Below are 41,781 nucleotides of genomic sequence, written 5' to 3'. Positions count from 1 at the left end.
GGCGCAGGTCCCCTGCGCCGCCAGCCTCCGCTACGGCCGGAAGTACTTGTCGGGGGTGATCGGCAGGTCGCGGACCCGCCTGCCCGTGGCGTGCCAGTACCCGTTGGCGACGGCGGCCGCGGCGCCGGTGATGCCGATCTCGCCGATGCCCTTGAGCCCCAGCTCGTTGACGTACGGGTCCTCCTCGTCGAGCCAGGAGATGTCGATCTCGCCGATGTCGGCGTTGGTGGCGACGTGGTACTCGGCGAGGTCGTGGTTGGCGTAGTGGCCGAACACCTCGTCCTGCACCGACTCCTCGTGCAGCGCCATCGACAGGCCCATGCAGAAGCCGCCGAGGAACTGCGAGCGGGCGGTCTTGGCGTTCACGATCGTCCCGGCCGCGTACACGCTGGTCGCCCGCGGCACCCGCACCTCGCCGGTGTCGGCGTCCACCCGCACCTCCACGAAGTGGGCGCCGAAGGCGTGCATCGAGTACCGCTCGGCGTGCGGTGACGGGCCGTCGACGCCGCCGTCGACGGTCACGCCGTCCGGGGGCAGCTGCCCGCCGTAGGACTCCAGCCGCCGGCGGACCTCCCGCGCGGTCAGCACGATCGCCGACCCCCACGACGCCAGGCCGGTGGAGCCGCCCGCACCACCGGCGAAGGGCAGCCGGCTGTCGCCGATCCGGAGCTCGACGTCGCCCATGCCGACCCCGAGCGCGTCGGCGGCGATCTGGGTCAGCGCCGTCCACGCGCCGGTGCCGATGTCGGAGCCGTCGATCTCGACGACGTGGCGTCCGCGGCCGTCGACGGAGATGCGGCAGTCGGCCTTGCGCCGCCGCGCCGGGTAGGTCGCGGCGGCGACGCCGGTGCCGACCATCCAGCGGCCGTCGAGCCGGACGCCGGGCCGCGGGTCGCGCCCCGCCCAGCCGAACCGCTCGGCGCCGGTGCGCAGGCACTCCTCCAGCGACCGCGACGACCACGGGATCCCCCGCTCCGGGTCCTCGGCCGGCTCGTTGCGCAGGCGCAGCTCGACCGGGTCGATGCCGAGCTCGTGCGCCAGCTCGTCCATCGCCGACTCCAGCGCGAACATGCCCGGGGTCTCCCCCGGCGCCCGCATGATCGTCGGCGGGGGGACGTCGAGCCGGGCCAGCCGGTGCGTCGTCCGCCGGTTCGGCGCGGCGTACATGACCCGGGTGCAGGTCGCCGTCTGCTCGGCGAACTCGTCGATCCGCGAGGTGTGCTCGACCACCTCGTGGCTGATCGCGGTCAGCCGGCCCTCGGGGTCGGCGCCGAGCCGCAGCCGCTGGATGGTCGGCGTCCGGTGCCCGACCAGGCTGAACATCTGCTGCCGGGTGAGCTCGAGGACGACGGTGCGCCCGACCACCCGCGCGGCCATCGCGGCCACGATCTGGTGGGGGTGGGTGAACGCCTTGGACCCGAACGCCCCGCCGACGTAGGGCGAGACCACCCGCGCCTGGCCCTCCTCCAGCCCGAACCCCGCGACCAGGTCTTTGACGATGGTGTGCGGGCCCTGGTTGGCGTCCCACAGCGTCAGCTGGTCGCCGTCCCAGCGGGCCATGGAGGTGTGCATCTCGATGGGGTTGTTGTGCTGGGTCGGCGTCTCGTAGGTCGCGTCGACCGTGACCGCCGCGGCGGCCAGCGCGCCGTCGACGTCGCCGATGACCGAGTCGGTGTCGTAGCCGGCCATGACCTGCTCCGGCGCGTAGAGGTCGGGCCGGTCCACGGCCAGCCGCACGTCCGGCGGCTCGGCGGCGTACTCGACGTGCACCTCCCCCACGGCCGCCCGCGCGACCTCCGAGGTCTCGGCCACGACCACCGCGACCACCTGGCCCTGGTAGTGCACGTCGAGGGACTGCAGCACCGGGAGGTCGGAGGAGAGCTCGCCGGACAGCCGGGGCGCGTTGGCCGGGGTGAGGACGGCGAGGACGCCGCCCATCCCCTCGGCGCGGGTGGGGTCGAGCTGGGTGATGCGGCCGCGGTTGACGGTGCTCTGCACCAGCGCGACGTGGGCGATCGGCTCGCCCGGGTCCTGCTCGAAGGCGTAGGGCGCGGTGCCGCGCACCTTCGCCGGCCCGTCGATGCGGTCGATGCCCGCCCCCAGGACGCGGTCCACGGTGGTCACGCGGCGGCTCCCGTCAGCTCGGCGAGGGTGCGGACGACGACGTTGCGGGTCAGCGGCAGCTTGAAGCCGTTGTCCGGCAGCGGGGTGGCCGCGGCCAGCTCGGCGTCGGCGGCCGCGGCGAAGGACTCCTCGGTGGCCGGGCGCCCGCGCAGCGCCTCCTCCGCGGCGCTCGCCCGCCACGGCTTGTGCGCGACCCCGCCGAGGGCCAGCCGCACGTCGGCGACGACGCCGTCCTCGATGCGCACGGCGGCCGCCACGCTGACCAGCGCGAAGGCGAACGAGGCCCGGTCGCGGACCTTGCGGTAGCGCGAGGGCATGCCCAGCGGCGGCAGGTCGACGGCGGTGATCAGCTCCCCGTGCCGCAGCGTGGTGTCGCGGGAGGCGTCGTCCCCGGGCAGGCGGTGCAGCTCGCCGATCGGGACGCTGCGCTCGCCGTCCGGACCGAGCACCTGCACGACCGCGTCGAGGGCGACCATCGCCACCGCCATGTCCGACGGCTGGGTGGCCACGCAGGTCCCGGGCCCGTCGAGGGTCTGCCCGAGGACCGCGTGGTTGCGGTGCAGGCCGCGCAGGGCGCCGCAGCCGCTGCCGGGGCTGCGCTTGTTGCACGGCTTGGTGACGTCGGTGAAGTAGCCGCAGCGGGTGCGCTGCAGCAGGTTGCCGGCGGTGGTGGCCCGGTTGCGGAGCTGCCCGGACGCGGCGGCGAGCAGCGCCTGGGCCAGCACCGGGTAGCGCTCGCGCACTCGGCGGTCGGCGGCGAGGTCGGCGTTGGGGACGCCGGCGCCGATGCGCAGGCCGCCGTCCGGGAGGTCGGCCACCTCGCGGGAGGTGAGCGTGCGGACGTCGACGAGCAGGCCGGGCGTGGCGACGCCGAGCTTCATGAGGTCGACCAGGTTGGTGCCCCCGCCGAGGAAGGCACCCGACGGCTCCATGGCCAGCAGCGCGACCGCGGCGGCGGGGTCGGCCGCGGCCTCGTAGCGGAACTCCCTCACCGGCGCACCCCGCTGGCCTCGGCCACGTCGGCCACCGCCGGGACGATGTTCGCGTAGGCGGCGCAGCGGCAGAGGTTGCCGCTCATCCGCTCCCGGATCTCGGCGTCGGTGAGCGCGAGGTCGTCCGCGGTCAGGTCGGCGGTGACGGCGCTCGGCCAGCCGGCTCGGGCCTCCTCGATCACGCCCGCGGCCGAGCAGACCTGGCCGGGGGTGCAGTAGCCGCACTGGAAGGCGTCCCGCTCGACGAAGGAGCGGTGCAGCGGGTGCGGCTGCCCGTCGGCGGCCAGCCCGTTCGAGGTGGTCACCTCCGCGTCCCCCACGGTGACGGCCAGGACGAGGCAGCTGTTGACCCGGCGGCCGTCGAGCAGCACGGTGCAGGCGCCGCACTGGCCGTGGTCGCACCCCTTCTTGGGGCTCGTGTTGCGCAGCCGTTCGCGGAGGGCGTCCAGCAGCGTGGTGCGGGTGTCGACGGTCAGCGGGTGCGCCGCACCGTCGACCCGCAGGGTGATCTCGGTGTCCACGCCGACGCTCCTGCCCGGGCGACCGGTGGCGCCAAACGGGACCGAGTGGAGTCGCTGGAGAGCGGATCCCGCTCTCCAGCGACTCCGCTAGGGCGTCACATCGGCGGGCGGCTCCGGCCACCGGGGGACGCCGGCGACCGCGCCGTCCCCCAGGGGGGCGGCGAACCGCGGCGGCCGCTTCTCGAGGAACGAGGCGACCCCCTCCGCGGCGTCCGGCCCGGCGCCGAGCTCGACCAGGGCCCGGGACTCGGCGCGGTGGGCGTCCCACGGGGAGGCCGTCCCGAGCATCGACCACAGCAGCTGCCGGGCCGCCCCGACCGCCACCCCGGAGGTGTTGTCGGCGATCTCGCGCGCCAGCTCCAGGGCGGTGGGCAGCAGGTCGGCGTCCGGGACCACGCGGGAGACCAGGCGCCCGCGCAGCGCCTCGGCGGCGTCGAACACCCGGCCGGTCGCCACCCACTCCATCGCCTGGCTGATGCCGACGACCCGCGGGAGGAACCAGGTGGAGGCCGCCTCCGGCACGATGCCGCGCCGGGCGAAGACGAACCCGAAGCGGGCCGACTCCGCCGCGATCCGGACGTCCATCGGCAGGGTCATGGTGGCGCCGATGCCGACGGCCGGGCCGTTGACCGCGGCGATGACGGGCTTGCGCAGCGCCGCGAAGGGCAGCGACGCGATGCCGCCCCAGTCCCGGGGGACGCCGTCCACCGTGCCGCGGGCCACGGGGTCGGGGCGGCCCCGGTCGCGGAAGGTGCCCTGCCCGCCGCCGAGGTCCGCGCCGGGGCAGAACGCCCTCCCGGCCCCGGTCACGACGACCACCCGGACGGCGTCGTCGGCGTCGGCGGCCGCGGCCGCGGCGGCCAGCTCGGTGGCCATGACCGCGGTGAACGCGTTCATCCGGTCCGGCCGGTCGAGGGTGATGGTGACGACGCCGTCGGCCACCTCGTACCGCACCTGGGGAGCGGTCATCCGAGCGCGCCGGCGACCGCGAGCCGGGCGACGGCGTCCAGGTGCTCGGCCGCGTCGCCCAGCAGCAGCCGGTCGACCTTGGCCCGCCGCCAGTACAGGTGGGCGTCGTGCTCCCAGGTGAATCCGATGCCGCCGTGCACCTGGATGCAGGTCTCGGCGGCCCGCTCCAGCACCTCGGCGGCCTGCGCCTTGGCGGCGCTGGCCGCCAGCGGCAACTCGTCGGGTGCCGCGTCGGCTGCCCACGCGGCCCACCAGACCAGCGAGCGCAACTGGTCCACCCCGACCCAGGCGTCGACCAGCAGGTGCTTGACCGCCTGGTAGGAGCCGATGCGGCGGCCGAACGCCTCTCGCTCCTGGGCGTACCCGACGGCCATCCGCACGGCCGCGTCGGCCGCGCCGAGGTCCTCGGCGGCGAGCGCGACGGTGGCCACCTGGCGGGCGCGGGTCCACAGGTCGGCGGCGTCCTCGGCCAGCACGCGCCGGGAGGTCAGCCGGACCGAGGCCAGCCCGCGGGTGGCGTCCACCGGCGGCCCGCTGGTGGCCTCGCCCTCCCCGACCACCAGCGCGCCGTCGTCCAGGCCGAGGAAGAGGCGCGCGCCGGCGGCGTCGATCGACGGTGCGGAGCCGGTCACCGGGCCGTCGACGACGGCGAACCGCGCCGACCCGTCGGCCAATTGCGCGGCGAGGTCGGGGTGCCCGGCGAGCAGGACCGCGGCGCGGGCCGCGGTCACCAGCGACGGGCCGGCGAGCACCGCGCCGCCCTGCTCGGCGACGACGGCGAGGTCCAGCAGCGACGCACCGGCACCCCCGGCCGACTCGGGCACCGTGATGCCGAGGAAGCCGATGTCGGCCAGGTGCTCGTGCCCGGGCGCGAGCGCACCCCCCTCGAGCGCATCGCGGGCGGCGCCGGCCGAGGCCGTGCGGCGGTAGAAGTCACGGGCGCCGGCGGCGGCGTCGCGCTGGTCGGGGCCGAGGTCGAAGTTCACCGCCGACCTCCCGAGAACGGCACGTCCTTGTCGCCGCGGGGTTCCGGCGGCAGCCCGAGCACGCGCTCGCCGAGGATGTTGCGCAGCACCTGGTCGGTGCCGCCGGCGATCGCCAGGCCCGGCAGGTACCCCTGGCTGCGCTGCCAGGTGTCGTCGCCGTCCGCGGTGGCGGCGAAGACCGCGTCGTCGCCCAGCAGCCGGACGCCGGCGTCGGCGACCAGCTTCGCCGCGGCGGTGCCGGCCAGCTTGCCGGCGCTGGCCTCCGGCCCGGGCAGCCCGCCCTGGCTGAGCACGGTGAACCGGCGGTACCCGGTGTAGCGGGTGGCCAGCGAGGCGACGACCGCCCGGCCCACCGCCTGCCGGGCGAGCACCTGCCGCTCGGCGTCCAGCCGCGGCAGCCGTTCGCGGGCCAGCGCGGCGAGCTGCTCCACCGGGACGCCGAGGTCGCTGCCGGCACCGCCGATGGTCACGCGCTCGTTCATCAGCGTGGTGATCGCGACCCGCCAGCCCTCGCCCGGCTCGCCCAGCCGCTCCTCGTCGGGGATGCGGACCTCGTCGAAGAACACCTCGTTGAAGCCGGCCGAGCCGACCATCTGCCGCAGTGGCCGGACCGTCACCCCCGGCGCGTGCACGTCGACGACGAACATCGTCAGCCCGGCGTGCTTGGGGCGGTCGGGGTCGGTGCGGGCGAGCAGGATCCCGAGGTCGGCGACGTGCGCCAGCGTCGTCCAGACCTTCTGGCCGGTGACCACCCACTCGTCGCCGTCGCGCACCGCGGTGGTGCGCAGCGCCGCGAGGTCGGACCCGGACGCGGGCTCGCTGAACAGCTGGCACCAGACGTCGTCGGCGCGCAGCAGCCGGGCCAGGTACCGGCGCTTCTGCTCCTCGCTGCCGTGCGCGATGACCGTCGGCCCGCACATGCCCAGGCCGATGTGGTTGATGAGGGTCGGCACCCCGGCGCGGGCCAGTTCCTGCTGCACGATCGCCTGCTGCACCAGCGTGCCGCCCTGCCCGCCGTACTCGCGCGGCCAGGTCACCCCCACCAGGCCGGCCTCGGCGAGGACCCGCTGGGTGCGCCGCAGCCCGGCCTCGTGCGTGCGGGCGTCGACCGCCTCCTCCCCCACGCCGACGTGCAGCAGGTCGGCCGCCCGCTCCTCGAGCACCTGCCGGACCGACGCCCGGTAGGTCGCCTCGTCGGGGGTGTCGTCGAAGTCCACGGGCTCGCCTCTCTCCGGTGGGGCGGTCGGCGGCAGCGTGACAGCGGTCCCCCGGAACGGTCAACGGTGACTGTTCGGCGGCCCGGGCCGCCCCTACGCTCGCGCGGTGACCGCCGGCCCCGCAGCGCCCCGGTCCCGCTCCGCGCGGACCGCCGACAGCCGGGCGCTGATCCTCGACGCGGCGGTCGCCTGCCTGGTCGAGGACGGCTACGCCGGCGCCTCCACCCTCGCCGTCCAGGCGCGGGCGGGGGTGTCCCGGGGGCGGCTGCTGCACCACTTCCCGTCCCGCGCCGAGCTGCTGGTGGCCGCCGCCGAGCACCTGTCGACCACCGTGCTCGCCGGTGTGCGGCAGCGCGCGGCGGCCCTCATGGCCGACCAGCCGGCCGGCCCCGAGCGGGTCGACCGGGCCGTCGACCTGATGTGGGCGACGTTCCAGGAGCCCCCGTTCTGGGCCGCGGTGGAACTGTGGACGGCGGCCCGCACCGACCCCGAGCTGCGCGCGGCGCTGCGGGACGGCGAGCGGCGGCTGCGGGCGGCGATCCGGGCCGTGGCCGACGGGATCTGGGGCCCGGAGATCGCCGCCGCCGAGCTCTACGCCGAGACCTGCGAGCTGCTGTTCACCAGCATGCGCGGGGTGGCGATCGTCTACGCCTTCGAGGACCGGTCCCCGGCCACGGACCCGCACCTGGCGCTGTGGAAGCGGCTGGCCACCCGGATGCTGTCCGCCTGAGCCCCGGCAGTCACGGTTGACCGCCCCGGACCGCCCGGCCAGCATGACGCGGGTCACACCCGGCGCGCGGCAGGAGGCCTCCGTGAGTGTCGAGATCCCCCAGCTCCAGGGCCGCGGCATGACGATGGCCGACCAGCTGGCGCGCTGGGCGCGGCGCACACCGGACGCCGTCGCCCTGGTCTTCGAGGGCACGCGGCGCAGCTACGCCGAGCTCGACGAGCGGGTGACGCGGCTGGCCCACGCACTGGCCGACCGCGGGGTGGTGGCCGGCGACCGCGTGGCCGTGCTCGGGCTCAACGGCCCTGAGGTCTGGGAGGCCTACCTCGCCGGCGTCCGCCTGGGCGCGGTCGTCGTCCCGGTCAACTTCCGGCTGGTCGCCGACGAGGTCGCCTACGTGCTGACCGACAGCGGGACCACCGCCCTCGTCGTCGACGGCGCGATGGCCGGGCTCGCGGCCAAGGCCCGCGAGCAGACGCCCGGCGTGCACACCGTGCTGACCATCGGCGAGGAGTACGAGGCGGCGCTGGCCGCGGCCGGCGCCGACCCCCTGGACGTCGAGGTCGACGAGGGCGCCGCCGCCTTCATCATGTACACCTCGGGCACCACCGGGCGGCCCAAGGGCGCGGTGCTCACCCACCGCAACCTGCTCATGCACGTGTTCAGCATGGTGGTCCACCTCGGCGCCGATCCCAGCGACCGGGTGGGCTGCCCGGGCGCCCCGCTGTTCCACATCGCCGGGCTGGCCGGGGGCCTGCCGCCGCTGCTGCTCGGCGGCACCCACGTGGTCCTGCGCTCCGGCGGGTTCGACCCGGTGGCCACCCTGGACCTGATCGAGCGGGAGAAGATCACCAACATCTTCCTCGTGCCGGCGATGTGGGCGGCGGTGGTCGCCGTCCCGGACATCGCCCGGCGGGACCTCTCCTCGCTGCGGCGCATCTCCTGGGGCGCGGCGCCGGCGTCGACCACGCTGCTGCGCACGCTGATCGACACCTTCCCGCAGGCGGAGGTGGTGACCGCCTTCGGGCAGACCGAGTGCAGCCCGGTCACCTGCTTCCTGCGCGGCGAGGACTCCGTGCGCAAGATCGGCTCGATCGGGACGCCGATGCTGAACGTCGAGGTCCGCATCGTGGACGAGGCGATGCACGACGTCCCGCGGGGCGAGGTGGGCGAGATCGTCTACCGCAGCCCGATGGTGATGAAGGAGTACTGGCGGAAACGGGAGCAGACCGCGGAGGCCTTCGCCGGCGGGTGGTTCCACTCCGGCGACCTGGTGCGCGAGGACGAGGAGGGCTACCTCTACGTCGTCGACCGCAAGAAGGACATGATCATCACCGGCGGCGAGAACGTGTACTGCGCCGAGGTCGAGGACGTCCTGGCCGCGCACCCGAAGGTCGGCGAGGTGGCGCTGATCGGCGTCCCGGACAGCCGCTACGGCGAGGCGCCGCTGGCCGTCGTCGCCCCGCGGGACCCAGCCGACCCGCCCGCCCCGGCCGAGCTCACCGCCTGGTGCCGGGAGCGGCTGGCGCACTACAAGAACCCGCGGGAGTACTCGCTGGTCGGCGCGCTCCCCCGCAACCCCAGCGGCAAGGTGCTCAAGACCCGGCTGCGGGAGGAGCACTCGGCCGGCTCGCTGGTCGCCGACCCCGCCGTCTGAGAAAGGACCCCGTCCTCCCCACCCCTCGCAAGCTCGGGGCGGTGCCCGGGACGAGGCCAGGGGCCAAGGGGGACCCCGTCCTCCCCACCCCTCGCAAGCTCGGGGCGGTGCCCTGGACGGGGCCAGGGGCCAAGGGGGACGCCGTTACACGTTCGCTTCGCTCAGCCCTGCCAGGCCTCGGCGACCTGCGCGGCGACGCTCGCCGCCTGCGCGCGACCGGCGCGGGCCGACCCCGCGCGGGCGGCCGGGTCGAGCACGTTGCGGCCGATGGCCGCGCGGCTGCCCTCGTCGGGCGAGACGACGGCGACCCGGGCGACCATCCCGGTCACCTGGGCGTCGACGCTGGCCAGCGGGCCGACCCCGCGCGGGATCGGCGCGAGGACGACGACCCGCTCGTGGCCCTCGGCGAGGTCGGCGTTGGCCGCCGAGCGCATCCCGCCGTCGACGTAGCGGCGGCCGTCGATCGTCACCGGCGGGTAGACGCCGGGCACCGCGCAGCTGGCCGCCACGGCCAGGAGCAGCGGGACGCCGGAGTCCCGGTCCAGGGGGCGGAACTCGCCGGTGTGCGCGTCGACGGCGGTGACGGTGAGCGCGCGGTCGGGCCACTCGGTGCTGGCCAGCCGGCTGCCGATGACGTCGAGCCGCTCCTGCTCCGACGGCGTCAGCCCCGCCCGCTCGGCGGCCAGCGCCAGCGCACCGACCCGCCGCCGGAACTCGACGTCCCGGCCGCGGCTGCGCAGCACCGCCCAGGCGTACCGGGCCAGGGCCGCGCGGGTCATGCGGGCGACCCGCTCATCGGTGGGCGGCTCGAGCTGGCGGGCGAACAGCGTCTCCAGGTCGGCGCCGCTGGTGACCTGCGCACCGACCACCAAGCCGGCCGAGGTGCCGACGACGAGGTCCGCGCCGGTCAGGTCGACGCCGGCCTCCGCCAGGCCGGCGAGGACGCCGATCTCCCACGCGATGCCGGTGATCCCGCCGCCCCCGAGCACGAGGGCCGCGCGCTGGTCGCTCATGCCGCCATCCTCACCCACGGTGGGACCTCGACACCCGTTGTGACGTGCGCCACGCTGGGGCACCCCGGACAGGAAGGTCCCGCATGACCGCCACGCAGGCCCCGCCGACCCCCGGCGCGAACAGCTGGCCGCCCGGCCTGCCCCGCTCGCTGGAGTACCCGCAGGTGCCGGTCGGCTCGATCCTGCGCGCGGCCGTGCGCCGCTGGGGCGACCGCGAGGCCTTCGTCGACCACGACGTCCCGCTGACCTTCACCGAGCTCGGCGCGCGGGCCCACGCGGTCGCGAACTGGCTGGCCGACGCCGGGGTCGGCCGCGGCGACGTCGTCGCGGTGCACATCCCCAACTGCCGGCAGTACCCGGCGGTCTACTACGGGGTCCTGCTCGCCGGGGCCACCTTCTCCCCCACCAACCCGCTGCTGCCCGCGGCCGACCTCGCCGCGCAGCTGACCGACGCCGGCGCCCGCGTGCTCGTCACCTGGGACCAGGTGCTGCCCCTCGTGCGCACGGCGCTGGCCGGCACGCCGGTCGAGACCGTCGTGGTCACCGGGGAGGCGCACACCCTCGACCTCGCCGCCCGCCTCGACGGCCTGGCCGCCGACGACGTCGACCTCGCCGCCCTGCTCGCCGCCGACCCCACCGACCGCCGCCACGACGCCGCCGTCGACCCCGCGGCCGACCTCGCCCACCTGGCCTACACCGGCGGCACCACCGGGGTGAGCAAGGGCGTGGAGCTGCCGCACCGCGCGGTCGTCACCAACGTCCTGCAGTCGGCCTGCTGGGCGTCGGGGTCGCTGCCCGAGCTCGACGCGGCCGGCGACGTGACCCTGCGCCAGGTGGTCGGCCCCGAGGAGTACCCGACCCGGCTCGGCGAGGCCCGCATCATCAACCTCACCCCGTGGTTCCACGCCATGGGCGCGATCGGCTACCTCAACGGCATGGTCCTGAGCGGGACGACGACCGTGGTCCACCTGCGGTTCGACCCGGTCCGCTACGTCGAGGACGCCGTCCGGTACCGGGTGACGTCGATCGGCGGCGCACCCCCGGTGTTCGTCGCGCTGCTGCAGGTCCCCGGCATCGGCGAGGCCGACCTGTCGTCGGTGCGCGGGGTCTCCAGCGGTGCCGCGCCGCTGCCCGTTCCGCTCATCGAGAGGCTCCGCGCGCTGCTGCCCAACGCGGTCATCGGCGAGGGCTACGGCCTCACCGAGGTCACCATGCAGGCCACCGGCAACCCGTCGTTCCGCTCCGGCACCCGCAAGGCCGGCACCGTGGGGGTGCCGGTGTTCGACACCGAGATCACCATCCGCCCGCTGGGCGGGGGCGACCCGCTGCCGCCCGGGGAGCGCGGCGAGGTCTGCATCCGGGGGCCGCAGGTCATGCGCGGCTACGCGCACCGGCCCCAGGCCACCGCCGAGGCGATCGACGCCGAGGGCTGGTTCCACACCGGCGACGTGGGCGTCCTCGACGAGGACGGCTACCTGGCGATCGTCGACCGCACCAAGGACATGCTGCTCTACAAGGGCTACAACGTCTTCCCGCGCGAGCTCGAGGAGGTGCTGTTCGGCGTCCCCGGGGTGGCCGGCGCGGCGGTGGTCGGCCGGCCGGACGAGGAGGCCGGCGAGCTGCCGGTCGCCTACGTCGTCCGGCGGGCCGACGACGCCGGGGCCGCGCTCACCGCGGAGTCGGTGATGGCCGCGGTCAACGGCCGGGTGACGCCCTACAAGCGGCTGCGCGACGTCGTGTTCATCGACGCGATCCCGGTCTCGGCGGCGGGCAAGGTGCTCAAGCGGGAGCTCGCCGCGCGGGAGCGGGCGGCGGCCACCGGCGGCTGAGCCACCGGCGACTCACCCCGAGGGGTGCGGCGCGGACGCGGGAGTCACCGCGGCTCACTATCGTCCCGCGGGTGGAGAGCGACAGCGGCCTCTCGGAGACCGAGCACAGCGGCGTACGGATCGCGCACGTCGAACAGTCGCCGGTGCGGCAGGTGTGGCAGCGGGTGCTCCTCGCCGCCTTCTTCCTGTCGCTCACGGTGCTCATCGTCTGGCTGGACCGCGACGCGTACCGCGACGGCGACCAGGTCGGCATCTCGCTGCTCGACGCGATCTACTACTCGACGGTCACGCTCTCCACGACCGGGTACGGCGACATCACGCCGCTGACCGACGGCGCGCGGCTGGTGAACATCCTGTTCATCACGCCGTTGCGCATCATGTTCCTGATCGTCCTCATCGGGACCACCCTCGAGGCGCTGACCGCGCGCTCGCGGGAGGAGTTCCGCATCCGTCGCTGGAGGTCCCGCGTGCGCCAGCACGTCATCGTGTGCGGCTACGGCACCAAGGGCCGCAGCGCGATCCGCTCGCTGCAGGCCACCGGTACGCCGCTGGAGCAGATCGTCGTCGTCGACCCCGAGCCGCGGGCCATCGACGAGGCCAACTCCGTGGGCCTCACCGGCATCGTCGGCGACGCCGGGCGCACCGAGGTGCTGCGCCGCGCGTCGGTGGAGCGGGCCCGCGCGGTCATCGTCGCGGCCAACCGGGACGACGCCTCGGTGCTGATCACCCTGACCGTCCGCCAGCTCAACCCGAGCGTCCCGATCACCACCTCGGTGCGCGAGGAGGAGAACGCCAACCTGCTGCGCCAGTCCGGCGCGGACACGGTCATCACCACGTCGGCCACCTCCGGGCGGCTGCTGGGGCTGTCCACCGACAGCCCGCGCGTGGTGGCCGTCGTCGAGGACCTCGTCACCGGCGGCCAGGGGCTGGACCTCACCCAGCGACGGGTCACCGCCGGCGAGGTGGGTCTGGGCCCGCGGCAGCTGCGCGACATCGTGCTGTCGGTGACCCGCGGCGGGCGGACGCTGCGCTTCGACGACCCGCTGATCGGCACCCTCCAGGCCGACGACGTGCTCGTGGTGGTCAAGTCCCACGCGAAGGGGCCGGTCCAGACCGGCGGTCAGGCCGCCGCCGTCTGAAGGCCCGGCGGACCACCAGGGCCCTCAGACGGTCAACACCCAGGTCTGCGTCGGCTCGTCCCGGCCGCGCAGCTCCACCACCGTGCCCGGCGCCCAGTGCTGCGCCTCGTGGCCGCCGGCGGAGCGGATCACGTTGTTCGAGACCAGGGCGCGACCGGGGTGGTCCTTGGCCAGGTCGGTGAGCCGGGCCGCCTCGTTCACCGGGTCGCCGATCACCGTGTACTCCAGCCGGCGGGCCGCGCCCACCTGGCCGGCCCACACCGGCCCGCAGGCGACCCCCACGCCGACGTCGACCTCGCCCGCCGCGGCGACGGCCGTGCAGATGCGCCGCGCCGCCCGCAGCGCCGCCCCGGCCGGGTCCGGGTGGTCGGCGGGGGCGCCGAAGACGCACAGGGCGGCGTCCCCCTCGAACTTGTTCACCAGGCCGCCCTCGTCCTCGACCATCGCGACGACGATCTCGAAGAAGCGGTTGAGCAGGCCGACCATCTCCTCCGGCCCGGTGCGCCGGACGAGGGTCGTCGAGCCGGCGATGTCGACGAACAGCGCGGCCACCGTGCGCACCTCGCCGCCGAGGGAGACGCCCGCGTCCAGGGCCCGCTCGGCGACCGTCGTCCCGACGTGCCGGCCGAACAGGTCACGCAGCCGCTCGCGCTCGGCGAGCCCGTCGACCATGGAGTTGACGCCCTCCTGCAGCAGGCCGATCTCCCCCGCGTCGTCCACCGGGACCCGCACGCCGTGGTCCCCGGCCCCCACCCGCTGCACCGCCCGGCGCAGGTCCCGCAGGGGCATGCCGACCGAGCGGCCGGCCTGGTTGGTCGTGTATAGCCCCACCACCAGGGCGACGAGGACGAGGAACACCAGCGCGTCCTCGGGCGGGCCCTCCGGGTTGCTGGGGTCGAGGAACAGCAGCGCCAGCCCCATCAGGGGAACGCCGCTGGTCAGCGACCAGGACAGCAGCAGCCGCGGCCGCACACCGAGGACCAGCGCACCGGCCGGCGGGTGGGTGGCCAGCGCCCGCGCGGTGAGCCCGCGGGCCAGCCGCAGCGTGAGCAGGTAGCAGTGCCCGGCCGCCGCGACCCCGCCGAGCAGCGCGGCCAGCGCCACGCGCAGCCCGACCAGGGACAGGTCGGAGACGACGGCGCCGACGATCCCCACGAGGACGCCGCCGGCCAGCCAGCCCAGCCCGACGACGAGCGCGACGTCGGCCGGCAGGCGCAGCGCCTGGGCCGCCTCCTCGGGGCCCGGTGGCCGGCCGGCCCGCAGCCAGGCCGTGGTCAGCCGCTGGCGGCGCAGCACGGCCAGGACCCCGAGCGGCAGGGCCACCACCAGGTAGCCGACCGCGCTGAGCACGATGGCCGTGCGGCCGGCGGGGTCCCGCGCGCCGGTCGACAGGCCCCACAGCAGCAGCGCCACGATGGCCAGGCCGACGAGGTTGGCGGCCAGGACGTGCAGGACGATGTACGGCACCGCGCGGCGGCCGCGGGGGGCGAACTCCAGCGCCGCGTCCACCCGCCGCAGCGCGGCCCCGCTCACCGTCGCCCCGGGCGGGCCGGTGCGGACCCGGGTCACCACCGGGCCCGCCGGGCGGTCTCGGTCTGCTGCGCTCCGTCGGCGCTCGCCCCGGCCGGGTCGTCGGGCCACTGCTCGACCTGGGTGGTCGCCCAGTCGGCCCAGTCGGCCACCAGCCGGTAGAAGTCGGTGAGGAACCGGCCCACCAGGAGGTGCTCGGCCGACCGCTCGGGGAACGGCCCGTCACCGGCCGCGTACGCCTCGGCCGACGCCCGGGTGGCACCGTTGCGCTCCTCGGCCCAGCGGCGGGCGGCGGCGAGGGTGGCGAGGGCGTCGGCCGTCGTCCCGTGCTCGGCGAAGGCCAGCTTGAGCAGCTGCTCGAACTCCAGCACCGGCCCGCTGCCGGGCTCCCGGTGCCAGGCGGCCAGGGCCTCGCGCCCCTCGGGGGTGATGGCGTAGACGGTGCGCGAGCGCTGCCCGACCGCCTCCGACCGCGCCGTGGCGAGGCCGTGCGCGACCAGCTTCTTGGGCTCCTCGTACAGCTTGCTCTGCGCTCGCGGCCACATCCGGCCGACGCTGCGGTCCATCTGGCGGGTGAGCTCGTAGGTGCTCCACGACGGCCGCACCGCGAGCAGGCTGAGGATGGCGTACGAGGTCGTGGTCAGCGCCCCCGGGCTTGACATCTTCCTCCCTATGGGAGTACGCCGTCCGGCATGCTCCCCAAGGGAGCAGACTAGCCGCCGCGAAGGGACGCGCCATGACGCAGACCCCACTCCGGATCGACCCCGGCAACCTCGAGCAGGCCCGCGCCTGGGACGGCGGCGAGGGTGCGCACTGGGCCGCCAACGCCGACCGGTACGACGACGCGGTGCGCGCCCACCACCCGGTGTTCATGGCCGCGGCGGGCATCACCGCCTCCGACGAGGTGCTCGACGTCGGCTGCGGCGCCGGGCGCACGACGCTGGACGCCGCGCGCACCGCCGTCGACGGGCACGCGCACGGGGTCGACCTGTCCGCCCCGATGCTCGAGGTGGCCCGTGCCCGGGCCCGGGCGGAGGGGTTGACCAACGCCACCTTCACCCAGGCCGACGCCCAGGTGCTCGCCTTCCCGCCCGCCGCGTACGACGTGGCCCTCAGCCGCAGCGGGGCCATGTTCTTCGCCGACCCGGTGGCCGCGCTGCGCAACGTCGCGGGCGGGCTGCGCCCCGGCGGCCGGCTGGTGCTGATGACGTGGCAGGACGTCGGGCGCAACGATTGGATGGCGGCGCTCATGGAGGCGCTGGCCGCCGGCCGCGCGCTCCCCCTCCCGCCACCGGGCAGCCCTGGACCCTTCGGGCTCAGCGACCCCGGCCGCATCCGCGCCGTCCTCACCGCCGCCGGGTTCGCGGACGTCGGGGTCGCGCCACTGGAGGTGCCGGTGCACCTCGGGCGGGACGCCGCGGACGCCGAGCGGCTCGTGCTCGGGCAGCTGAACTGGCTGCTCGAGGGGCTCGACGCCGCGGGCCGCGAGCAGGCGCTGGGGTCGCTGCGCGCCTCGCTCGCCGCGCACGAGACGGTCGACGGCGTCACCTACGGGTCGGCCGCCTGGCTGGTCACCGCGCGCCGCGGGGCCTGACGCCTCACCTCCGTTCCAGCCGCTCCCGGAGCCGGGTGAGGTCCTTGCGGTTGGCCCGGCGGATCGCGGTCGCCATCACGGGGCCGGCGAGCCGCGAGAAGCCGCTCGGGCGGCCGCGGTTGCGCAGGGTCATGCGGGTGCTCCCGTCGTGCCGCGGCTCCCAGGTGTAGGTGGTCTCCATCGGGAACGGCCCCTGCGCCGTGCGCATGACCAGCCGGCGGCCGGGCTCCAGTTCGACGACCTCGTAGGTGTAGGCCAGCCGGCGGCCGAGGAAGGTCGCCACGAAGTCCATGCGGGAGCCGACCGCGACCGGTGGCGGGGTGCGCCACTCGACCGACGCGATGTTCGCGTACCACTCAGGGGCGTTGGCCGGGTCGCCCGCGTAGGCGGCGACCTCCTCGACCGGACGGCGGACCACCGTCTCGGTCACGACGTCGACGTCCCTGGCCACTGCTGCACCTCCCGGTCGCGCGGGAGCATCGTCCCGCAGGGCGACGTCCCACGCTCACCCCGGACGTGGCGGGGAGAACCGGCGCGACGCCGGTGTCCCTCACCTGCAGGATCTGTGCGCGAGATGCTCGCGACGGCCACCGCTCCGAGCGCGGCCACCGGATCTGCCGTGGAGGTCACCAGCATGGACGAACCCAACGGGGTGGCCGGGGCGACCGACGCAGAGCAGGTCCTCGACCACGTGACCACCCCCCCGGGCCACGCTGCACTCCGTCCACCCCGACACGGCGCGGCCCTCGCCCCTGCCGCCACCCGTCATCCCGCTCGACGCGACCCCCACCGGAGGTACGACCCCATGACCGACCTGCACAGCACGCACCGCGACCCGGCCGTCCAGCCGGAGGACATCACCGAGGACACCGTCACCGACGCCACCGTCGACAGCTTCGCCGCGACCGCGGACCCGCGACTGCGGGAGCTGCTGTCGGCGGTCGTCCGCGGCCTGCACGCCGCGGTCCGCGAGGTGGAGCCCACGATCGCCGAGTGGGAGGCGGCGATCGACTTCCTCACCCGCACCGGCCAGAAGTGCGACGACGTCCGACAGGAGTTCGTGCTGCTCTCCGACGTCCTGGGGGTGTCGGCGCTGGTCGAGAACATCAACCACCGCAAGGTCGCCGGCGCCACCGAGGCCACCGTGCTGGGGCCGTTCCACATGACGGTCTCCCCGTCGCGCGCCAACGGCGACTCCATCGACGAGGTGGGCGGCCGGGAGCCGTGCGTCGTCGAGGGGCGGGTGCTGTCGGTCTCCGGACAGCCGCTGGCCGGGGCCACGGTCGACGTCTGGCAGGCCGACGAGGAGGGCTTCTACGACGTCCAGCAGCCCGACGTGCAGCCGCCGGGCAACGGCCGCGGTCTGTTCACGACCGACGGGGAGGGCCGCTTCTGGTTCCGCACCGTCGTCCCGGCGCCCTATCCCATCCCCACCGACGGCCCGGTCGGCGAACTGCTCGCCGCCACCGGCCGGCACGCCTACCGGCCGGCGCACATCCACTTCATCGCCCAGGCGCCCGGGCACGTGCCGGTGACCACGCACATCTTCGTGGCGGGCAGCCCGTATCTGGACTCCGACGCGGTGTTCGCCGTCAAGCACAGCCTGGTCCGGGACTTCGCCCCGGTCGACGACCCGGAGCAGGCCGCCCGCCTCGGGGTGGCCAGCCCGTTCCGGCACGCCGTCATCGACCTGGTGGTGCAGCCGGAGGGGACTCCCGCCGCGTGACCGCGACCGGCTCGTCGGGCAGCGGCTCCGCCGCCCGCTGATGGGGGCCGCGACGGGCCGCGGGCTCAGGCCAGGGCGGCGTCGGCGACCTCGGCCTGCAGCACGAGGTCCGCCGCGGTCGTGAGCCAGCCCGCGACCAGCAGCAGCGGCCACGGCCGCTCGTCGTCCAGGGACGCCGTCCCCGCGCTCAGCCCCGCCTGCGCCACCGCGCGGCACGCCGTGTTCCTCATGCTGGAGGAGATCGGCGCCGCCCGTCCGGAGATACAGCCGTGACACACGAACGTCATCACGACGGGGCAGGCGGCGTGACCTCCGCGGCCGAGAGCCGCTCCGCCAGTGCCGCCAGCCCGCCCCTGACCATCGCGCCGTAGGCGTCGTCGCCGAGCGCCGCCGCGGCCTGCCGCCCCAGCTCGAGGTGACGCCGGGCCGCGGCGAGGTCGCCGAGCTTGCGGTGGTCCTCGGCGAGGTTGAGGTGCAGCGACGGGTAGAACGCAGCGACCGGGCCGGTGGCGCCCGCCGCGGCCGCCCGCTCGTCGGTGATCGACTCCGCCGCCACCAGGGCGCGGAGGTCCCAGGCGAGCTCCTCCCAGGGGTCGTCCTGCACGTCGGCCATGTGGTGGGCCAGCGTGCAGCGGTGCAGCGGGTCTGCGCCGGCGTAGACCTCGGCCCAGATCTCGGTGAACGCCGCGCGCGCCTCGGCCCGGCGGCCCTGCCGGCCCAGGGCGATCGCCTGCCCGATGCGGGCCATGGTCTCGTCGACGCCTGCGGGCTGTGCGCCGCCGGCCGGCGGGGTCGCTGCCATGCCGGGACCGTACGGGGGGAGTACGACAGCACGGGCGCCGTCCGGACCCGTTGACCCGCCCGCCCGGCCGCGCGCAGCATCGGACGGTGCTGCTCCTCCGCCACCGGGACGTCGAGGGGCTCCTCGACGTCGCCCAGCTGGTCGACGCGCTCGCCATCACCATGACCGAGCTGTCCGCGGGCCGCGCGTCGGTCCCGCCGCGGGTGGCCGCCCTCGTCCCCGACCGCGAGGGCGTACTGGCGGCGATGCCCGGCTTCAGCCCCGGTCTCTGCGCGCTGACCGTGAAGGTCCTGTCCGTCTTCCCCGGGAACCGGGCGGTCGAGGCCCCGACGCACCAGGCCCTGGTGGTGCTCGTCGACCCCGAGACCGGCACGCCCCGGGCGCTCATGGACGGCAACGCGATCACCACCGCGCGGACCGCCGCCGGCTCCGCGCTGTCCATCCGGCTGCTCGCCCGGCCCGAGGCGTCGGTCCTCGCCGTCCTGGGCACCGGCGTCCAGGCCCGCGCCCACGCGCTGGCCGCCCGTGTCGTCCGCGACCTCGACGACGTCCGCGTCGCCGGCCGCCACCCCGAGCGCGCCGAGGCCCTGGCCGCCGAGCTGCGGGAGCTCGGGCTCCCGGCGCGGGCCACGGCGACCTGGGAGGAGGCGACGCGCGGTGCGTCCATCGTGTGCGCCACGACCGCGTCGGACGAGCCGGTGGTGCGGCGCGAGTGGCTGGACGACGGCACCCACGTCACCTCGGTCGGCTACACCGCCACCGGCCGCGAGGTGGACGACGACACCATGGCCGAGGCGCTGGTGGTCGTCGAGCACCGCGACACCTCGTTCACGCCGTACCCGGTGGGCAGCAACGACCTCACCGAGCCGGCCGCGCGGGGCCTGATCGCACCCGACGAGGTGGCCGAGGTCGGCGAGCTCGTCGAGGGACGGCGGCCCGGGCGGACCTCACCCGGACAGCTCACCGTCTACAAGTCGGTGGGCGTCGCCGTCCAGGACACCGCAGCAGCCGCCCTGGTCTACGCGGCCGCCTGCCGCCGTGGGGTCGGGCACCGCATCACGCTCTGAGCGGGCCGGGATCAGCCGCCGGCGAGCGCGGTGGCGAGGACGACGTGGACGACCGTGCCGGTGAGGATGCTGACCAGGGCGTTGCGGCGCCACAGGTGCAGGCCCACCGTGACGGCGACGGCCACGACGAACGGCAGCGCGGCCGTCCCGGTCGTCGTCGGGACGTCGCGCAGGGTGTAGACGGCGAGGATCAGCATCACGCCCAGCGGCACGTGCCGGCTCAGGTGGCGGACGACGGCGCTGTCGCGCATCGGCGCCAGCACGGCGAACGGCGCGGCCCGCATGGCCCAGGTCAGCGCGGCGGCGATCGCCACGGTCGCGGCGACGTGGCCCGGCTCAGGCACCGACGGCCTCCAGCTCGGGAGCGCGGCCGCTCTCCCTGCGCGCACCGCGGCGGCCGACGGCGCACCGCAGCAGGAGCAGCAGGGTGAACGCGGCGTAGGCGGCGAGCAGCATCTGCCCGGGCAGCAGGAGCACCGCGGCCAGCGCGCAGCCGAGGGCCAGCACCGCGGTGCGCAGGTCCGGCCGGGCCCGGTAGGCGTCGATGGCCAGCACGATGAACAGCGCACTGAGGGCGAAGTCGAGACCGCGCAGCGAGTCCAGCGGCAGCGCCTCGCCCAGCAGCGCGCCGAGCGCCGCCCCGGACACCCACGAGAGGTGCAGCAGCACCTGCAGGACGAGGATCCGCGCGCCCGGCCACCGCCGCCCCTCGGGGGTGGCGGTCATCGCGTAGGCCTCGTCGGTCAGCGCGAACGTGCTGTAGGTCCGGCCCAGCCTGCCGCGGACCCGGTGCAGCGGGAAGGACAGCGCGTAGAAGACGTGCCGGGAGTTGACCACCAGCGTGGTGAGGGCGACCTGGGCCAGTGGCGCGGCGGCGGTGACCATCGCGACCAGCAGGAACTCCAGGGACCCGGCGTAGACGACGGCGCTGAAGACCGGGGCCCACCACCACGCCAGGCCGCTGTGCAGCACCAGCAGCCCGAACGCGATGCCGAGCGGGACCATCCCGAGACAGACGGGACCGGCCGTCCGCACCGTCGCCCACACGTCGGCACGCCATCTGGCTGCGGACGGCGGAGTCACGGGCTGGGGAGCGGGAAGAACCTGGCGGTGCACGGTTGGAACGCTAGAACAAGACGCAGGTCACCCGATTGCGAGTCGTGTCGCTAGCGTGCCCACATGCGCAACGAACCGCGCCTGGACCGCATCGACCGCGACATCCTGTTCCACCTGGAGCGCGACGGCCGGCTGAGCAACGTCGAGCTCGCCGCCCGCGTCGGCCTGACCCCGCCGCCGTGCCTGCGGCGGGTCAAGCGGCTGGAGGCCGAGGGCGTCATCTCCGGCTACCGGGCCGTCATCGACCCGCGGGCCACCGGCCGGGCCTTCGAGGTCGTCGTCGCCGTGGAGATCGCGGCCAACGACCGGCGCACCGTCGAGGAGTTCGAGGCCGCCGTCCTCGCCTTCGACGAGGTGGTCGCCGTGCGGCGGCTGTTCGGCAAGCCCGACTACTTCGTGCACGTGGCGGTCGCCGACGCCGAGGCGTTCGAGGCCTTCCAGATGGGCAAGCTGATCGGCCTGCCGGCCGTGGCCCGCGCCGTCTCCCACCAGACCATGCGGCTGCTCAAGGGCTGAGCGGGCGCGACCGGCCGCCGGTCACGGAGCGTTCCGCCGTGCGGTGGGAGGGCCCTGCGACCCTGGCGCGCCCCCGGGAGCCGAGAAGCGTTGCCTGCGCCCCGGGAGCGCCGACCGTTCCGGTGGCGCTGACACGGGGCTCCTGCGCCTGACGGTCCGGCCTCCCCCCGACGATCCGGACGACGAGGGATGGACCCCAGGATGACGACCGTTGCGCAGGAGACCGGCAGCGCTGTCCGCCCGTTCCGTGTGCAGGTGCCGGAGGAGGCGATCACCGAGTTGCGGCGCCGCCTCGCCGCGACGCGCTGGCCCACCCGGGAACTGGTCGGCGACCGGTCGCAGGGCGTGCAGCTGGCGACGCTGCAGGCCCTGTGCCGCTACTGGGCCGACGAGTACGACATGGGCCGGCTGGAGGCGCGGCTGAACGCCCTGCCGCAGTTCACGACCGAGATCGACGGGGTGGACGTCCACTTCCTCCACGTGCGGTCGCCGCACCCGGACGCGCTCCCGCTGGTCATGACGCACGGCTGGCCGGGCTCGGTCGTCGAGCTGCTGGACTCCGTCGGCCCGCTCACCGACCCGCCCGCCTTCGGCGGGCGTGCCGAGGACGCCTTCGACCTGGTGCTGCCGTCGCTGCCCGGCTACGGCTTCTCCCGGGAGCCGGCCGACCTCGGCTGGAACGTCGGCCGCACCGCGGTGGCGTGGGCGGAGCTGATGCGCCGCCTGGGCTACAGCCGCTACGTCGCCCAGGGCGGCGACGTGGGCGCCGCCGTCACCGACGCGATGGGCCGCCAGGCGCCCGAGGGCCTGCTCGGCATCCACCTCAACCTGCTCGTGACGGTGCTGGGCGGCCCGCCGCGGACGGACACCGAGGAGGAACGAGCGGCGCAGGAGCAGCTCGCCACCTTCCAGCAGACCGGCTTCGGCTACTTCCTGGAGATGGCGACGCGGCCCCAGACGATCGGCTACGCCCTGCTGGACTCACCCGTCGCCCTGGCAGCCTGGATGTGCGACCACGACACCGACAGCTACTACAAGATCTCCCGCGCCTTCGTGGACGGGCGGCCCGCGGGGAACCTGACCCGCGACAACGTCCTCGACAACACCACGCTGTACTGGCTGACCGGCACGGGCGCCTCGGCCGCCCGGTCGTACTGGGAGGACGGACTGGCACGCGCCCAGGCTGCCGCGTCCGGCCAGGCTCCTCCGGACGTGACGGTCCCGGTCGGCTTCACCACCTTCCCCGGCGAGATCTGGCGGACGCCGCGCAGCTGGGCCGAGACGGCCTATCCCACCCTGAGCTACTTCAACGAGGTCGACCGCGGCGGCCACTTCGCCGCCTGGGAGGAGCCCGGGCTCTTCGCCACCGAGGTCCGGGCGGCGTTCCGCCCGCTGCGCGGCCCGCAGATCCCCGGACCGCGCGGCTGACCGCGGCACGGCGCGGACGCACGAGAGCCCCGCGAGGACGTCGTCCTCACGGGGCTCTCGTACAGGGGTGGAGGTGGCGGGAATCGAACCCGCGTCCTACGACGCATCACCAGGGCTTCTCCGAGCGCAGTCCGCTGCGTCTCTGCTCGACCCTCCCGATCTCGCGGACGAGACGGGATGACGGGCCCAGTCGCTGTTTGGTGTCCCGTGCGCGCCCGCGACCGGCACGCACGGTGAGTCATCTAGCTGATGCCAGGATCCGGGCCGATGACGAACCCGGGCTGACAGAGTCGACCTAGCTGATCAGGCAGCGAGGGCGAACTCGCGCTGACTGGAGTCGGCGCTTGATTGGTTTGCAACGCGTGGTTAACGAGCTCATCGTTGCCTTCCTCGGCTCGCTTCCCCTGGTCATCCGACCGCAGTCGAGACCATTCACCCCCTGTGTAGTTGTGCAGTCAGGGTAACGGCACCGGCAAGACGGTTGTTCCCGCCGCCCCGCGGAGACGCGCCCGAACCCCGTCCCGGGTCCCGCCCGAGCCTGCGGAGGGTGGGGAGGACGGGGTCCTCCGTCAGATCCAGCCGCGGCGCTTGAAGACGGCGTACAGCGTCACGCTGACCCCGACCATCAGCACCAGGGCGAACGGGTAGCCCAGGTGCCAGTGCAGCTCGGGGATCGAGTCGAAGTTCATCCCGTACACGGTGCCCACCAGCGTCGGGGCGAAGAGGATGGCCGCCCAGGCGGAGATCTTCTTGACCTCCTCGCCCTGGGCGATCGAGGCCTCGGTGAGCTCGCGGATCTCCTCGTTCTGCCGCTGCGCCACCAGCGTCGCGTTGACCGTGAGGATGTCGCGCAACTGCAGCCGGAAGCCCTCCACCCGCTCGTTGACGCTGGTCACGTGGTCGGCGACGTCACGCAGATAGCTGCGCAGGTCCTCGTCCACCCCGTACTTGTCGAACCCGGCGGTGATCGCGGCGAGGATGCCGGTCAGCGGCTGGGCGGCCCGCTGGAACTCCAGCACCTCCTGGGACAGCTCGTAGATGCGCCGGGAGACGCCGGGGTCGCCGCGGAAGACCTCGGTCTCGATCTCGTCGATGTCGTTGGCCAGCCCCGCGACCACCGGCGAGTACCCGTCGACGACGGCGTCGAGGATCGCGTAGAGGACCGCCTCGCTGCCCTTCTCCAGCAGCGCCGGCTCGCTCTCCAGCCGGCGGCGCACCCGCGAGAGGTCCGGCGACTCGCTGTGCCGGACGGTGATCGCGAAGTTGGGGCCCAGGAACAGGTGCAGCTCCCCGAACTCGACCTCCTCGGCCGCGTCCAGGTAGCGGGCGGCCTTGAGGACGACGAACAGCGTGTCGCCGTAGCGCTCGAACTTCGGCCGCTGGTGCGCCTTGATCGCGTCCTCGACGGCCAGCTCGGGCAGGTCGTACTGCTCGGCCAGCTCCCCCAGCTCGCCGGGCTCGGGCCGGTAGAGGCCCAGCCAGACCAGGCGCTCGGGGTCCTCCACCAGCCACTCGTGGCTCTCCGCCACCGTCGCCGGAGTCGCCACCCGCCGGCCCGAGGAGTAGACGGCGTTGTCGACGATCAGTGCGTGCCGCTCCCGCTCGGTGGGGACCGGCACGGGCGCCGGTGGCGGCGCGAGGCTCAGCTCGGGCCGCGGACGGCGGCCGAGGGACAGGGCGGTGAGGGACGCACGGCGGCGGTCGACCACGACGGACTCCCGGGGGACGCTGGAGCGGGGGGACACACGGGGGTCCGCACCCGCGCGAGCGCGCTAGGCGGTGCCGACCCCGGTGCCGGTACTGGGCGGTTCGCTGCGCATGCGCTCGCTCTCCTCCCGTCGTCCGGGCCTCGGGTCAGCAGGCCGTCCACCATCGTGACACGCCGGGGGCGACGGACGCCGTCGGCCCGACGGACATCACCCCACGGAGCCGAGGACCAGGTCGATCATCACCGGCAGCAGGACGACGATCAGCAGCCCGCCGAGGACGTCGAAGGAGATGCCCGAGCGGATCATCTTGGTGATCGGCACGATGCCGGAGCCGTAGACGATCGCGTTCTGCGGCGTCGACACCGGCAGCATGAACCCGAAGGACGCCGCGAACGTCGCGGCCAGCGCCGGAACGAAGGGGTTGATCCCCGCGGCCACCGCGACCGGGATGATGATCGGCACCACGACGGCGGCCGACGCGGTGTTGCTGGTCGTCTCCGAGATGACGATCGCGAGCAGCACGGCGAACACGGTGATCGCGAAGGTGCTGGTGAGCCCGAGCGCCTCCGACGAGCTGGTCCCGATGGTCTCGGCCAGGCCGGTGTCGGCCAGCAGCGAGCCGAAGATGATCCCGGTGCCGAACAGCAGGATGGTGCCCCAGTCGATCTTCGCCGCGTCCGACCAGTTGAGCGTGAACTCGCGCGCCTTCCAGTCGGTGGGCAGCAGGAACAGCAGCGAGGCCCCGAGGACGGCGACGATCCCCTCGTCCAGCCGGTCGGAGATCGTCACGTAGAGCTGGGAGTCGGTGCCGGCGGTCAGCGCGATGACGCCGGGGAAGATCCACAGGAACACCGTGGTGCCGAAGGCCACCAGGGTGTTCCGCTCCGCCCGGGTGACCGGCCCGAGCTCGGCGCGCTCGCGCTGCACGTACTCGTGCACACCCTCGATGCGCTTGATCTCCGGCCGGTTGAGCAGCAGCAGGACGGCGGCGAGTGCCACGAACATCAGCGCGCAGATGGGTAACGCCATCAGCATCCAGTCGAGGAAGCCGATCCGCTCCCCCGTCGCCTCCTCGATCAGGCCTCGGCCGATGAGGTTCGGCGGCGTCCCCACCGGGGTGATCAGCCCACCGACGCTGGCGCTGTAGGCCAGCATCAGCATCAGCGCGACACCCACCCGCAGCCGGAGCGGGTCGAAGTCAGGGGCGACCAGCTCCTTGTCCTGCATCAGCTTGGCGATGACCGAGAGGATGCCGATCGCCGTCGGCAACAGCATCGCGACCGTGGCGGTGTTGGAGACGAACGCCGACAGCAGGCAGGTGATCAGCCCGAAGGCGATGACCACCCGCGCGGTCGAGGTGCCGACCCATCCCATCGAGAGGATGGTCATCGCGAACCGCCGCGCCACGCCGTGCTTGAGCATCGCCGCGGCGAGGATGAACGCGCCGATGAACGTGAAGACCGTCGTCGACCCCAGCGGCGCCACCGCGTCGTCGGCCGGGACGACGCCGAGGACGACGATCGCCCCGACCCCGATCAGGCCTCCGACCGGGATCGGCACCGGCTCGGTGATCCACAGGACGATGACGCCGAGCAGGACCGCCGCGAGCAGGTGCTGGTCGCGCGGCAGGTCGAGGGGCAACAGCGCGAAGACGATCGTCACGACCGGGGCCAGGAACAACCCGACGGTCCGGCGTCCCTTCTCGAACCGCTCCTCGGCGGGGCTGAGGGACTGCTCCCCCAGGCTGCGGTAGGTGGCGGAGCCGCGGAACGCGGCGTCGACGTCGGTCCGCTGCCCGGACCCGGTTCCCTGGTCGGTGGTCGCCATGGCCCCTCCATCGAGGACTGTGACCCAGACCATAGGGAAGGCGGTGCCTATCCGGCGACCTCCTCGTCCGGCGGCGGCACCTGCAGCGCGACCAGGAAGCGCGACACCATGGCGTATCCGGCGACCAGCGCGGCGAGCTCGACGACCTGCCGGTCGTCCAGGTGCGCCCGGACGGCGACGAACACCTCGTCGGGGACGGCGACGGCGCGGGTGGAGGCGTCGGTGAACGCGAGGACGGCAGCCTGCACCGGCGTCCAGACCGGCTCGGAGACGGCATCGGGTTGCTGCAGGACCCGCATCTGCAGGTCGGCCAGCCCGGCGCGGCGGCCGATCGGCTCGTGCGCGGCCCACTCGAAGGCGGCGTCGTTGAGCACGGCCACCCGCAGCACCACCAGCTCGCGCAGGTCGGCCGGCAGCGTCGTCCCGCCGCGCAGTGCACCCAGCAGCGCGTTCCAGCCCTCCGCCACCGGCGGGCTGTGCAGGAGCAGCCGGTCCAGCGTGGACAGCCGTCCGCCGCGGCGGACGCGGATCAGGTCGGCGGTGGGCCCGTCGCCGGCGGCCTCGGGGAGGCGCGGTCCGCCGGTCACCGGGCGGCGAAGGTGCCGGAGGGGTAGGCGCCGGCCGCGACCAGCCGTCCCGACAGCAGCCGGCCCAGCTCCACCACCCGCGCGGTCCCCTCGGCGCCCAGGTGGCGCCAGGGCCCGGCCGAGAGCTCGTCGGTCTCCGCCTCGACGGTCGCCCGCAGCTGCCGGCCGGCGCCGGTGAGGGCCCCGTCGGCCAGCAGGCCGCGACCGGCCAGTGCGGCGCCGGCGGCGGCCCACTCCTCGTCGCTCCAGCCGCGGGTGGCCTTGGCGGCGGCCTCGGAGAAGCCCCGCCCGGTGGCCGTGTGGGTGACCAGCGCCTCGAGACCGGTCAGGCCGTGCCGCAGGAGGGCGGCGACGTGCCCGTCCCCGCGGTACTCGCGCAGCAGGGTGGCGCCGTGCCAGAGCACCAGGAGGGGCTCCTCGGGCCACGGCAGGTCGGCGTGGCCGGCGTACAGCGGCCGCCCCTCGGGGGTCAGCACGCTGCACGCCTCCCGCAACAGCGCGGCCAGCTCGTCGACCTCCGGGCTCCCGGGCCCGCCGAGCAGCCGGGTCAGCGCGGCCCGCGCCGCGGTGAGGCGGGCGGTGAGGACCTGCTCGGGGCTCGCCAGCGTCCAGGCCCGGGGCAGGTGGCGGGCGACGACCGCGGGCGCGAAGTTGTAGAAGGTCGCCGTCACGAGCCCGGGGCCGACCGCGCCCATGGGCGCCGCCCGGCCGGCGAAGTAGCACATGCGCCCCGGTCGCAGGCCGACCGCGGACAGGTGCTCGTCCTGCTCCGGCGCGAAGTAGAGCTGGCTGTGCAGCGGCTCGACGGCGCGGTGCGCGCGGGCGACGTCGGCGAGGTGATCGGCGCTGACCATGGGGCGACCCTAGGAGGGCCCCGTCCTCCCCACCCCTCCGGATGGGCTCGCCGGCCGGATCGACCGCAGCCACCGCCGCTGCCACGGCGTCTCGACCGCCCGGGGGTGGTACCCGGCCCGCACCCACCGGACGGCGTCGTCGGCCGGCAGCCCGTCCAGGACGGCGAGGGCGGCCAGCGCCGTGCCGGTGCGGCCGATCCCGCCGGAGCAGCCGACCTCCACGCGCTCCCCCGCGTACGCCCGCCGGTGCGCCTCCCGCAGCGCGTCGAGGGCGTCGGCGGGGTCGGTCGGCACCCAGAAGTCCGGCCAGCGCACCTGCCGGTGCGGCCAGGGCGGGAGCGGGCCGGAGCCGAGGACGACGGTGAGGTCCGCCGGCTGCGCCTCCGCGCCCAGCCGCCGGCCGCGCACCCGCGCGCCGCCGGGGAGGGTCACCACCCCGGCGCCGTCGTCCCACGGCCCCGCGCCGGACACCGCTCAGTCCGCGGCCGGGAGCCGGTGCACCCACGACGTGCGGGTGCGCACCGGCGCGAACCCCAGCCGCGCGTACAGGGCCGGTGCACCGGTGGAGTTCTCGCTGTCGACCTGCAGCCCCGCCGTGCCGCAGCCGGTCGCCGCGGCGGCGCGCAGCGCGGCCGCGATCGCCGCGGAGGCGACCCCGCGGCCGCGCGCCGGACGCAGGACGCCCACCTGCCCGAGGTGGGTCTGGCGGACGCCGGTGGCCCGGGTGTCGGCCTCGTAGACGTAGGCCAGCACGTAGCCGACCACCGCGCCGTCGGCGAGGGCGAGGACCGACAGGTCGGGGCGGAACGCCTTCTGCCCGGTGAACCACGCCCGCCAGGTCACCTCGTCGCGCTCGGCAGAGCCGAAGTGCTCGGCGAACGCCGCGTTGTGGGCCCGCCGGACCTCCTCGTCCCGGTCACCGGTGAAGGGCACCAGCTCGATGCCGGGCACCGCGGGGACCTCGGGCAGGTCGCGCAGCGGCCGCTCCATGTCCCGGTACCAGCGCTCAGGGGCGAACGCCGCGCGTCGCAGCAGCCCCTCCAGGGACGTCATCGCCGGGTACGCCGAGGCGGTCAGCAGGCCGGGGACCTCGGGGTGGTCGCGGCGGTGCAGCTCGGCTCCGCGCCGCAGCTGCCAGTCCAGCAGGAAGCGCCCGACGCCCCGGCCGCGGGAGCCGGGGTGCACGCGGCCCTCCAGCTGGACCCGGTGGCCGTCGCGGACCCCGCGCGCGGCCGTCGCGGTCGCCCAGCCGACGACCGCGCCGTCCGGACCGCACACCGCCAGGCCGTCCCGCGACAGGTCGAGCAGGTCGCCGGCCCACCACTCGGTGAGGTCGTCGGCGTCGAGGTGCTCCCCGGTGCCGTCGAGCGGCTCCGCGGCGGCCAGCAGCGCGGCGACCGCGTCGACGTCGCCGGTCGTCAGCGGACGGGCGGTGAGGCCGTCGGGCAGAGGGGACACGGTCTCGCAGCGTAGGGACGCCGCCCCGCCGTGGCGACCCAGTCACGGCTCTGGACCGTCCGTCGCCGCCACGCCGCGCCCTCCCCGGCCCGCGCCCGCGGGCGTTGCGACGGCGCCCCGGCCGCCCCGACCATCGCACGCGCACGGGGGCCGGACACGGAGACCGCGATGCCCCGCTTCCTCGTCATCGGCAACTACGCACCCACGGGCGCCAAGGCGATCCTGGCGGCCGGCGGCACCGCCCGCCGGTCGGCGATCGAGAAGATGCTGTCCGATGTCGGGGGGCGCCTGGAGACGTTCGACTTCGCCTTCGGCACCGACGACGTCTACGCGATCGTCGAGCTGCCGGACCACAAGACCGCCGCGGCGGTGAGCCTGACGATCAACGCCTCCGGGGTCGCCGCGACCCGGACCATCGTCCTGATGACCCCCGAGGAGGTCGACGCGGTCGGACAGGTGCACGCGGACTACCAGCCGCCGACCGCCTGAGGTCTCACGGCACGAAGAGGCAGAACGGGTGCCCGGCCGGGTCCAGGCACACCCGGACGTCGTCCTGCGGCTGGAACTCCGCGAGCGTCGCACCGGCCCCGACCGCGACCGCGACGGCCGCGTCGAGGTCGTCGACCTCGATGTCCAGGTGCAGCTGCATCCGGGGGTCGCCGGGGCCGGCCGGCCACACCGGGGGCACGTGCTGCTCCTCGCGCTGGAAGGACAGCCCCGGGCCGCCGTCCTCCGGGCGGAGGGTGGCCCACTCCGGGTCGTCGTCGCGCAGCGGCCAGCCGAGCAGCCGCTGGTAGAAGCGCGCCAGCCCCTGCGGGTCGGGGGTGTCCAGCACGGTGGCGGTCAGCGAGAACCGCGGCATCAGGCCTCCACTCCGAACAGTCGCGCACCGTTGCCCCAGAGGACGGCGCGCAGCCACTCCTCGCCCAGGTCCAGCCGGTGCAGCGCGGCCAGCTGGTGGGCGTAGGCGTACGGGATCGACGGGAAGTCGCTGCCGAGCAGCACCTTGTCGCGCAGCGCGGCCAGCCGGGGCCGGTCGGCCGGGTCGAAGGGCATGAGCCGCTCGGTGAAGTCGGTGGCGAACATCGTGGTGTCCAGGTGCACCCGCTCGTACCGCTCGGCGAGGTCGAGGAACTCCCGGTACTCGGGCATGCCCAGGTGGGCGATGACCAGCCGCAGCCGGGGGTACCGCTCGAGCAGCCCGGTCATCGGTTCCGGGCCGGTGTGCTCGCCGGCCAGCGGGCCCGAGCCGCAGTGGATGACCACCGGTGTGCCGGTCTCCTCCAGCCGTGCCCACACCGGGTCCAGCAGCGGGTGCCGCGGGTCGAAGGCACCGACCTGCACGTGCACCTTGAACACCCGCACCCCGCGGTCGAGGGCCTCGGCGACGTAGTGCGGCGCCTCCGGCTCGGGGTAGAAGGTCGCCGACTGCAGCACGCGGGGGTGCTGCCGCGCGAACCCGGCCGACCAGTCGTTGAGCCACGCCGCCATCCCGGCCTTGTGCGGGTAGGGCAGCGTCGGGAACGCCCGGACGCCGAGCCGCTCCAGCACCGCCAGCCGCTCGACGTCGGGCAGCGCGTACCGGATCGGCCAGGCCGCGCCGTAGTGGGTCTCCGCCGCCTCGAAGTAGGCCCACACCTTCGCCTGCACCCGCTCGGGCAGGAAGTGCACGTGCACGTCGACCAGCCCGGGCAGCCCCAGCTCACGCCAGTACCGCGGGACGTCGGCGTCGTCGACCGGCGGCTGGAGAGGGCTCACCGGAGAGTGACCACGACCTTGCCCCGCACGTGCCCCTCGGCGACGAGGGCCTGCGCGTCGGCCACCTGCTCCAGCGGGAACGCCTTGGCGATCGGCACCCGCAGCTGCCCGGCGTCGGCCATGCGACCGAGCTCCTCCAGGTCGTGGGTTTCGGGCCGGACGAAGACGTAGCGGCCGCCCATGTCGTTGACCGCCGGGTCGACGACGCTGGCGATGCGCGCCCGGTCGCGGACCTGCCGGCGGGCGTCGGCCAAGGTCTCCCCGCCCACGAGGTCCAGGACGGCGTCCACCGGCTCGGACAGCTGGGCGCTGACCGGACCGGCCGAGTAGTCGAGCACCTCGGCCACCCCGGCGTCGCGGAGGAAGCCGTGGTTGCGCGGCGACGCGGTGCCGACCACGTGGGCGCCCAGGGCGACGGCGATCTGGACGGCGTTGAAGCCGACCCCACCGGCGGCCCGGTGCACCAGCACCCGTTCCCCCTCGCCGACCGCGAGCACCTCGGTGAGCGCCTGGTAGGCGGTCAGCCCGGCCAGCGGCAGCGCCCCGGCCTCGGCGAAGGACAGCGACGCCGGCTTGTGCGCCAGGCAGCGCTGCGGGGCCGGCACGAGCTCGGCCATCGCGCCCCACTGGACGTCGTCCCGGCGGACGTAGCCGAACACCTCGTCACCGGGGCGGAAGTCCACGACCGCGGGACCGGCCGCCTCGACCACACCGGACAGCTCCCAGCCCGGGACGATCGGGAAGTGGTGCGGGTAGGCGCCGGCGAGGAAGCCCTGCCGGATCGCGATGTCGACCGGGTTGACGCCGGCCGCGTGCACCCGCACCAGCACGGTGTCGGGGCCGACCGGCGGCTCGGGCAGGTCGTCGCGCACGGTCAGGACGTCGAGACCGCCGAACCGGTTCTGGGCCGCACCCCTCACCGGCGGCCCTTCACGTAGCGGCCGAAGGCCTTCTGGATCTCCCGGCGGGAGTCCCGCTCGGCCATGTCCTGCCGCTTGTCGTAGGACTTCTTGCCCTTGGCGAGGGCGAGGGTGGCCTTGACCTTGCCGTCCTTGAAGTACAGGTCCAGCGGCACGAGGGTCAGGCCACCCTCCTTGGTCTTGCCGACCAGCTTGTCGATCTCGGCGCGGTGCATGAGCACCTTGCGCTTGCGGCGCGGCGCGTGGTTGGTCCACGTGCCCTGCACGTACTCGGGGATGTGCACGTGCTGCAGCCAGACCTCGCCGTCGTCCACCGTGGCGAAGCCGTCGACGAGGGAGGCACGGCCGGCACGCAGGCTCTTCACCTCGGTGCCGGTCAGCACCAGGCCCACCTCGTAGGTGTCGAGGATCGAGTAGTCGTGCCGCGCCTTCTTGTTCTGGGCGATCAGCTTCCGCCCCTGTTCACGCGGCATGTCCCCAGGTTAGGCGACGGACCGGACCGGGGCCTCGACGTTCCCCGGCAGCGGTTCGGCGCGGGACGGCGTCCGCCCGCGGGCCGCCGTCCAGGTCAGCATCAGCGCCGAGGTGACGCCCCAGCCCGCCGTGCAGGCCAGCCACAGCGGGGCGACGGCGACCTCGACCGCCCGGTCCACCACGCTCACCGGCACTCACCGCACGGGCACAGGCCGGCCCACAGCCGGCGCGACTCCCCCACCAACGCGCTCTCCGCTCTTCCCACCGTCGGCCCCCGCGCTGAGGCTCCCCGTCCTTACCCAGCGGTGACGAGGAGCAACCCCCCGTGTCGGCAGAAACGGCGAGATCGCCGGCCTCGCACGGTTCCTGGGCCCGGAGCGTGCGAGACCGGCGATCTCGTCGGGGTGGGGAGGCGCTACAGGCGCACGTACAGGCGCAGCGTCACGTACGCGGCAACCGCGGCCAGGCCGACGCCCGCCCCGGCGATGATCGGGCTGATGAAGGCGATCGCGCCCCAGTCGACCGGCGGGATGATGCCCGCCTTGATCGGCCCGGCCAGGGTCTTGTCGACGAACAGCACCTTGGTGAGCACCAGCCCGCCGACCGCCAGCAGCGCGCCGATCAGCCCGGCCAGCGCGGCCTCGAGGATGAACGGCAGCTGGGTGTACCAGCGGGAGGCACCGACCAGCCGCATGATGTTGGTCTCGTTGCGCCGGTTGAACGCCGCCAGCTGGATGGTGTTGGAGATCAGCAGCAAGGCCGCCAGCGCCTGGACGACGGCCACGGCGATCGTCGCGTTGCGGGCGCCGTTGAGCAGGCTGAACAGCCGGTCGAGGAAGTCACCCTCGTCGCGGACCTGGTCCACGCCGTTCTGCCCGTTGGGGAACTCCGCGGCGATGACCTCGTAGCGCTCGGGGTTCACCAGCTCGACGCGGAAGCTCTCCGGCAGCGCGTCCGGCGGGGTGTTCTGCACGAGCTCCGGCTGCTGGCTGAACTGCTGCTGGAAGCGCTCGTAGGCCTCGGCCTTGGACTCGTAGAGGTAGGAGGCCACCTCCGGTGAGTCCGCGAGCTCCTGCTCGATCGACGAGCGCTGCTCGTCGGTGACGCCGTCGGCCAGGAAGATGGAGACCTGCACCTTGTCGTAGTAGATCTCCTTCATGTCGGAGATCATCCCGGCGATCAGCAGGCCGGTGCCCATGAGGCCGAGCGAGATGGCCGTGGTCAGGATCATCGCGACCGTCATGGTGAGGTTGCGACGCAGCCCGGTGGCCACCTCGGAGAGCACGAAGTTGACGCGCATGGATTCCCTGTCTGGAGTTCAGCTGGCGGGGGTCGGCGGACCGGCTCGGCCGGCCGTCAGCGACCGACGCCGTAGACGCCGCGCGACTGGTCGCGCGCGACGACGCCCCCGTTGAGCTCGATGACGCGGCGGCGCATGGAGTCGACGATGTGGTAGTCGTGCGTCGCCATGATCACGGTGGTGCCGGTGCGGTTGATCCGCTCCAGCAGCAGCATGATCCCCTCGCTGGTCTCCGGGTCGAGGTTCCCGGTGGGCTCGTCGGCCAGCAGCACCAGCGGCCGGTTGACGAACGCGCGGGCGATCGCGACCCGCTGCTGCTCACCACCGGAGAGCTCGCCGGGCAGCCGGTTGGCCTTGCCCTCGAGGCCGACCATCTCCAGCACCTCGGGGACGACGCGCTTGATGGTGCGCTGCGGCTTGTTGATGACCTCCAGCGCGAAGGCCACGTTCTGGGCCACGGTGCGGTTGCGCAGCAGCCGGAAGTCCTGGAAGACGCAGCCCATCGTGCGGCGCAGCTTCGGCACCTGCCACTTGCTCATCGTGTTGAGCGTCTTGCCGTTGACCGTGACGGTGCCGGAGGTGGGGTCGTCCTCCTTCAGCAGCAGCCGGAGGAAGGTCGACTTCCCCGACCCGGAGGAACCGATGAGGAAGACGAACTCGCCCTTGTCGATCTCCGTCGACACGTCATCGAGGGCCGGCCGGGAGCTGGCCGGGTAGAGCTTGGTGACGTGTTGCAATTCGATCACGAGGCGCCACGGTACCTTCCCCGAGGCGCGTCCTTGTCCGTTCGCCACGGAACGCCCCGGTGCAGGATCCGCGCAGCGTGACGGTGCCGCGGAAGCCCCGCGGTACCCGCTCACCCAGCGTGGCGCATCCCGCGCGACACCGTGCGAACGGTGTGACGAACGGGACGCCCGGGGTCACTGTGCCAGGGACGTCAGCGGCCCGTGTTCAGCCGGCGGCCACGGCCTCCTGCTGGCGGCGCCACCGGATGCCGGCCTCGATGAAGCCGTCGATGTCGCCGTCGAGGACCGCGGCGGTGTTGCCGGTCTCCTGCTCGGTGCGGAGGTCCTTGACCATCTGGTACGGGTGCAGCACGTAGGAGCGCATCTGGTTGCCCCAGCTGCTGCCGCCCTCACCCTTCAGCGCGTCCATCTCGGCCCGCTGCTCGGCCTGCCGCACCGCCAGCAGCCGTGCCTGGAGCACGCGCAGCGCCGCGGCGCGGTTCTGGATCTGGCTCTTCTCGTTCTGGCAGGAGACGACGATGCCGGTCGGCAGGTGGGTGATCCGGACGGCGGAGTCGGTGGTGTTCACGCTCTGCCCGCCCGGCCCCGAGGACCGGAAGACGTCGATGCGCATCTCGTTCTCGGGGATGTCGACGTGGTCGGTCTGCTCCACGACCGGGAGCACCTCCACGCCGGCGAACGACGTCTGCCGGCGTCCCTGGTTGTCGAAGGGCGAGATGCGCACCAGCCGGTGGGTGCCCTGCTCCACCGAGAGGGTGCCGTAGGCGTAGGGCTGCTTGACGGCGAAGGTGGCCGACTTGATGCCGGCCTCCTCCGCGTAGCTGACGTCGTACAGCTCGACGGGGTACCGGTGCCGCTCCGCCCAGCGCAGGTACATGCGCATGAGCATCTCGGCGAAGTCGGCGGCGTCGACGCCACCGGCCTCCGAGCGGATCGTGACCAGCGCCTCGCGCGCGTCGTACTCACCGGACAGCAGGGTGCGGACCTCGAGCTCGTCGATCGCCTTGCGCAGGCTCTCCAGCTCCCGCTCGGCCTCGGCGGTGGTGGCCTCGTCGCCCTCCTCGGCGGCCATCTCGTGCAGCAGCCCGACGTCGTCGAGGCGGCTGCGCAGCTCCTCCACCCGCCGCAGGTCGCCCTGCAGGTAGGAGAGCCGGGAGGTGAGCGCCTGGGCGGCCTCGACGTCGTTCCAGAGGTCGGGAGCCGCGGCCTGCTGCTCCAGCTCGGCGACCTCGCGGCGGAGTCGGTCGACGTCGAGCACAGCCTCGATCGACTTCAGGGTCGTGTCGAGTTCGTCCAGGACGACGGAGAAGTCAGCGGCCACGTCGACCCAGGGTAGTGCGCTCCGGCGCGGGGTAGGTGGCCCGCCATGAGCGAGCCCCGTCGACGCCGGTCACGGGCCGACCACGAGCCGCGGTCCCGGACCGACTACGCCCGCGGCCTCCCCGACCACCACGACCCCACCGCCGGGATCGGGGGCGCGGCACCGGCGCAGTCGGCGCTCACGCTGCGGCTGGTGCTGGCCGCGTTCGGCCTGGTGGTCTGCCTCGCCGGAGGGCTCGTCTGGCTGGCGATCGACCTGCCGGTGTGGCCCGCGGTGGTGCTGTTCGTCCTCGCCGCGGTGGCCGCCGTCGACCTGGTGGTGGTCGTCCGCCGCAAGCGGCGCGGCGAGCCCGGCTGAACCCCCGCGGTCAGCGCCCGCCGGTGCCCAGCCCCCGCGCGGCCACCCAGGCCGCCAGCTCGTCGGGCGGCATCGGCCGGGCGATGTGGAAGCCCTGCGCCAGGTGGCAGCCCAGCTCGACGGCCATCTGCAGCTGGTCGGCGGTCTCGACGCCCTCCGCGAGGGAGCGCGCGCCGCAGGCCCGCCCGAGAGCGACGATCGCGGCGACCGCGGCGGCGGCCTTGCTGCGCCGTCCCTCCGGGTAGGCGACGAGGCTGCGGTCGATCTTGAGCACGCCGGCGGGCATCGTCACCAGCTGCGCCAGCGAGGAGAAGCCGCTGCCGAAGTCGTCGATGCAGACCTCGACGCCGGAGCGCCGCAGCTCGGCGAACTGGGCCGCGGCCCGCTCGGCGTCCTGGGCCACCGACGTCTCGGTCAGCTCGACCACCAGCTGCTCGGGCGGCAGCCCCGTGGCGGCGAGCGCGTCGCGGACGTCACGGACGAGGGTGCCGGTGGCGAACTGGCTGGCGCTGATGTTGACGCTGGCGATCAGCCGCATCCCGGCCCGCGTCCAGGCCACCGCCTGCCGGGCCGCCTCGCGCAGCACCCACCGCGCCAGCGGCGTCATGAGGTCGTGCTGCGCGGCGACGGGCAGGAACTCCGACGGCGGGAGCAGCCCGCGCTTGGGGTGCTGCCAGCGCACCAGCGCCTCCACCCCGCTGCAGCGCAGGCTCGGCAGGCGGACGACGGGCTGGTAGTGCAGCACCAGCTGCTCGTCGAGGATCGCCTCCCGCAGCTCGCCGGCGACCGAGGCCCGCCGCTGGGCGGCGGTGCGCAGGTCGGCGGTGAACAGCCGCACCCGGTTGCGGCCGGCCGCCTTGGCCGCGTACATCGCGAGGTCGGCGTCCCGGACCAGGTCGGTGGACCGGACCTGCGGCGCCTGCGGATCGGCGGCGGTGGCGATGCCGATGCTCACGCCCAGGCGCACCATCCGGCCGCCGAGGTCGAAGGGCCGGTCGACGCTGCTGCGGCAGCGGTCGGCCAGCGTCTCGGCGCCGCCGGTGTCGCAGTCGCGGCAGAGGACGACGAACTCGTCGCCGCCGAGCCGGCCGACGGTGTCACCGGCGCGGGTGGAACCGGTCAGGCGCCGGGCGATCTGGCGCAGCAGGTCGTCGCCGGCCTCGTGGCCGAGGGAGTCGTTGACGTCCTTGAAGCCGTCGATGTCGAGGAAGAGGACCGACACGGGCCCGCGCTCGGGGCGCTGCAGCTCGGCGTCGATGAGCTCGTGAAGATGGGCGCGGTTGGGCAGGTCGGTGAGGGTGTCGTGGCGGGCCCGCCAGTCCGAGGCCCGCTCGGCCGCCACCCGGGAGGTGACGTCGGTGTGGGTGACCACCACCTGGCCGGCCTGGTCCACCCGGGAGGCCTGGAGGTGGAACCAGCGGACGCCGTCGGGGTGCTCGAGGGCGTAGTCGGCCTGCACCGAGGCGCACTGGCCACGGGAGAGCGCCCGCAGCCGGTCGACCAGCGACTCGGTGCCGGCGCCGCCGCTGAGCCGCCGCGCCATGGCGAAGTAGTCGCCGGCCACGCCGACCCGCATGCGGTCGTCACCGAGCACCTCGGCGGCGTTCTCCCACGCGGTGTTGGCCAGCAGCACGGTGCCCTCGGCGTCGATGAGCAGCGTCGGGGAGGGCAGCGCGTCGAGCACCGCCTCGACGGCGACCGCCGAGCTGGTGGGGCCCTGGACCCGGCGGCGGACGTCGAGGGGCAGGTCCGGCTGCCCCGGCCGTCGTGCCACGTGCCCTCCTGCGGGGTGCGGGCCGCCCCTCGCGGCGGCCGGTCGGCTGGGTGGGGCGGCGGTGCGGGCGCCGGTGTCGCCCGCCCGGCGCGCGCTGCTGCCCGGGGTCAGTGCTCCGGCTCCCTCGTCTCGGCGACCACCCACCGGAGGTACTCCGGGTTGCCGCCGACCAGCGGCAGGGCGATCACGCAGGGGACGTCGTAGGGGTGCAGCTCGGCGGTGCGGGCGACGACGGCCGGCACCAGGGCGCGCCGGGTGTGCAGCGCCACCCGCGCCTCGGGCTCGTCGTGCACCGCGCCCTCCCACCGGTACACCGACCGGATCGCGGCCACCTGGTGCCCGCAGGCCGCCAGCCGTTCCTCGACCAGCGTCCGGGTGTACCCGGCCAGCCAGTCGGCGTCGGCGGCGGTCACGACGACCTCGCAGCACTCCTCCTGCACGGGACCATCCTCTCCCCCGCGCTCGGACGTGCAGCAGCCGCCGCGCGGGGTAGGGCCCCGGCATGAGCGACGAGATGAGCATCCGGCTCGACAGCGAGGAGTACGTGCTGCGCCCCGACGGGGCGTCCCTGCAGGTGGGGCGCCGGGTGGGCGGCGACGTGACCTGGCTGGACACGGTGGACACCGGGCTGCTCCCCGCCGGGGCGCGAGACGCGCTCGAGCGCGGGGACACCGACGACGCGGAGTTGCTCACGGCGCTGCGCGGGGTGGTGCAGGCGGAGGTGCAGCGGGGCGGCTGAGCGCCGTCCGGGAGGGGTCAGGCCGGCAGCTCCACCGGCGCGCCCAACGGCACCCAGCGGAAGAGCGCGGCCAGCTCCGGCGGCGCGGCGGCGAGCTGCCGCTCGGCGGCCGCGCGACCCTGCCGGAAGTGCGTCCAGCCCTCGTAGTGCACCGGCACGGCGGTGCGCGGGCGGAGCACGCGGCACAGGTCGACCGCGTCGCGGGCGGTCATCGACCAGCGCAGCGGCCCGGTCACCGGGAAGCGGACCCCGCCCAGGTGCAGCAGCGCGGTGCCCACGCGGAGGCGCTCCCCGATGCGGCGGACCCCGTCGAACAGGACGGTGTCCCCGGAGATCCAGAGCACGCCGTCGGCCTGCCCCTCCCAGCGCAGCGCGAAGCCGGTGACCTCACCGGAGATCGGGGTGGTCAGCGGCGGCCCGTGGCGCGCCGGCGTCGCGGTCACCTCGATCGACGGGCGGCCGGCCCCGGCGAGCACCGTCGTCTCCCAGGGACGCAGCCCGCGGGCGCCGCTCCCCAGCCGCCGCGCGCCCGAGGCGGTGGTGACGACGACCCCGGCCGCGGGCAGCAGCGCACGGCCGGCGTCGTCGAGGTTGTCGCCGTGGCCGTCGTGGCTGAGCAGGACGGCGTCCACCGGCGGCAGGTCCCCGGCGGGGAAGGCCGGACCGGCCACCTTGCGGCTGGAGCTCCCCCAGCCGAACGCGTACCGCCTGCCGGGCGCGTCGAACGTCGGGTCGGTGAGCAGCCGCCAGCCCCCGACCTCGATGAGCACGGTCGGCCCGCCGACGTGGGTGAACCGGACGGGCCCCGCCGTCACTGGGCGCCGGCGACCTCGGGCCGGCTGCCCCGGGCGTGCTCGACCGCCCAGTCCAGGGCGGAGTCGGCGATCTGCTCCCAGCCCTCCTGGGCCGGCAGCAGGTGGGCGTAGCCGGGGTACTCCCGGTGCTCGGTGACCGTGTGCGGCGCCCGGTAGTGCCGCGCGTTCGACCGCTGCACGCTCGTCGGCATGATGTGGTCCTCGCTGCCGGAGACGAACAGCAGCGGCGGGCGGGCGTCGTTGGCGTAGTCGACCGCGGCGTCCTGCGGGCCCGGCATGAAGTTGGCCAGCACCGAGTTCCACAGGATCCGGCCGGACGCCGGGATCGCGTACCGCTGGTACAGCCGCCGCGACTCCTCCTCGGTGAACGTGTTGGTGAAGGCGTAGCGCCACTGCTCCTCGTCCAGAGCCACCGCGCGGTGCCGGTTCGCCGGGTTCTTGAACGCGACGAACGTCGAGCGCAGCTGCGACAGCGGCAGCACCCGCACACCCTCGGTGGGGGCGGAGTTGAGGACGACGCCGACCGCGCCGTACCCGCGGTCGAGCAGCAGCTGCACGAGGGTGCCGCCGGCGGAGTGCCCGATGAGGATGGGCGGCTTCGGCAGCGCCCCGACCACCGACTCCAGGTGCGCCATGATCTGCGGCAGCGTGAGCTCGGCGATCGGCGTCGGGTCGGCGTTGAGCGCCTCGACCTCGACCTCGAACCCCGGGTAGGCCGGGGTCAGCACGCGGTAGCCGCGGGCCTCGTAGTGCGCCTTCCACGCCTCCCAGCTGCGCGGGGTCACCCAGAACCCGTGCACGAGGACGATCGTGTCGGGCGCGCCGGCGGCGGACGCCTCGGCGGGCCGCGGGGTGGGGACGGTGTCGGTCATCTCGGTTCCTCTCAGCCGCGCGCGAACGCGAGCAGGTCGGCGTCGAACTCCTGCTCGTGCGCCCCGGTGAGGCCGTGCGGACGGCCCAGGTAGACCGTCAGCTCGGCGTTCTTGAGCAGCTCCGCCGTCTTCGGTGCGGAGTCGTGGAACGGCACGATCTGGTCGTCGTCACCGTGCGCCACGAGCACCGGGACGTCGATCTGGCGCAGGTCGTCGGTGAAGTCGGTCTCGCTGAACTCGCGGATGCAGTCGTGGGCGCCCTTGAGGCCGGCCATCATGCTCATCCGCCAGAAGTCGTCCAGCTGGCCCTGGCTGACCTCGCTGTCCGGCCGGTTGGCGCCGTAGAACGGGATCGCGAGCTGCCGGTAGAACTCCGCGCGGCCGCCCAGGACGCCGGCCCGGATCGCGTCGAAGGCCTCGATCGGCGTGCCCTCGGGGTTGGCGGCGGTCCTGAGCATGGTCGGCGGGATGGCGCCGAGCAGCACGGCCCGGGCGACCCGTCCGGTGCCGTGCCGGCCCATGTAGCGGGTGACCTCGCCGCCGCCGGTGGAGTGCCCGACGAGGACGACGTCGCGGAGGTCCAGGCGCTCGATCAGCTGCGCCAGGTCGTCGGCGTAGGTGTCCATGTCGTTGCCCTGCCACGGCTGGGCGGACCGGCCGTGGCCGCGGCGGTCGTGCGCGACGGCCCGGAAGCCGTTGCTCGCCATGGCGAACAGCTGGCCGTCCCACGCGTCGGCGCACAGGGGCCAGCCGTGGCTGAACACGACCGGCTGCCCCTCGCCCCAGTCCTTGTAGAAGATCTCCGTGCCGTCGGTCGTGGTGATCGTGGGCATCGCGGTGTCCTCGCTGGATGTCGTCGCTCGATGTCGTCGCCGGACCCTCCGGTCGCCGAGCCTGGCAGCGGCCGGCCGCGCGTGCCGGTCCCTGTCTGCACATCTCTGGTCCCTGCACGCACGGGCGAGGGGTTCACCGCCGGACGCCGTCCTGCCAGACTCGTCCCGCGAGCGGGGGCGCCGCCCGTCCCCCGGCGCGCGACGACGACGTCCCGCCGCCCTCCGCCCGCCCGAGGGAGTCCGATGCTCCTGCTGGACACTGCGGCGCTGCCGCCCGAGCAGCGGGTCGACGCCTTCCGCGCCGCGTTCGGGCAGGCGTCGGTGCCCTGCCGCATCGAGCACCTGGGGCCGCCGGCCGAGGTGCGCACCCGCATGCACCTGTGGCGCTACGGCCGGGCGAACCTGTTCACCACCGACTCGTCGGGGTTCCGGCTGGTGCGCACGCCGCGGCACGTGCGGCAGGAGGACCCGCCGGTGGTGGCGC

The 41,781-nt window shown here is 74.7% G+C and carries 46 protein-coding genes and 1 other RNA gene (1 of these 47 cut by a window edge); 13 read left to right on the top strand and 34 right to left on the bottom strand.

The features are described 5' to 3' along the window. Positions 1–30: 30 nt before the first annotated feature. From ACI78Q_RS10895 to ACI78Q_RS10870, 6 genes are all read right to left on the bottom strand, one after another. Positions 31–2,124: a xanthine dehydrogenase family protein molybdopterin-binding subunit gene (locus ACI78Q_RS10895; protein ID WP_456923371.1), complete on the bottom strand. Its 2,094-nt coding sequence runs from the start codon at positions 2,122–2,124 to the stop codon at positions 31–33. Beyond that, positions 2,121–3,116 carry an FAD binding domain-containing protein gene (locus tag ACI78Q_RS10890; RefSeq protein WP_456923370.1) on the bottom strand — a complete coding sequence of 332 codons (996 nt, stop codon included), beginning with the start codon at positions 3,114–3,116 and terminating at the stop codon, positions 2,121–2,123. Before ACI78Q_RS10890 ends, ACI78Q_RS10895 begins: the two co-directional genes overlap by 4 nt. Further along, complete coding sequence (locus tag ACI78Q_RS10885) at positions 3,113–3,637, bottom strand: 2Fe-2S iron-sulfur cluster-binding protein (protein ID WP_456923369.1); 525 nt, start codon at positions 3,635–3,637, stop codon at positions 3,113–3,115. Before ACI78Q_RS10885 ends, ACI78Q_RS10890 begins: the two co-directional genes overlap by 4 nt. Before the next feature lie 87 nt (positions 3,638–3,724). Next, positions 3,725–4,606, bottom strand: a complete 882-nt coding sequence (locus ACI78Q_RS10880; RefSeq protein WP_456923368.1) for an enoyl-CoA hydratase-related protein — start codon at positions 4,604–4,606, stop codon at positions 3,725–3,727. Next, the gene (locus ACI78Q_RS10875; RefSeq protein ID WP_456923366.1) at positions 4,603–5,592 is read right to left on the bottom strand and encodes an acyl-CoA dehydrogenase family protein; all 990 of its coding nucleotides are present in this window, start codon (positions 5,590–5,592) and stop codon (positions 4,603–4,605) included. The genes ACI78Q_RS10880 and ACI78Q_RS10875 overlap by 4 nt, the downstream gene beginning before the upstream one ends. Continuing rightward, on the bottom strand, positions 5,589–6,809 hold the full coding sequence (locus ACI78Q_RS10870) for an acyl-CoA dehydrogenase family protein (RefSeq protein ID WP_456923365.1): 1,221 nt from the start codon (positions 6,807–6,809) through the stop codon (positions 5,589–5,591). The genes ACI78Q_RS10875 and ACI78Q_RS10870 overlap by 4 nt, the downstream gene beginning before the upstream one ends. A gap of 106 nt (positions 6,810–6,915) precedes the next feature. Here ACI78Q_RS10870 and ACI78Q_RS10865 point away from each other — a divergent pair, with 106 nt between their 5' ends. Together ACI78Q_RS10865 and ACI78Q_RS10860 are read left to right on the top strand one after the other, a co-directional pair. Further along, a complete protein-coding gene (locus tag ACI78Q_RS10865; RefSeq protein ID WP_456923364.1) occupies positions 6,916–7,539 on the top strand; it encodes a TetR/AcrR family transcriptional regulator in 624 nt (207 codons plus the stop codon). Between the two features lie 82 nt (positions 7,540–7,621). Then, entirely contained in the window at positions 7,622–9,193 is a 1,572-nt protein-coding gene (locus tag ACI78Q_RS10860) for a long-chain-fatty-acid--CoA ligase (protein ID WP_456923363.1), read from the top strand. A gap of 161 nt (positions 9,194–9,354) precedes the next feature. On the opposite strand, the gene ACI78Q_RS10855 is transcribed toward ACI78Q_RS10860, so the two are convergent. Beyond that, complete coding sequence (locus ACI78Q_RS10855) at positions 9,355–10,206, bottom strand: patatin-like phospholipase family protein (protein WP_456923362.1); 852 nt, start codon at positions 10,204–10,206, stop codon at positions 9,355–9,357. A gap of 83 nt (positions 10,207–10,289) precedes the next feature. Between ACI78Q_RS10855 and ACI78Q_RS10850 the strand changes: the two genes are divergently transcribed. Beyond that, complete coding sequence (locus tag ACI78Q_RS10850; RefSeq protein ID WP_456923361.1) at positions 10,290–12,035, top strand: class I adenylate-forming enzyme family protein; 1,746 nt, start codon at positions 10,290–10,292, stop codon at positions 12,033–12,035. A gap of 71 nt (positions 12,036–12,106) precedes the next feature. Continuing rightward, positions 12,107–13,174: a potassium channel family protein gene (locus ACI78Q_RS10845; RefSeq protein ID WP_456923360.1), complete on the top strand. Its 1,068-nt coding sequence runs from the start codon at positions 12,107–12,109 to the stop codon at positions 13,172–13,174. Positions 13,175–13,198: 24 nt separating this feature from the next. Here the strand turns inward: ACI78Q_RS10845 and ACI78Q_RS10840 are convergent, their stop codons facing one another. Further along, the gene (locus ACI78Q_RS10840) at positions 13,199–14,746 is read right to left on the bottom strand and encodes an adenylate/guanylate cyclase domain-containing protein (protein WP_456923359.1); all 1,548 of its coding nucleotides are present in this window, start codon (positions 14,744–14,746) and stop codon (positions 13,199–13,201) included. Further along, positions 14,740–15,366, bottom strand: a complete 627-nt coding sequence (locus ACI78Q_RS10835) for a PadR family transcriptional regulator (protein ID WP_456923358.1) — start codon at positions 15,364–15,366, stop codon at positions 14,740–14,742. Before ACI78Q_RS10835 ends, ACI78Q_RS10840 begins: the two co-directional genes overlap by 7 nt. 74 nt (positions 15,367–15,440) lie before the next feature. Here ACI78Q_RS10835 and ACI78Q_RS10830 point away from each other — a divergent pair, with 74 nt between their 5' ends. Continuing rightward, positions 15,441–16,298: a class I SAM-dependent methyltransferase gene (locus tag ACI78Q_RS10830; protein WP_456923357.1), complete on the top strand. Its 858-nt coding sequence runs from the start codon at positions 15,441–15,443 to the stop codon at positions 16,296–16,298. 4 nt (positions 16,299–16,302) lie between these two features. Here the strand turns inward: ACI78Q_RS10830 and ACI78Q_RS10825 are convergent, their stop codons facing one another. After that, entirely contained in the window at positions 16,303–16,749 is a 447-nt protein-coding gene (locus ACI78Q_RS10825) for an SRPBCC family protein (protein ID WP_456923356.1), read from the bottom strand. Between the two features lie 354 nt (positions 16,750–17,103). On the opposite strand from ACI78Q_RS10825, the gene ACI78Q_RS10820 reads away from it, so the two are divergent. Further along, positions 17,104–18,024, top strand: a complete 921-nt coding sequence (locus ACI78Q_RS10820; protein ID WP_456923355.1) for a dioxygenase family protein — start codon at positions 17,104–17,106, stop codon at positions 18,022–18,024. Between the two features lie 65 nt (positions 18,025–18,089). On the opposite strand, the gene ACI78Q_RS10815 is transcribed toward ACI78Q_RS10820, so the two are convergent. Both ACI78Q_RS10815 and ACI78Q_RS10810 read right to left on the bottom strand, forming a co-directional pair. Then, entirely contained in the window at positions 18,090–18,254 is a 165-nt protein-coding gene (locus ACI78Q_RS10815; RefSeq protein WP_456923354.1) for a hypothetical protein, read from the bottom strand. Positions 18,255–18,310: 56 nt separating this feature from the next. After that, a complete protein-coding gene (locus ACI78Q_RS10810; protein ID WP_456923353.1) occupies positions 18,311–18,826 on the bottom strand; it encodes a hypothetical protein in 516 nt (171 codons plus the stop codon). 86 nt (positions 18,827–18,912) lie between these two features. On the opposite strand from ACI78Q_RS10810, the gene ACI78Q_RS10805 reads away from it, so the two are divergent. Continuing rightward, positions 18,913–19,893, top strand: coding sequence for an ornithine cyclodeaminase family protein (locus ACI78Q_RS10805; protein ID WP_456923352.1), 981 nt, complete (start codon positions 18,913–18,915; stop codon positions 19,891–19,893). Positions 19,894–19,904: 11 nt separating this feature from the next. On the opposite strand, the gene ACI78Q_RS10800 is transcribed toward ACI78Q_RS10805, so the two are convergent. Together ACI78Q_RS10800 and ACI78Q_RS10795 are read right to left on the bottom strand one after the other, a co-directional pair. Continuing rightward, positions 19,905–20,237: a branched-chain amino acid transporter permease gene (locus ACI78Q_RS10800; protein ID WP_456923351.1), complete on the bottom strand. Its 333-nt coding sequence runs from the start codon at positions 20,235–20,237 to the stop codon at positions 19,905–19,907. Further along, positions 20,230–20,928, bottom strand: a complete 699-nt coding sequence (locus ACI78Q_RS10795; RefSeq protein ID WP_456923372.1) for an AzlC family ABC transporter permease — start codon at positions 20,926–20,928, stop codon at positions 20,230–20,232. The genes ACI78Q_RS10800 and ACI78Q_RS10795 overlap by 8 nt, the downstream gene beginning before the upstream one ends. A gap of 144 nt (positions 20,929–21,072) precedes the next feature. Between ACI78Q_RS10795 and ACI78Q_RS10790 the strand changes: the two genes are divergently transcribed. Further along, positions 21,073–21,525: an Lrp/AsnC family transcriptional regulator gene (locus ACI78Q_RS10790; RefSeq protein ID WP_456923350.1), complete on the top strand. Its 453-nt coding sequence runs from the start codon at positions 21,073–21,075 to the stop codon at positions 21,523–21,525. Positions 21,526–21,726: 201 nt separating this feature from the next. After that, positions 21,727–22,953, top strand: coding sequence for an epoxide hydrolase family protein (locus tag ACI78Q_RS10785; RefSeq protein WP_456923349.1), 1,227 nt, complete (start codon positions 21,727–21,729; stop codon positions 22,951–22,953). A gap of 65 nt (positions 22,954–23,018) precedes the next feature. Here ACI78Q_RS10785 and ssrA read toward each other — a convergent pair. The 7 genes from ssrA to ACI78Q_RS10750 all read right to left on the bottom strand — a co-directional run bounded on the left by ssrA (position 23,019) and on the right by ACI78Q_RS10750 (position 29,388). Next, positions 23,019–23,393: a transfer-messenger RNA gene (gene ssrA, locus ACI78Q_RS10780) on the bottom strand. Between the two features lie 129 nt (positions 23,394–23,522). Continuing rightward, positions 23,523–24,662: a magnesium and cobalt transport protein CorA gene (locus ACI78Q_RS10775; protein ID WP_456923348.1), complete on the bottom strand. Its 1,140-nt coding sequence runs from the start codon at positions 24,660–24,662 to the stop codon at positions 23,523–23,525. Between the two features lie 207 nt (positions 24,663–24,869). After that, positions 24,870–26,489, bottom strand: a complete 1,620-nt coding sequence (locus ACI78Q_RS10770; protein ID WP_456923347.1) for an SLC13 family permease — start codon at positions 26,487–26,489, stop codon at positions 24,870–24,872. A 47-nt stretch (positions 26,490–26,536) separates the two neighbouring features. Then, a complete protein-coding gene (locus tag ACI78Q_RS10765) occupies positions 26,537–27,076 on the bottom strand; it encodes a carboxymuconolactone decarboxylase family protein (RefSeq protein ID WP_456923346.1) in 540 nt (179 codons plus the stop codon). Further along, positions 27,073–27,930 (bottom strand): SCO6745 family protein, encoded by an 858-nt coding sequence (locus ACI78Q_RS10760; RefSeq protein ID WP_456923345.1) that lies wholly within the window; start codon positions 27,928–27,930, stop codon positions 27,073–27,075. Before ACI78Q_RS10760 ends, ACI78Q_RS10765 begins: the two co-directional genes overlap by 4 nt. Before the next feature lie 9 nt (positions 27,931–27,939). Beyond that, a complete protein-coding gene (locus ACI78Q_RS10755) occupies positions 27,940–28,401 on the bottom strand; it encodes a protein-tyrosine phosphatase family protein (RefSeq protein ID WP_456923344.1) in 462 nt (153 codons plus the stop codon). Between the two features lie 3 nt (positions 28,402–28,404). After that, positions 28,405–29,388, bottom strand: coding sequence for a GNAT family N-acetyltransferase (locus tag ACI78Q_RS10750; protein WP_456923343.1), 984 nt, complete (start codon positions 29,386–29,388; stop codon positions 28,405–28,407). Positions 29,389–29,556: 168 nt separating this feature from the next. Between ACI78Q_RS10750 and ACI78Q_RS10745 the strand changes: the two genes are divergently transcribed. Then, entirely contained in the window at positions 29,557–29,877 is a 321-nt protein-coding gene (locus tag ACI78Q_RS10745; protein ID WP_456923342.1) for a GYD domain-containing protein, read from the top strand. 4 nt (positions 29,878–29,881) lie between these two features. Here ACI78Q_RS10745 and ACI78Q_RS10740 read toward each other — a convergent pair whose 3' ends face one another. The 8 genes from ACI78Q_RS10740 to prfB form a co-directional block, all read right to left on the bottom strand. Next, positions 29,882–30,250, bottom strand: a complete 369-nt coding sequence (locus tag ACI78Q_RS10740; RefSeq protein ID WP_456923341.1) for a VOC family protein — start codon at positions 30,248–30,250, stop codon at positions 29,882–29,884. Then, positions 30,250–31,146: an amidohydrolase family protein gene (locus ACI78Q_RS10735; RefSeq protein ID WP_456923340.1), complete on the bottom strand. Its 897-nt coding sequence runs from the start codon at positions 31,144–31,146 to the stop codon at positions 30,250–30,252. Before ACI78Q_RS10735 ends, ACI78Q_RS10740 begins: the two co-directional genes overlap by 1 nt. Beyond that, entirely contained in the window at positions 31,143–32,066 is a 924-nt protein-coding gene (locus ACI78Q_RS10730; RefSeq protein ID WP_456923339.1) for an NADP-dependent oxidoreductase, read from the bottom strand. The genes ACI78Q_RS10735 and ACI78Q_RS10730 overlap by 4 nt, the downstream gene beginning before the upstream one ends. Beyond that, positions 32,063–32,539 carry an SsrA-binding protein SmpB gene (gene smpB, locus ACI78Q_RS10725; protein ID WP_456923338.1) on the bottom strand — a complete coding sequence of 159 codons (477 nt, stop codon included), beginning with the start codon at positions 32,537–32,539 and terminating at the stop codon, positions 32,063–32,065. Before smpB ends, ACI78Q_RS10730 begins: the two co-directional genes overlap by 4 nt. A 9-nt stretch (positions 32,540–32,548) precedes the next feature. Continuing rightward, a complete protein-coding gene (locus ACI78Q_RS10720) occupies positions 32,549–32,728 on the bottom strand; it encodes a hypothetical protein (RefSeq protein ID WP_456923337.1) in 180 nt (59 codons plus the stop codon). Positions 32,729–32,955: 227 nt separating this feature from the next. Continuing rightward, positions 32,956–33,840 (bottom strand): permease-like cell division protein FtsX, encoded by an 885-nt coding sequence (ftsX, locus tag ACI78Q_RS10715; RefSeq protein ID WP_456923336.1) that lies wholly within the window; start codon positions 33,838–33,840, stop codon positions 32,956–32,958. 56 nt (positions 33,841–33,896) lie between these two features. Further along, the gene (gene ftsE / locus ACI78Q_RS10710; RefSeq protein WP_456923335.1) at positions 33,897–34,586 is read right to left on the bottom strand and encodes a cell division ATP-binding protein FtsE; all 690 of its coding nucleotides are present in this window, start codon (positions 34,584–34,586) and stop codon (positions 33,897–33,899) included. Positions 34,587–34,791: 205 nt separating this feature from the next. Next, the gene (gene prfB / locus ACI78Q_RS10705) at positions 34,792–35,907 is read right to left on the bottom strand and encodes a peptide chain release factor 2 (RefSeq protein WP_456923334.1); all 1,116 of its coding nucleotides are present in this window, start codon (positions 35,905–35,907) and stop codon (positions 34,792–34,794) included. Positions 35,908–35,952: 45 nt separating this feature from the next. Between prfB and ACI78Q_RS10700 the strand changes: the two genes are divergently transcribed. Further along, entirely contained in the window at positions 35,953–36,264 is a 312-nt protein-coding gene (locus tag ACI78Q_RS10700) for a DUF6343 family protein (protein ID WP_456923333.1), read from the top strand. Between the two features lie 10 nt (positions 36,265–36,274). Here the strand turns inward: ACI78Q_RS10700 and ACI78Q_RS10695 are convergent, their stop codons facing one another. After that, entirely contained in the window at positions 36,275–38,038 is a 1,764-nt protein-coding gene (locus ACI78Q_RS10695; RefSeq protein WP_456923332.1) for a putative bifunctional diguanylate cyclase/phosphodiesterase, read from the bottom strand. 107 nt (positions 38,039–38,145) lie between these two features. Continuing rightward, positions 38,146–38,478 (bottom strand): divalent-cation tolerance protein CutA, encoded by a 333-nt coding sequence (cutA, locus tag ACI78Q_RS10690; RefSeq protein WP_456923330.1) that lies wholly within the window; start codon positions 38,476–38,478, stop codon positions 38,146–38,148. A gap of 62 nt (positions 38,479–38,540) precedes the next feature. On the opposite strand from cutA, the gene ACI78Q_RS10685 reads away from it, so the two are divergent. Continuing rightward, positions 38,541–38,777, top strand: coding sequence for a hypothetical protein (locus ACI78Q_RS10685; protein WP_456923329.1), 237 nt, complete (start codon positions 38,541–38,543; stop codon positions 38,775–38,777). 17 nt (positions 38,778–38,794) lie between these two features. Here ACI78Q_RS10685 and ACI78Q_RS10680 read toward each other — a convergent pair whose 3' ends face one another. From ACI78Q_RS10680 to ACI78Q_RS10670, 3 genes are read right to left on the bottom strand one after another with little or no spacing between them, the layout of a single operon-like run. Then, a complete protein-coding gene (locus tag ACI78Q_RS10680; RefSeq protein WP_456923327.1) occupies positions 38,795–39,592 on the bottom strand; it encodes an MBL fold metallo-hydrolase in 798 nt (265 codons plus the stop codon). Then, the gene (locus ACI78Q_RS10675; protein WP_456923325.1) at positions 39,589–40,464 is read right to left on the bottom strand and encodes an alpha/beta hydrolase; all 876 of its coding nucleotides are present in this window, start codon (positions 40,462–40,464) and stop codon (positions 39,589–39,591) included. Before ACI78Q_RS10675 ends, ACI78Q_RS10680 begins: the two co-directional genes overlap by 4 nt. Before the next feature lie 11 nt (positions 40,465–40,475). Next, the gene (locus ACI78Q_RS10670; RefSeq protein WP_456923324.1) at positions 40,476–41,297 is read right to left on the bottom strand and encodes an alpha/beta fold hydrolase; all 822 of its coding nucleotides are present in this window, start codon (positions 41,295–41,297) and stop codon (positions 40,476–40,478) included. A 243-nt stretch (positions 41,298–41,540) separates the two neighbouring features. On the opposite strand from ACI78Q_RS10670, the gene ACI78Q_RS10665 reads away from it, so the two are divergent. After that, positions 41,541–41,781: the beginning of a helix-turn-helix domain-containing protein gene (locus ACI78Q_RS10665; RefSeq protein WP_456923323.1), read on the top strand. It continues 707 nt past the right edge of the window; 241 of the gene's 948 nt are visible here — the first part of the coding sequence; its start codon is at positions 41,541–41,543; its stop codon lies beyond the right edge, outside the window.

This window comes from Geodermatophilus sp. SYSU D00705 (genome assembly GCF_054050135.1).
This window is presented reverse-complemented; position numbering and strand designations above follow the sequence as displayed.

Bases quoted from the DNA above. Each gene is read 5' to 3' on its own strand.
- ACI78Q_RS10880 (WP_456923368.1), bottom strand. From the start codon at position 4,606: ATGACCGCTCCCCAGGTGCGGTACGAGGTGGCCGACGGCGTCGTCACC.
- ACI78Q_RS10855 (WP_456923362.1), bottom strand. From the start codon at position 10,206: ATGAGCGACCAGCGCGCGGCCCTCGTGCTCGGGGGCGGCGGGATCACC.
- ACI78Q_RS10850 (WP_456923361.1), top strand. From the start codon at position 10,290: ATGACCGCCACGCAGGCCCCGCCGACCCCCGGCGCGAACAGCTGGCCG.
- ACI78Q_RS10835 (WP_456923358.1), bottom strand. From the start codon at position 15,366: ATGTCAAGCCCGGGGGCGCTGACCACGACCTCGTACGCCATCCTCAGC.
- ACI78Q_RS10830 (WP_456923357.1), top strand. From the start codon at position 15,441: ATGACGCAGACCCCACTCCGGATCGACCCCGGCAACCTCGAGCAGGCC.
- ACI78Q_RS10820 (WP_456923355.1), top strand. From the start codon at position 17,104: ATGACCGACCTGCACAGCACGCACCGCGACCCGGCCGTCCAGCCGGAG.
- ACI78Q_RS10815 (WP_456923354.1), bottom strand. From the start codon at position 18,254: ATGAGGAACACGGCGTGCCGCGCGGTGGCGCAGGCGGGGCTGAGCGCG.
- ACI78Q_RS10810 (WP_456923353.1), bottom strand. From the start codon at position 18,826: ATGGCAGCGACCCCGCCGGCCGGCGGCGCACAGCCCGCAGGCGTCGAC.
- ACI78Q_RS10790 (WP_456923350.1), top strand. From the start codon at position 21,073: ATGCGCAACGAACCGCGCCTGGACCGCATCGACCGCGACATCCTGTTC.
- ACI78Q_RS10785 (WP_456923349.1), top strand. From the start codon at position 21,727: ATGACGACCGTTGCGCAGGAGACCGGCAGCGCTGTCCGCCCGTTCCGT.
- ACI78Q_RS10770 (WP_456923347.1), bottom strand. From the start codon at position 26,489: ATGGCGACCACCGACCAGGGAACCGGGTCCGGGCAGCGGACCGACGTC.
- ACI78Q_RS10760 (WP_456923345.1), bottom strand. From the start codon at position 27,930: ATGGTCAGCGCCGATCACCTCGCCGACGTCGCCCGCGCGCACCGCGCC.
- ACI78Q_RS10745 (WP_456923342.1), top strand. From the start codon at position 29,557: ATGCCCCGCTTCCTCGTCATCGGCAACTACGCACCCACGGGCGCCAAG.
- ACI78Q_RS10740 (WP_456923341.1), bottom strand. From the start codon at position 30,250: ATGCCGCGGTTCTCGCTGACCGCCACCGTGCTGGACACCCCCGACCCG.
- smpB (WP_456923338.1), bottom strand. From the start codon at position 32,539: ATGCCGCGTGAACAGGGGCGGAAGCTGATCGCCCAGAACAAGAAGGCG.
- ftsX (WP_456923336.1), bottom strand. From the start codon at position 33,840: ATGCGCGTCAACTTCGTGCTCTCCGAGGTGGCCACCGGGCTGCGTCGC.
- ACI78Q_RS10700 (WP_456923333.1), top strand. From the start codon at position 35,953: ATGAGCGAGCCCCGTCGACGCCGGTCACGGGCCGACCACGAGCCGCGG.
- ACI78Q_RS10685 (WP_456923329.1), top strand. From the start codon at position 38,541: ATGAGCGACGAGATGAGCATCCGGCTCGACAGCGAGGAGTACGTGCTG.
- ACI78Q_RS10675 (WP_456923325.1), bottom strand. From the start codon at position 40,464: ATGACCGACACCGTCCCCACCCCGCGGCCCGCCGAGGCGTCCGCCGCC.
- ACI78Q_RS10670 (WP_456923324.1), bottom strand. From the start codon at position 41,297: ATGCCCACGATCACCACGACCGACGGCACGGAGATCTTCTACAAGGAC.